The sequence below is a fragment of the Kutzneria sp. NPDC052558 genome (assembly GCF_044547355.1).
GTDB lineage: Bacteria > Actinomycetota > Actinomycetes > Mycobacteriales > Pseudonocardiaceae > Kutzneria.
The window spans coordinates 42,157-99,827 of record NZ_JBIUAG010000026.1 but is presented as its reverse complement, the minus strand read 5'-3'; the positions used below and the strand labels follow the sequence as shown (position 1 = coordinate 99,827).

Genomic DNA, 57,671 nt, shown 5'->3' with positions numbered 1-57,671 from the left:
GTCAGCGCGGCCGAGCTGGCCGTGCTGCTGGGGATTTCCGTTGCGACCGCTGAAGATCTGCTGGAGACACTGGCCGACGCCTACCTGGTGGAAGAGGTGCTTGACCTGTCTCCGGGGGCCAGCACCCGGTTCCGGGTGACCGGGCATGTGCGCGAGCTCACGGACGGACACGAGCTGCCGGCAGCGGTTCTTCAGAGCGGTTTCAGCACGTCACCACTGCCGTCTGCGAGTTTGGTCCTTGACAGTGAGGACGCTGTCGTCGACCACGGCCCCGCCGGCCGCACCCTCACCGGGTAGCCCCTCTTCTCGCCGGCGGGCCCTTCGGGAGGGTGTTGTGGACAACTCTGCACGGCCCGCTAGGCGCGTCGTCGTCACGGGAATCGGCGTCGTGGCCCCGGGCGGGACGGGCCGCGCCGCGTTCTGGGACCTGATCTCCAACGGCCGCACCGCGACCCGCCGGATCACGTTCTTCGACCCGTCGCCGTTCCGCTCGCAGGTCGCCGCCGAGTGCGACTTCGACCCGGTCGCGCGGGGCCTGACCCCCAGGCAGGCCCGGCGCATGGACCGCGCGGCGCAGTTCGCCGTGGTGGCGGTCCGGGAGGCGGTCGCCGACAGCGGCCTGGCCGTCGACCCGGCCCGCACCGGCGTGGCCATCGGCAGCGCGGTCGGCTGCACCACCGGGCTGGAGCAGGAGTACTCGGTGGTCAGCGACAGCGGCCGCAAGTGGCACGTGGACAACGACTACGCGGTGCCGCAGCTGTTCGACTACTACGTGCCCAGCTCCATCTCCTCGGAGGTGGCCTGGGACGTCGGCGCGGAGGGCCCGGTGGCGTTGATCTCCACCGGCTGCACGTCCGGCCTCGACGCCGTCGGCCACGCCCGCGACGTGATCGCCGAGGGCGGCGCCGACGTGGTGATCGCCGGGGCCACCGACGCGCCGATCTCGCCGATCACCTTGGCCTGCTTCGACGCCATCAAGGCCACCACCAACCGCAACGACGAGCCGCACACCGCGTCCCGGCCGTTCGACCGCAGCCGCAACGGTTTTGTGCTGGCCGAGGCGGCCGCGGTGTTCGTGCTGGAGGAGCGCGAGCACGCCCGCCGCCGGGGCGCGCGGATCTACGCCGAGATCTCCGGCTTCGCCACCCGCTGCAACGCGTTCCACATGACCGGGCTGCGGCCCGACGGCCGGGAGATGGCCGAGGCGATCCGGGTCGCGCTGGCCCAGGGGCGGATCGAGCCGACCGAGGTCGACTACGTCAACGCGCACGGCTCGGGCACCAAGCAGAACGACCGGCACGAGACCGCCGCGGTCAAGATCAGCCTCGGCGAGCACGCCTACCGCACGCCGATGAGCTCCATCAAGTCCATGATCGGCCATTCGCTTGGCGCGATCGGCTCGGTCGAGATCGCCGCCTGCCTGCTGGCCATGGAGCACGACGTGCTGCCGCCCACGGCCAACCTGCACGAGCCCGACCCCGAGTGCGACCTGGACTACATCCCCTTGGTGGCACGGGAGAAGCGGGCCGACGTGGTGCTCACCGTCGGCAGCGGGTTCGGCGGCTTCCAGAGCGCGATGGTCCTGGATCGGAGGTCGGCGTGAACGCCCCGCACATCACCGGCATCGGCCTGCTCGCCCCCACCGGCATGGGCGTCGAGCAGTACTGGTCGGCCACCCTGGCCGGCGCCTGCGGCATCGGCAAGGTGACCCGGTTCGACACCGCGGGCTATCCGGCCGTGCTGGCCGGCGAGGTCGACGGCTTCGAGGCCCGTGAGCACCTGTCCAGCCGGATGCTGCCGCAGACCGACCACATGACGCGGATGGCCCTGGTGGCCTCGGACTGGGCGCTGGCCGACGCCGGCGTCAAGCCCGACCAGCTGCCCGACTTCGCCGCCGGCGTGGTGACGGCCAGCTCGGCCGGCGGCTTCGAGTTCGGCCACCGCGAGCTGGAAGCGTTGTGGAGCAAGGGAAGCGACCACGTCAGCGCCTACCAGTCGTTCGCATGGTTCTACGCCGTCAACACCGGCCAGATCTCCATCCGGCAGGGGCTGCGCGGGCCCGGCGGCGTGGTCGTCAGCGAGCAGGCCGGCGGCCTCGACGTGCTGGCCATGGCCCGCCGCCGGCTGCGCGACGGCGCCGAGCTGATGCTGGCCGGCGGTGTCGACAGTGGACTGTGCCCGTGGGGCTGGGTCGCGCAGATCGCCAGCGACCGGCTCAGCTACCGCGACGATCCGGCGCGGGCGTACCTGCCGTTCGACAGCGACGCCAACGGCTTCGTGCCGGGCGAGGGCGGCGCGATCCTGGTGGTGGAGAACGAGTTGCGGCCCGACGCGCGCAGCTACGGCGCCATCGCCGGGCACGCGTCGACCTTCGACCCGCCGCCCGGCTCCGGCCGCCCCGGCACGCTGCGCCGGGCCATCGAGAACGCCCTGGCCGACGCCGGCATCGAGGCCGGCGAGGTCGACGTGGTGTTCGCCGACGCCGCCGGCGTGCCCGAGCTGGACCGGGCCGAGGCGGCCGCGATCACCGAGGTCTTCGGGCGCGTGCCCGTCACCGCGCCCAAGGCCGGCATCGGCCGCCTGTACTCCGGCGGCGCCTCGCTCGACGTGGTCGCGGCGCTGCTGGCCATCCGGGACGGCGTCGTCCCGCCCACCCCGAACGTCGCCCGCCTCGCGCCCGGCATCGACCTCGACCTGGTCGTGGACCGGCCGCGCAGCAAGAAGATCCGCACCGCACTGGTCGTCGCACGGGGCTACGGGGGCTACAACTCCGCCGTCGTGCTGCGGGCCAGCTGATCACGAGGAGACCCGACATGTCCGAGATGACCCTTGCCGAGCTGGTCGCGATCATCCGCGAGTGCGCGGGCGACTCCGACGTCGCCGACCTCGACGGCGACGTCCTGGACGTCACCTTCGAGGACCTCGGCTACGACTCCCTGGCCATGCTGGAGGCGGCCGGCCAGACCCAGCGCCGCTACGCCGTGACCCTGGTCGACGACGCCGTGGTCGAGGCCAGGACCCCGCGCGAGTTCCTGTCCCTGGTCAACGGCGAGCTCACCCGAGTGGCCTGACCCACACAAGCGGCGGGCCCCCCCCCCCACCCGGGGGGGGGGGCCCCCCAGTTTCACCCACCCCCCCAAAACCCCCCCCCCCCCGGGCCCCAGGGGGCCCCGGGGGGGGGTTTTGGGCCCGCGGCGGGGGCGGGGCCCCGCCCCCGGGGCGCCCCCCCCCCCGCGGCCCCGCCCCCCCCCCCGGGGGGCCCCCCCCCCCCCCGGGGCCCCCCCCCCCCCCCCGGGGGGGGGGGGCCCCGCCACTTGTCACCCTCCGCCCACTAACCCCAGCGCCCCTGTGCCACATGTGGCACAGGGGCGCGATTATGGCGCACATGTGGCGCCGGGGAAGGATACGAGGTGGCTGTGGGTGGCGGTTGGCCGGTCAGAGGTCGTCGCGGGTGACCTTGCGGTACTTGACCTGCCAGCCGTCCTCGTGGCGGACCAGGGTGTCCTCGCACAGCGTGCTGAACACGATCTTGGGCTCGCCGCCCTTCTTGGTGCCGACGATCAGGGCGTAGCTGCGGACGAACAGGGTGCCGTCCTCGCCGCGGTCGATGGTCAGCATGCCCAGCCAGTGCCGGCGGGTCTCCTGCGACTCGGCCAGGCGGCCGTGCGCCTGCTTGACCGCGGCGCTGATCACCGCGCGGCCGATCGAGGGCTCGGGGTGGGCGTTGGCCTCGAACACGCCGTCCTCGGTGAAGGTCTCGGCCCACTCGTCGGCCAGCCCGGCGTCCAGCTGCTGCATCTGGCGCGCGTAGAAGTGCTGGATCTCCTGGTAGAGCTCGGTGGAGACGGTGCTCATCGTGCTGTGGTCCTTTCCTCAGCTGCCGTCGTGGGTGACGTAACGCTCGCGTACCTGCCAGCCGGATCCCCGCCGCACCAACACGTCCCGGCCGCGGGTGCTGCGGAACAGGCCCGGCGTCCCGCCCTTGGCGGTCTCGACGACCAACGCGTAGAACGTGGTCTCCAGCCGGTCCTCGTCGATCGGCTCCACGGTCAGCATGTCGAGCCAGTGCCGGTGCACCAGCCCCTGCTCGTGGGCGTCGGCGACGATCCGGTGCGCGACCTTGGTGATCACCTCCCGGCCCCGCGCGGGGGCCGGGTTGGCGTTGTTGGCGATCACGGCGTCGTCGGCGAAGGTCTCCACCCAGTCCTCGACCCGTCCGGAGTCGATGAGCTGCATCTGCCGGGAGTAGAACCGGCGCACCTGCTCATAGATGGTTGGCATCACGCCGACCAGGGTCGACAGCCGCTCTCCAGGAGTTCTGAAAACGCCCTGAGGCCGCGCTATGACTCGGAGTTCAGCGGAACAACATCCGCGACCGCCAGGGTGGAGCCGACACCGGGGAACGGAGGCGGTCGTGGAGGTAGTCGAGGCCGACGTGTGCGTCGTCGGCGGCGGGCCCGCCGGCCTGACGCTCGCGCTGCTGTTGGCCAGGTCCGGCCGGCGGGTGGTGGTGGCCGAGCGCATGCGCTCGTTCGACCGCGAGTACCGCGGCGAGATCCTCCAGCCCAGCGCGCTGGCCACGCTGGACAGCCTGGGCGTGCTGGCCGAGATCGAGGGCTACCCGCTGCGCAGCTTCCAGCTGGCCGAACGGGACCGCGTGCTGCTGGACATCGACTACTCGGTGCTGCCCGGCCCGCACAACCACCTGCTCAGCGTGCCGCAGCGGCACGTGCTGGAGGCCCTGCACGCGGCCTGCCTGCGGGAGCCGGGTTTCCGCCAGCTCGACGGGTGTTCGGCCAACGGGCTGCTGGAGTCGGACGGCCGGGTGACCGGAATCCGTTGCGGCACGGGGGACAACGCGCGCGAGGTGCGGGCGGAGTGGACCGTGGCCGCCGACGGGCGGCACTCCAAGACCCGGCAGCTGGCCGGCATCGGGTACGAGCGGGTCGACTCGTTCCAGCACGACATCGCCTGGTTCAAGCTGCACCTGCCCGGGCGGCGCACCGGCACCGTGCGGATCCACCGTCAGGACGGGCAGATCGCGCTGATCCACGACTCCTACCCGGACCGGATCCAGATCGGCTGGCTCGTCCCGCACGGCCGCTTCCGCGAGCTGGCCGCGGCCGGCATCGAGTCGGTGAAGTCCCAGCTGCGCCACGCCTTGCCGCAGTACGCCGGCGATATCGCCGAGCAGGTCACGAGTCTGGCCGACCTGACCCTGCTGGACGTGTTCTCCGGCCGGGCCACCGCCTGGCGGCGTGACGGCTTGGTGCTGATCGGCGACGCCGCGCACACCCACAGTCCCATCGGCGCGCAAGGCATCAACCTCGCGCTGGCCGACGCCGTCGAACTGCACCCGGCGCTGCTCGACGGCGACCTGGGGCGGTTCGAGCGCCGCCGGCGCGAGGCCGTCGAGTCGGTGTTCTCGTTGCAGGGCCGGCAGAGCAAGGGAATGCTGTCGCACGGCCGTGTGATCGACACGCTGCGCCCCCTGGTGGCCAAGGTGCTGCCGAAGACCCCCGTCTACCAGAAGGTGCTGCGCACCATCGCCTTCGGCGCGCAGCCTCCACACGTGCGCACCGACCTGTTCCAATTGGAGGGAAGAGATGTCCGTGGCTGACAAGCGGGTCGCCGTGGTGACCGGCGCCACCAGCGGGATCGGCCTGGCCGTGACCCGCGCCATCGCCGCCGGCGGGGACCGGGTGTTCTTCTGCGCCCGCGACGCCGAACGGGTCGCCGAGACCGTCAAGCAGTTGCAGGACGAGGGCCTCGACGTCGACGGGACCAGCTGCGACGTGCGGGAACCGGAGCAGGTCAACGGTTTTGTGCAGGCCGCGGTGGACCGCTTCGGCCCGATCGACATCCTGGTCAACAACGCCGGCCGGGGCGGCGGCGGCGCGACCGCGCAGATCCCCGACGACCTCTGGTACGACGTGATCGCCACCAACCTGCACAGCGTCTTCCTGGTCACCAAGGCGGTGCTGACCACCGGCGGCCTCCAGGACAAGCAGCGCGGGCGGATCATCAACATCGCCTCCACCGGCGGCAAGCAGGGCGTGGTGCTGGGCGCGCCGTACTCGGCGGCCAAGCACGGCGTCGTCGGCTTCACCAAGGCGCTGGGGCTGGAGCTGGCCAAGACCGGTGTCACGGTCAACGCCGTCTGCCCCGGCTACGTGGAAACCCCGATGGCCCAAGGGGTTCGCGAGCGCTACGCCAAGTTCTGGGAGACCAGCGAGGAGGCGGTGCTGGAGAAGTTCAACGCCAAGATCCCGCTCGGCCGCTACTCCACCCCCGAGGAGGTCGCCGGCCTGGTCGGCTACCTGCTCACCGACACGGCCTCGTCCATCACCGCGCAGGCGCTCAACGTCTGCGGCGGCCTGGGCAACTACTGAGGAGACGCTCGTGACCACCCATCACGCGGAGCACCGGATCACCGTCGACGCGCCGATCGAGCGGGTCTACGCGCTGCTCGCCGACGTCACCCGCTGGCCGCAGCTGTTCGGGCCGACCGTGCACGCCGAGCACGTCGAACGTACGGACACCAACGAGCGCATTCGCCTGTGGGCCACCGCGAACGACGAGGTCAAGACCTGGACCTCGCGTCGCGAGCTGGACGCGGCCAAGCACCGGATCACCTTCCGCCAGGAGGTCTCCCAGGCGCCGGTGGCGGCGATGGGCGGCGCGTGGGTGCTGTCGGCCACCGACGACGGCGGCACGCTTGTCGTGCTGGAGCACGACTTCTCGGCCGTCGGCGACACCCCGGACAACGTCGACTGGGTGACCAAGGCCGTGGACCGCAACAGCACCCACGAGCTGGCCAACCTCAAGGCGATCGCCGAGAACCTGGCCGCCACCGAGGAGCTGTCGATCACCTTCCACGACGTGGTCGACATCGCCGGCGACCGGGCCGACGTGTTCGCCTTCCTCAACGAGTCCGACAAGTGGCCGGACCGGCTGCCGCACGTGTCCCGGCTGGAGCTGGTCGAGGAGACGCCCGGGCTCCAGGTGATGGAGATGGACACCAAGACCGCCGACGGCTCGACCCACACCACCAAGTCGGTCCGGGTCTGCGTGCCCGACTCGACCATCGTCTACAAGCAGCTCAAGGTGCCGGCGCTGATGACAGTCCACACCGGACGGTGGACGCTGGCCGAGCACGACGGCGGGGTGCGGGCCACCTCCACCCACACCGTCGTGATCAAGCCCGACGCCGTCGTCTCGATCCTGGGCGAGGGCAAGACCGTGGAGGACGCCAAGGCGTTCGTGCGCAAGGCATTGGGCACCAACAGCACGACAACCCTGCGTCACGCCAAGGAGTACGCGGAGGCGCTGCGTGCTGGTCGATGAGCTGGTGCGCAAGGCCGCCGAGGCCTTCCCCGACCGCGTAGCCATTCGCGCCGAGCGGACGGTGACCTTCGCCGAACTGGACGCGGAGGTCACCCGCTTCGCCGCCTCGCTGGCCGACCACAGCGGCGAGGTCATCGCCCTGACTTCGGTGCTCACCGTGGATTTCGCCGTCGCCTACTACGGCGTGATCCGCAGCGGCAACATCGCCCTGCCGATCAACCCGTTGCTGCGGGACGACGGCGTGCAGCACATCCTCGACACCGCAAAGGCTGCGCGGTTCTTCCGCTTCGACGAGCCGCTGCCGTCCTCGGATGGGCCGCTGCACGCCGAGCCGGGCGAGGTGGCCTGCCTCCAGTTCACCAGCGGCACCACCGGTGCGGCCAAGGGCGTGCGGCTGACCCACCACAACCTGGTCACCAACGCCGAGCAGATCGCCAGGGCCCACGAGCTGGGGCCGGACTCGGTGACGGTGAACCACCTGCCCACCTACCACCTGATGCACCTCAACTCGGCGATGTTCGCCGGCGCCACCCAGATCCTGTGCGCCGACCCGGATCTGGCCGCGCCGATCGAGTTGGCCAACGAGCACCGGGCCACGCACTACTACAGCCTGCCGGTGAAGCTGGGCCGGCTGGCCGCCGACCCGCGGCTGCCGGACCTGAAGCTGGAGACCGTGCGGGTGATCGCCTCCGGCGGCTCCGCGCTGCCGCCCCGATCCGCCACCGTGCTCGGCGAGCACTTCGGCATCCCGGTGATCCAGGGCTACGGCTTGGCCGAGACCTCGCCGCTGACCCACAGCGACGGGCCGAGCGCGCCGAAGATCGGCTCGGTCGGGCCGCCGGTGGTCGGCACCGAGTGTCGGATCGTGCACCTCGACACCCGTGAAGTGCTTGCGGCGGGGGAGAAGGGTGAGGTCCAGCTGCGCGGCCCGCAGCTGATGAAGGGCTACCTGGACGCCGATCTGGACGAGGTCACCGAGGATGGCTGGCTGTCCACCGGCGACGTCGGCCACATCGACGAGGACGGCTACCTGTTCCTGGTCGACCGCATCAAGGACGTGTTCAAGCACGACAACTGGCTGGTCTCGCCGACCGAGATCGAGCGGGTGCTGGAGACCCATCCGGCGGTGGCCGAGTGCGTGGTCGTGGACTATCCGGACGAGCTGTCCGGTGCGGTGGCCAACGCCTTCGTGGTGCCCAAGCCCGGCTGGGTCGGCGGGCCGGCCGAGTTCATCGAGCACGTCAACGCGCTCGTGCCGTACTTCAAGCAGCTGGAGCACGTCGCCATCGTGCCCGGCATTCCCCGCTCCGCCAACGGAAAGATATCCCGACGCGACCTCAGGGCGAGGTTGCTGCAGAGGAGGACGGCCGACGTGGTCACGTTCATCAGCAAGTTCACCGTCAAGGGCGACACCGACGAGTTCGAGAAGTTCTTCACCGAGCACGCCCAGTTCATGCAGAAGCAGCCGGGCTTCGTCGGGTTCCAGATGGTCCGCTCGCTGCGCACGCCCAACGTGTACCTCAACATCGGCCAGTGGACCGACGCCGAGGCGCACCGCAACGTCGTGCAGAACCCCGAGTTCCTGGCCCACGCCAAGGTGATGCGCGATCTGGTCGACGTGGAGGCCGACCTCTACACGCCGGTCGCTGGCGCATGAAGCGCGTTGCCGTCGTCACTGGTGGCACCAAGGGCATCGGTCTGGCCGTCGTGCGCAAGCTGGCGGCCACCGACTGCCAGGTGATCGTCAACTATGCCCACGACGACGAGGCCGCCGCCCGCGTGCAGTCCGAACTGGACTGTGAGCTCATCAAGGCCGATGTCTTCGCTCCCGACGGCGCTCGTTCCCTGCTGTCGCAGGCGTTCGAGCTCACCGGTCGGCTGGATGTGTTCGTGCACAACGCGGCCAGGTGGAGCCAGTCGCCCGCGGACGACGTCTCGGCCTCGCTGACGCCGCTGCTGGCGGCCCTCGACGTGCTGCCGTCGCTGATGCCCGACGGCGGCCGGGTCGTCGCCGTGTCCAGCAACGGGGCCAACCGGGTCGTGCCCGGCTACCTGTCGCTCGGCGTCGCCAAGGCGGCCTTGGAGAGCCTAGTCCGCTACGCCGCGGTTCAGTTGGCGGGCAAGGGAATCGCCGTCAACGCCGTGTCCACCGGCAAGGTCGACAAGGGGCCGGACACGGTGAACCCCGAGCCGATGCGGATCCTCGCCGCCCGCACGCCCGCCGGGCGGCTGACCGTGCCCGGCGATGTGGCCGACGCCGTGTGGCTGCTGTGCGCGGAGGAGGCCGCCTGGATCCACGGGCAGGTGCTCACCGCCGACGGCGGGCTCGGCCTGCTCGCATGACCGTTTTGTCTCAGGGAGGACAAGTGCAGCTCATCGATCTGTCGTCGCCGGTCGACGCGTCGTTCTGGGAGCCGGAGCCGCTGTCGATCACCACCATGTCGGCGGCGGACGGCGCCCGGCACCTCGCGTCGGAGATGCGTGAGCACTTCGGCATGGACTTCGACCCGGCCGTGCTGCCGGGCGCGGAGTTCCTCACCAACGACACGCTGTCGCTGACCACGCACACCGGCACCCACGTCGACGCCCCCGCGCACTACGGCTCCATCACCACCTACGGCGAGGCGCCCAAGACCGTCGAGCAGCTGCCGGTCGACTGGTTCTACCGGCCGGCCGTCGTGCTGGACCTGACCGACGCCCCGGTCGGCGCGGTCGGGGCCGACGTGCTGCGGGCCAAGCTGGACGAGGTCGGCTACACCCTGTCGCCGCTGGACATCGTGCTGCTCAACACGGGGGCCGCCCGGCTGGTGGGGACGTCGAAGTACTTCACCGAGTTCGTCGGCTTGGACCGCTCCGGCGTGGATCTGCTGCTCGACCAGGGCGTTCGGGTCATCGGCACGGACGCGTTCAGCCTCGACGCGCCGTTCACCCACATCATCGAGCAGTACCAGAAGACCGGCGATCCGGGCGTGCTGTGGCCGGCCCACTTCGCCGGCCGGGACCGCGAGTTCTGCCAGATCGAGCGGCTGGCCAACCTGGACGCGCTGCCCCGGGCCCATGGCTTCACGCTGTCCTGCTTCCCGGTGAAGATCGTCGGCGCCGGGGCCGGCTGGGCCCGGGCCGTGGCCGTGCTCGACTGAGCCCATGCCGAAGTGTCGGCATCGTCCTTCCCGGGAATTTCACCCGGTTGATGCCGACTTGGCGGGGTTTTCGGGGCTGACCGGTGTCTCATTCGGCCCAGTTGTTGTCGCGCACGCCGGTCACCTCCTCTGCTGGTCGAGCCGGGTTGTACGGGCTGTGACGGATCGGGGGCTCACTTCCAGTTGTTGTCCCGCCAGTTGTTGTCCGACATCGCCGCGCACCTCCTCTCTCTGACCGGGCGATCACGCCGTCGACCTGCCGATTCAGCGCCAGTTGTTGTCCCGCCAGTTGTTGTCGCGCACCGTGATTCACCTCCTCGGAGGGCCTAACGAGTTCGGCCGAGTGGGCGGTTTTCCGCCCTCGGCTTCATCTTCTCGTGTGGATCCGGCTACCCGGGGTGCCAGTTTGGTTACGGTAGAGGCGGGCCGTACCCCGGCGGCCCCGGTGGTTTCAGCAGGTGAGGCGTGGTGCGAACCCTGATCGCGGCGCCCTGGCGGTGGGCGCGGTCCTGGTCCCTGTGGCAGGCGCCCCGGCACGTCGTCGCCTATGTGCTGGTGGTCGAGGCGATCGCCGTCGCCGCTTCCGCCGGCACCTCCGGCCTGATGCCCGTCCGCAGCACCGACCTCGTCTACGCCGGCATGCTCTGTGCCGGGGCGTGGCTGCACATCGAGGGCGTACGCCCCACCGAGCGGCAACGCGAGCGTGGCGCCGGCTCCGGGCCGTATCTCGACACCAAGGCCGTCTGGTCGGTGGCCGCCGCCCTGATCCTGCCACCGCTGTTGGCCTCCGGCATCGTGATCTTCACGTACACCATCGCGTGGCTGCGCATCTGGCCCCGACGGCAACGTCCGCTGGACCTGTTCCGGTGGGTCTTCTCGGCCGCCACCATCCTGCTCGGCACCCAGGCCGCCATCGCCGTGCTGGCCCTCGGGCTGCCCACCTATCCGGGCTTGCCCCGTCCGACGTGGGCCGGCTTCGCCGATCTCGCCGTCGTCGCCGCCGCTTTCGGCCTTCGCTGGCTGCTCAACTACGGCCTGGTCGTCGCCGCCATCCTCGTCTCTTCGCCGTCAACCCGCCTGGCCAAGGTCCTGGAGAACTTCCACGAGCAGTCCCAGGAGATCGGCGCCTACGCCTTCGGTCTCCTGGCCGCCGCCTTGGCCGTCACCAATCCGCCCCTGCTGCTCGCTGTTGTCGTCGGCGTCGTGGCCGTGCACCGGGGCCTTCTCCTGCACCAGTTCCGCACTGCGTCACGCACCGATTCGAAGACCGGCTTCCACACCTTGGAGTGGTGGTTCCAGGCTGCCCGCCAGGCCATGGACCGCTCCCATGTCCATGGCTCCGCCCTCGCTGTGCTGATCGCCGACTTGGACCATTTCAAGCAGGTCAACGACACCTATGGCCATGTCAGCGGCGATCGTGCCTTGGAGGCCGTCGCCCGTGCCTTGCGCGCCGAGCTCCGTGACTATGACATCGTCGGCCGCTGGGGCGGCGAGGAGTTTGTGGTGCTTCTGCTCGATGTCGACGAACGCCAGACTCGAGCCATCGCCGAACGCATCCGTGAGCGGGTGCATTCGCTCACCGTCGCCATCGAGCCCACCGACGACACCAAGCCCCAGTCCATCACTGATCTGACGATTTCCATCGGCGCCACCCTCATTCCCTCGGACAGCCCCGATTCCCTGGACGAGGCCATCCGCGCCGCCGACGCCGCCCTCTACGCCGTCAAGGAGGCCGGCCGCAACCGCGTCAAGCTCACTTCGCTGTAGCGCCTTCCCACTTCGCGATGACTTCCCGGGCCGCGTCCTCCACCGCCTTTTCGTGTGTGGACACGAGAAAGTCCCTGATCCTCGCCAGGTCGCTCCGCCCGTGGTACACGTCCACCCACCGCCGCAGCCCTTCCCGCCACCAGTCGTTCGGCTCCCGCTCCGTCACCCGTGCTTTCAACACGTCCTGCGGCGCCGTCAGCTCGCACACGACCACTTTCCCTCCCGGCAGCGCCTCCCGCAGCAGCACCAGCTCCTCCTCGTCCGCGATCACGCTCGGCAGCACCAGCCTCAGCCCCGGCACCGCCGCATAGCGCGGCCACAGCACCTTGAGGTTCTCCCGGGCGAACGACCTTCCCGGGCTGGGATGCACCAGCGAGATTTCGTCCAGGTCGATCACCCCGTGCGCCACGTCCGCTTCCCGCAGCATCTCCGACACCGCCCTCGCCACCGTCGTCTTGCCCGCCCCCGGCGACCCGTGCAGCACCAGCACGTCGATGTTGTCCACACCCCCAACCTATGGCCGCCATCAACCCATTTCCGCCACCCGATGGGCAGGGACGCACCGCTCCGTGGCGGCTATCCTCGACCGGCTCCATCCCTGAACTCCGGCAGCCCCTCGTTGATCTTCACCTCCCACCCGCTATGATGAATCAGCCGATGACAGGCGCTGCACAGCAACACCAGATTGTCCAGGCTGGTCGGCCCCCCGTCAGCCCATTCCACCACGTGATGCGCGTGGCATTGCCGGGGTTTCCTTCCACATCCCGGAAACGCGCACCCCTTGTCTCGGATGATCAGTGCTCTGCGTATCGCGTTGGGGATTGTCCGGCTGGCCCGTCCGATGTCGAGGACTTCGGACTTGGCCCCCAGCACCACCCGCAGGATCGTGCTGTCGCACGCGATCCTGCGCACTGAGGCGGCGTTGAGCGGCCCCATGCCCTCCACATTGGCGGTGCCGCGCTGCTCCTGGAAGTCCTTGAAGGACATCGTCAGGTTCAGGTGCGGCTTCTCGCCACCCTCGTCGGGTAGTTGGTCGCTGCCCAGGGCGATGTCGATGATCTCGGCGAGGGCGTCGCCTTGGCGCTGAGGGGTGGTGCGGGTGTCGTTGGCCGAGGTGGGCTTGGACTTCGACGCGATGGCCGCTTCCAGCATCGCCCCGGTCTCCAGGTCCAGGTGGCCCCGGATGTCGAAGGACCCGTCGGGTCGGCGGGTGATGTAGAGCTCCCGCGTGGGCCTAGCCAACTCTGGGTCGTCGGGGGCTGTGCCGTCCTGGTCAAGCAGCAGCAGGATCCGCTTGGCGATGTCGCTGAAGTCCACGGTGTCGAACTGCGGCGCGTTTTCCACCAACGCCGCCTCGACATCGTCGCGATCCGCCTCCGGCGCCGCGCTCAGGGTCGTGTCGATGATGGTCAGGTGCTGCTTGCTCAGCACCGCCCCCGTCGCCACGTCCCGAACCGCCTCGCGCCCGAACAGCTCCGCGAACCGCACCAGGTCCCGGGCCTCGCCCCGGGTGATCTTCCACGCCACCGTCAGCGACGCGACCAGCGCCTTGCGGTCGTCCTTGGTCCGGCTGGTGCGGTTCCACTGCTCTCGCACCACCGCGATCTCGCGCAGGTAGTCGCTCTTGCGTCGCTGCTCGATCAGCACACCGATCTCGCCCAGCGCCCCGTCACCCAGCCGCCACCATTCGGCGTCGACCGGCATATCCAGGTTCACTGACATACCCTCATCTTAGCACAATATTGGGATGGATTTCTGTTGCCAGGAAACGGTTATCTCTTCGTTCCCCGCCTGAAGAAAACTTCAGGAAAGCGCTTTCCAGCACCACCCTCGCGCCCACCCTGCCAAACGGCAAGCAAACCACGAAAGCCAGACCCCTCCCACGTCCCAAGCCCTCTGTAAACCGCACCACCCACCCACCTCACACCGCGCTACAAACCCCATCCACCCGCCTGACTCGCGACAACCTGCCTGACGGCCCCTATCCACCCACCCACCTCACGCCGCGCCACGGCCCCCATCCACCCGCCTGACTCGCGACAACCCGCCTGACGGCCCCTATCCACCCACCCACCTCACGCCGCGCCACGGCCCCCCTCCCCCCACCCAACTAGCGAAGACCAACCCCAGAACGAGACACACCACCGCCAGCGAGGTGAGTCACCAGGTGAGTCCGAAGCCGAGTGGGAACAGCGGCGTCTTGCCGTCGCCGTCGTTGATCGGCTCCTGTGCGGCGCTCTGGGGCCAGCTCATGGGCAGTTTGCCGGTGGGGGAGGCGTTGCCGAACAGGATGTCGGCGACGCCTTGTCCTTCGGTGCCGGGCAGCCAGGCGGCGATGAGCGCCCGCCAGTCGGGGAGTTGGGCGCTGATGTCGAGCGGCCGCCCGGACATCAGCACGACGACGACCGGCGCGCCGGAGGCGCGAAGTCGGCTCAGGGTGGCCAGATCCTCCTGATCCAGGCCCATGCTGCCGGGGCGGTCGCCGGCGCCTTCGGCGTAGGGGGTTTCGCCGATGACGGCGATGGCGGCGGTGTAGCTGGAGTTGACGCCGTTGCCGTTGCGGTCGTATGTGACGGAGCCGCCGCTCACGGTGTTGCGGATGCCTTGCAGCACAGTGGTTCCGGGGGTGGTGTTGCCGCTGCTGCCCTGCCAGCTGATGGTCCAGCCGCCACTCTGCAGGCCGATGTCGTCGGCGGACTTGCCGGCGACGAACACCTTGGCGTTCTTGGCCAACGGCAGGATGCCGCCCGAGTTCTTCAGCAGCACCTGGGATTCGCGCACGGCCTGGCGGGCCAGCGCCCGGTGCGCGGCGGAGCCGACGGTGGGGGTGAAGGTGCGGTCGGCCAGGGGATGCTCGAACAGGCCGAGCTGGAACTTCTTGGTCAGGATGCGGCGGTTGGCGTCGTCGATCCGGGCCCGCGAGATGTGCCCGTTGTTGACCTCGGTGCGCAGCATGCTGATGAACAGCTTGTAGTTGGTGGGGACCATCACCATGTCGATGCCGGCGTTGATGCTGGCGTCGATGTCGGCGGCGGAGAAGCCGCTCTGGCCGTCGATCTGGTCGATGCCGGCCCAGTCGGACACGACGAAGCCGCTGAAGCCCAGCTCGGTTTTGAGGATGTCGGTGATGAGGTGCCGGTTGCCGTGGTCCTTGACGCCGTTCCAGCTGTTGTAGGAGATCATGACCGCGCCGACGCCGCGGTCGACGGCGGCCTTGAACGGCGGCAGGTGGATGGCCCGCAGGTCGGCCTCGGACAGCTGGGTGTTGCCGGCGTTGACGCCGCCGGTGGTGCCGCCGTCGCCGATGTAGTGCTTGGCGGTGGCCAGAACCGAGGCCGGCGCCCCGCCCAGCGTCGCGCCCTGCAAGCCGGTGATGATGGTGCTCATCGCGGTGGGAATGGCCGGTGTCTCGCCGAACGACTCGTAGGTGCGGCCCCAGCGGTCGTTGCGCGCGACGCATAGGCAGGGCGCGAAGTCCCAGTTCGCCCCGGTGCCGGCCATCTCCTCGGCGGTGGCCCGGCCGATCTGTGACGCCAGGGCGGGATCGCGGGTCGCGCCGAGGCCGATGTCGTGCGGGAAGATCGTCGCGCCGACCACGTTGTTGTGGCCGTGCACGGCGTCCACGCCGTAGATCATGGGGATGGCCAGCGGGGTGGACAGGGCGGTGCGCTGGAAGCTGTCGTACATGGTGGCCCAGGACTGGGCGTTGTTGGGGCTGGGCGCGGAGCCGCCGCCGGACAGCACCGAGCCGATCCGGAAGGTGGCCAGGTCGCTCTGGGGGTTGAGCGCGGCCCGCTCGGCTTGCGTCATCTGGCCGAGTTTCTCGTCCAGGGTCATTCGGGCCATCAGGTCGGTCACCCGGTCGGCGATCGGCAGATTCGGGTTCTGGTAGGGAAAGCCGGCGCGTGGGGACACGGCGGTGGCCGGCGCGGTCGCCGAGGCGATGGCGAGCAGGGCGGCGCCGACGACGAGCAGTGGTCGCGGCAGCCGGGTGTGGGTCATGGGAAACCTCCTGGGCTGAACGTGCGCGAACAACCAGATGAGAGGCGGCGTGCGCTGGAAGCGCTCCCATACGTTGCGCACTGTACGTCCGATTCGACGGCGTGACCAGAAGGCGCCGCCCGTCATCGTTGTCGGCCCGGCGAACGGCCTATTCTGCACTCTTAGTTTAAGGCGTGTATTGACGCATCCTCATGTCGCTCATAGCATCGGACCCTGTCGGCGCCGCCACTGACACCGTCCTCTCCCACCGACGCTGGAGGACCCAGTGGCCCGTGTTCGCACCGCCGCCCTCGCCGCGGCCGCCCTGACCCTGTCCGCGTTCGCCGCGGTCGCCGGCTCGGCCTCGGCCGCCCCGTCGGCGACCCCGGACTTCGGCCCCAACGTGACGGTCTTCGACCCGTCCATGTCGGCGTCGAGCATCCAGAGCAAGCTGAGCTCGGTGTTCAACGCCCAGCAGTCGGCCCAGTTCGGCTCGGCCCGGACCGCGCTGCTGTTCAAGCCGGGCACCTATAACGTCGACGCCAACGTCGGCTTCTACGAGCAGGTCGCCGGCCTCGGGTTGACGCCGGGGCAGGTCACGATCAACGGCCAGGTGCACGTCGAGGCCGACTGGCAGGGCGGCAACGCCACCCTCAACTTCTGGCGTGACGCCGAGGGTCTGACCATCAACCCACCGGGCGGCACCGACACCTGGGCGGTCTCGCAGGCCGACCCGCTGCGTCGGGTGCAGGTCAACGGGAACCTGAAGCTGGACGACGGCGGCTGGTCCTCCGGCGGCTTCCTGGCCGACTCCCGGGTCACCGGCCAGGTGCAGTCCGGCAGCCAGCAGCAATGGCTGTCGCGCAACGACCAGATCGGTTCCTGGACCGGGAGGAACTGGAACATGGTGTTCTCGGGCGTGCAGGGCGCGCCCGCGTCGAACTCGTTCCCGAACCCGCCCTACACCGCCCTGGCCCAGACCCCGGTGATCGCCGAGAAGCCCTACCTGTACGTCGACGGCGCCGGCAACTACAACGTGTTCGTGCCGGCGCTGCGCACCAACAGCTCGGGCACCTCATGGGCCAACGGCAACCCGGCCGGCACCTCGCTGCCGATCAGCCAGTTCTACATCGTCAAGCCCGGTGACACCGCCGCGACGATCAACGCGCAGCTGGCCGCCGGCAAGAATCTCCTTGTCACGCCGGGCATCTACCACCTCAACCAGACCCTCAACGTGACCCGCGCCGACACCGTGGTGCTGGGCCTGGGCATCGCGACCTTCGTGCCGGACAACGGAATCACCGCCGTCTCGGTCGGCGACGTGAACGGCGTGAAGATCGCCGGCCTGCTGATCGACGCCGGCACCACCAACTCGCCGGTGCTCATGCAGGTCGGCCCGAACGGCTCGTCGGCCAGCCACGCGGCGGACCCGACCGTGTTGTCGGACGTGCACTTCCGCATCGGCGGCGCGGGCGTCGGCAAGGCCACCCAGTCGCTGGTCGTCAACAGCAACAACGTGATCACCGACGACACCTGGATCTGGCGGGCCGACCACGGCAGCGGCGTCGGCTGGAACACCAACACCGCGGCCAACGGCCTGGTCGTGAACGGCAACAACGTCACCGCGTACGGCCTGTTCGCCGAGCACTACCAGCAGTACCAGGTGATCTGGAACGGCCAGGGCGGCAAGACCGTGTTCTACCAGAGCGAGATGCCCTACGACCCGCCGAACCAGGGCGCCTACATGAACGGCTCGACCAAGGGCTGGGCCTCCTACAAGATCGGCGCCAACGTCACCAGCCACGAGGCGTGGGGCCTGGGGATCTACTGCCTGTTCCTCAACGACGCCAGCATCTCCAACGCCCACGCCATCGAGACGCCCAGCAACGCCACCGTGAAGTTCCACGACATGGTCACGGTGATGCTCGGCAGCAACGCCGGCACGATCACCCACATCGTGAACAACACCGGCGCGGCCGCCGGGCCGGGACACACCGTGCAGGACCTGGTCAGTTTCCCGTAGCGGCGCGGGTGACGGCCGGGTGACGCCGGCCGGTCAGAGTGCCCCCGACCGCACAAGGGGGCTCGGGCATGAACCAGACACCGGGATTCGACGGCATCCGCCGGCAGACGGCCGACGCGGATGACGACCGGACACCGCGATCGACGGCTCCACGCCCGGACCGGCCGGCCACCCAGTTGGCCCAGGAGATCACCCGTGTCCTGCCGGACCAGCGCGGCATTCAGCCCGCGCTGGTCGACCACCAGGACGACCGGCCGTTCGGGCCGCCGGTCCGCGTTCCCTACGCCGGCCGGGGCGTCGTGCAGACTCCGCTCGGCGCGCTACGCGCCGGCCCTGACCCGGACAGCGCCCTGCTGACCTACATCCCGCAGGGCGCGCGGGTCGCGGTGACCGCGAAGATCGGCGACTTCTACGAGGTCAACGCCGGTGGCCTGAAAGGGTATGTGCACAGCTACAGCCTGGCCGTGGCGACGACCGCCTCCGGCGAGGACCCGATGGACCAGGTCACCGTGGACAAGTCCAACTGGCTGGAGGTGGTCCCGGACGCGACCGGCGCGGGCATGCCCATCCGTGCCGGGGCCAGGAGCGCGCAGGGACGGTTCCTCCAGTTCGGCGCCGCCCCGGGCCAACTGCCCACGGCGACCTACGGGCGTTCCGTCACCGCGGCCCCGCTGGCGTCCGGAGTGACGGCCTCGGACGTCGACTCGGTCGTGGCGTCGATCGAGACCGCGCGGGCCGGCATCCGGCGACGCTACCTGGCTCCCCGTCGGACCTCGGCCTATCTGGGCTACGAGGGATCGCAGAACGCCAACACCAGCCTGCGAAACTCCCCGAACGAGGGCTCGGTGACCGCCTTCCGGGCACAGGACCCGAACTACCAGGAGACCGTGGACGCGACGACCTCCTTTGTGGACTGGGTGAACAACGCCACGACCAAACCGTCCCAATGCGACAGTGCCACCGACATGCGGTGGCTGGTGTTCCGGCGGATGATGAAGTGGGAGGGCACGCCGCAGGCGATCAACGCCTACGACCGGACCAACGTGACCTATGGCGCGGGCTTCGCCGGTTCGGCCGGCGGCACCAGCAGCGGGCAGTTCGAGGAGCTGCTGGGCGAGGTCGTCAACCGCTCGCCCGAGGCCTCGCTGGCGCTGGCCGCCGCCGGCATCACGGTCGTCGGCCGCGAGCTGGTCGTCGTCGATCCGGCCAAGAAGTGGAAGCTGCACGGCATGGACGCCGAGCTGTACCTGCGCGCCAACCGTGAACTCCTTTCCCTGCTGACGAATGTCGCCGAAGGCGTCTACGTGCGCGGCTCGACACCGACCGCCCCGAACCTCGACGCCCGGCAGGGTGTTTTGGACGCGAACTTCGCCGTGTTCCTCAACCACACCGCCAACGGGATCCCCACCGCCGAGCTCGGGACCGACGTCGACCTGGCCGCGCTCAAGGTGCACTGCGTGCACTCGGGCAGCTTCACCTGGGCCGGTGTCCGCCGTTTCACCACGATCAGGGAACTGGTCCAGCACATCTACAACTCGGTCTCCGAGAGCTGGGCGAACGTGATCGTGGTCGAGCCCGAGTGGCGGCGGATGGCGCACTGACCCGCTGGAGGCCGACGCACCGGCAGGTGTTCGCCCTGCGCACGCTCGCCCGGCCGGGCCGCCGTGAACGCACCGAAACGCCGGTGGCGCTGTGAGCACTCGATTCCGGTGAGATCGCGGGCCAAGATGGGGGCATGACGGAGATCGAAGTCCGCCCCGCGCGGTCCGCCGAGTACGAGACCGTCGCCGAGCTGCGGTGGCTCTGGGTGGCGGAGAAGCACGGCGTGCCCGAGGATGGGCGCGAGGCGTTCGTGCGGGAGTTCCCGGTGTGGGCGCGGCAGAACGCGGCGACGCACCGGTGCCTGGTCGTGGCGCGGGGAGATCAGGTGCTGGGCATGGGGTTTCTCGCGATCGTGCCGCGGGTGCCGTCGCCGCGGTCGTTTACCCGGGCCAGCGGTGACGTGCAGTGCGTGTACGTGGTGCCGGAGGCCCGTGACCGCGGCCTCGGCGGGCAGCTGATCGACGGGCTGCTGGCCCTGGCCGAGGAGCTCGGGCTGGAGCGGGTGACCGTGCACTCGTCGAAGCGGGCGGTGACGGCGTACGAGCGGCGGGGATTCGCGGTGTCGCCGGTCATGTTGCAGGCCGAGGTGGCGCGATGAGCCACGACGTCGTGATCATCGGGGCCGGGTTCAGCGGCCTGTATGCGCTGCACCGGCTGAGCGGCCTCGGCCTCGACGTGACGTGCCTGGAAGCGGGTGACGGCGTAGGCGGAACCTGGTACTGGAACCGGTATCCGGGCGCGCGGGTGGACATCGAGAGCGTGCAGTACTCCTACTCGTTCGACGAGGACCTGCAACAGGAATGGAGCTGGCCGGAGCACTTCTCGGCCCAGCCGGACCTGGAGGCGTACGCCAACCACGTGGCCGACCGGTTCGGGCTGCGGGAGAAGATCCGGTTCGCCACGCGGGTCACGGGGCTGAGGTTCGACGAGCAGACCTGCCGCTGGCACATCGCCACCGAGCAAGGGAAATCCCTCACGGCCAAGTACGTCGTCGCCGCGACCGGCAGCCTCGACTCCCGGAACGTCCCGCCGTTCCCGGGGCTTGAGACGTTCCGCGGGCAGTGGCATCACACGGCGCGGTGGCCTCGGGAGGGAGTGGACCTCGCGGGCAAGCGGGTGGGCCTGATCGGAACCGGTTCCACCGGCATCCAGATTGCCACCACGATCGCCGAGACGGTAGAGCATCTCCATGTCTTCCAACGAACTCCGGCCTTCTCGGTGCCGGCCGACAACCGTCCGCTCGACCGCGAGTACGAGCGGGAGTGGAAGGACAACTATGCCGAGCGCCGGGCCGAGATGCGGGCCAACCGCGCGGCGCTCTACCCGACGATGCCGCGGCACGGCTCCATCTTCGACCACGAACCCCAGCGGCAGCAGGAGATCCTGGAGCAGGCGTGGTCGGCCCGCAGCGGGTTGATGTTCCTCCAGACGTTCGACGACATCATGACCCACCCGGGGGCCAACGAGATCGTCGCGGAGTTCATCCGGGGCAAGATCAGACAGGCGGTGCGTGACCCCGAGGTGGCCGAGCTGCTCAGCCCGCGCACGTATCCGGTGGGGGCCAAGCGGATCTGCATGGACACCGGCTACTACGAGATCTTCAACCGGCAGAACGTGACCCTGGTCGACGTGCGATCCGACCCGATCGCCGAGATCACCCCGGCCGGCCTGCGGACCACCGCCGCCGAGTACGAGCTGGACGTGCTCATCCTGGCCACCGGCTTCGACGGCGTGACCGGCTCGTTCACCAGCCTCAACATCACCGGCGTTGACGGGATCGACCTCCGCGCGAAGTGGGCCGACGGCCCGACCGCGTACCTGGGGATCATGGTGGCGGGGTTCCCGAACCTGTTCCTCGTGCACGGTCCGGGCAGCCCCGGCGTGCTGGCGCAGATGATCGCCGGCGCCGAGTGGCAGGTCGACTGGATCACGCGGTTCGTCGAGCAGTTGGAGGACAAGGGGCACAAGCGGGTCGAGACCACCGCGGCGTGGGAGGCGCGCTGGAAGAAGGAGATCGACGCGGCCGCCGCGCACACCCTGCACCGCCGGGCCGATTCCTGGTACCTGGGCGCGAACATCCCGGGCAAGGCCCGGTCGTTCATGATCTACCTCGCCGGGTTCGACCGTTATGTCCAGCGGTGCGAGGAACAGGCCGACGCCGGCTACCAGGGCTTCGAGGTCGAGTGACGGGCAGGTGACGCCGGGCGGGCAGGGTTGGGGTCACGTCGTCCCTGGAGCGAGGTGACCGGTGCCAACTCTGTACGCCTACGGCGCGGACTACACGGGCGGGGAGTTCACGCCCGCCGAACTGGACGCCTACCACGCCGCCGGCGGCTACGACATCCGCGTCCTGCTCCGCCGTGTCGGCTATCCTGGCGATCCCCGCTGCGTCAGCCACTATCCGGGCGCGTACCGGAGCCTGACCGATTCGGGCCGCTTGGTGTTGCTGGTGCACGGAATCGACGCCAACGACCCGGCCGGCGGCCGCGACGCCGGCGTCCAGCACGCGACCGCGGCGCTCGACGACGCCCGGCGGCTCGGCTACCCCGAGGAGCTGCCGATCTTCATGGCCGCCGGGGACTGGTTGGCCCGTCAGGGCATCAGCGTGCCCACGGCCATGGCGTACCTGGAAGGCGCCGCCGCCGTGCTCGGCATCGAACGCACCGGCGCGCACGGCTTCGCCGACGTCGTGCACGCCGCCCAGGACCAGGCGGTGGCGACCTGGTTCTGGCTCCGTGGCGCGGAAAGCGGCGTCCGCGAGGGCATCCAGCTCTACCGGGCCGGCGACCTCTCGCCCGTTCGCCCGACCACCTTCGACATCGACCTCGACCAGGTGTACTTCGACCCGCACGGCATCGCAGGAGGGGGTTTCCTGATGGCCCTGGAGCAGTGGAAGCAGGACCGGATCTTCGAGCGCATCCTGAGCATGAGCCAGCAGGTGGACGGCCAGACCTTCGACGGCGACCAGTTCACCCGCGAACAGCGGGACCGTCAGCTCGTGCAGTCCAAACTGGACACTCTCACCCAGCAGATGCAAGCCAGGCTGGACACCTTGGCCCAGCAGGGTCAGTCCACGCTGGACACGCTGGCCCAGCAGATGCAAGCCCGGCTCGACGCCCTCTCCCAGCAGAACGCGTCGACACTGGACGCGCTTGCGCAGCAGATCCAGGCCTTGGCCGCCAAACTGGACGCCCTGCAACCGGCCCCGCCCGCTCAGTCGCCGGCCAAAAGCTGACCGGTGGCGCGGGTGGACAGCGTGGCGATGCTCTCCACCCGCTGGCGCATCCGCGGCGAGGGCTCGGCCCCGAGGGCGCTGCGGTAGGCCAGATAGGCGGCCAGGGCCTCGAGGTGATTGCCTTCCTCGATGTGCACCCGAACGAGCAGCAGATGCGGTGTCTCGCGCAGCGGCGCGGCGCGCATGGCGGCGAGGGCGAACTCCAGGGCCTCGCCGTAACGGCCGTCCAGCAACCGTTGCTCGGCCAGGCGCTCCAGGTTTTCCAGGAACAGCCGGCGCAACCGGTCCCGCTCGGACAGCACCCAGTCCTCGTACCAGCCGGGCAGCAACTCGCGGTCCCGATCGGTGACGGCCAGGTCGACCTCGACAGTCGGGTCGAGGGCCAGCACCTCGTCCTCGCAGGTGATCAGCGGTAGCCCGAGCTGGTTGAGCCGCCACAACGTGGTGCGCAGCCGGGCCATCGCCCTGTCGGCGCAGGCGTCCGGCCACAGCTCGGCGGCGATCTTGTCGCGGGTGGTCGGCCCGCACAGCGCCAGGTAGGCCAGCAGCCGCTGCTGGGCCCGGCCGACGTCCAACTCCCGGCCGTGGTGGGACAACCGGAAACCGTCGAGCAGTCGCAGCATGGCCATCTCAGATGTTTCCGGCGAGCATGGCGCGGATCTGGGTGGACGGGACGAGCCCGCACTCGCGGCGCAGGGTCAGCTCGAAGTCCCGGAACTGGAGGATCGCGTGGGCCAGGTCGCCGCGGGCCAGGTGCACCGCGATCACCGCCCGGTGAGCGCTCTCCCGCAGCGGCGACAGCCCGACGGCCAGCATCGCCGCGGCCATCGCCTCGTCATGGCGGGCGGCGACGATCAGGTTGTGCGCCAACGACTCCAGCGCGTGCAGTCGAAGCTGGTGCAGGCGTTCCCGTTCGATGCGGACCCAGTCCTCGTCCCACCCCGGCAGCAGCTCGCCGCTGGGCAGGGCGTGGCCGTCACCGACCGGGGGAGTGGCGCCGGCCAGCAGTTCCAGCGCCCGCGACCGCAATGCGGCGACGTCGACCTCGATGTCGGACGGGAGGTCGAGCACGTCGTTCCGACACGTCAGGGCGGTGTCCTGGCTCAGCCGCCAGACCGTGGTCCGCAGGCTGCCGTCGGCCCGCTCCTGCCTGACCTCCGGCCACAGCGTGCCGGCCACGACCGCGCGGGAGGTGGGGCCGTGCACCGCGAGATAGGCCAGCAGCCGCTGCCCGGGCCGGGCGACCCGCACCTCGCGGTGGCCGCTCCGGAGCCCGAAGCAGCCGAGCAACGCGAGACTGTCCACCGCCCCAGTATGTACTCCATCTGCCCGCGTCCGCCGCCGTTTTCCCGCAACCACCCCCGCCCTTTCGGGCGAGTCGCGCTCAGCCACATACCGAATGCACGCCTCGTGCATATGCCTCAGAATGACATCCGGTCTGTCCGTGAGCGCGACTCGCGGGGTCAGGAGTCGGTTTCCTCGGCTTCGTCTTCTTCGCAGCCGTGGTGGGAGACCAGGCGGTCGTAGACGGCCAGCACCTCCTTGACGGTGTTGGCGCGCAGGTAGTCGCACCGCGCCTTGCGGGCGTCCGCGTGGCACTGCCGAACGGCCTTCTCGCCCAGCAGGATGGCGATGGCCGCGACCCCTTTGCTCCACACGGTCAGCGCGCGGCACAGGCAGTCCACGAAGTCGTTGGTCTGCTTGAAACCCCGCCACACCACGTGAATGTGCTGCGCGGCGACCCGGGCCCGCGCGTACAGCTCCTTCAGGTCCGTCTTGGCCGGGTCGCCGGACAGGTCGGCCTGGATGCCCGACAGCTCGGTCTTGATGTCGGCCACCCGGGCCACCAGCGCCGCCGGCTCCTTGACCAGCTCGGTGAAGCACGCCTTGGCCGCGTCGACCCGCCGCTGGTAGTCGGCGATCCGCTCGGCCAGGGCCTTGTCGTCCAGCTTGTCCGTGCTGGTGTCGAACTCGCCGTTGTCGTGCACGCAGCAGCCCTGGTCGCAGCCGCATTCGCGCAGCTGCTCCTCGACGATGTGGTACGCCTCGTCCAGCCGGTGCACCACGTGCTCCTGCTTGATCAGGCAGCGCACCCGCTCCACCAGCAGCTTGGCCTGGTGGCGCAGTTCCTGCACCTCCAGGGCGACCGAGTGCCGGGCGGCGCGGTAGTCGACCCTGGTGGTGTCGTACTGGGTGCGAGCGGCCCGCAGGGCCGGCAGGTTGTCGTCGTTGTACTTGGCCTGGGCGTCCACACCCTGGGCCTTGCACTGCAGGCAGTCGACGATCTCCGGGTCGCAGTCGGTGCACTCGCTCTGCTCGGTGCTCATGGGGCTCCCTTCCATTGAACGCGCGGAACCCAGGTTCGGCGGCCGGTGTCACCGGACCGTCGCGGGCGGCGCGACGGTGCGGTGACGCGGCGTCCCGACGATCTGGTGCCATGGCAGGACATCGGGCGCTGGCCGCGACGGGGCGCAGCATCGTCGATCTGCTCAACCGTCGGTTCGAGCAGCAGCTGCCGACCGGCCCGCGGCCGACCGCGGTGCTGGCCGGCACCTACGACTTCGACCAGGTCAACTCCAGCCCGACCTCGGTGATCAGGTATCCGGCGGTCTCGGTGTACTGCTACCGGGTGTCGGTGGATCCGACGATGCGGGCGGCCTGGTCCGGGGTGGCCGCGCGTGACGGCATTCCGCGCATCCCGCTGCGGATGCATCTGCTGGTCGCGGCCTGGGACACGCACGTGGAGAGCGAGCTGGAGTGGCTGGGGCTGGCGGTGAAGGTGCTGGAACGCGACAGCATCCTGTCCGGCCCGCTGCTGCATCCCAGCGGCGAGTGGGGTCCCGGCGACACGGTCGAGGTGGTCACCGACGAGCTGCCGGTGGACTCGATGAGCGAGGCCTTCGAGGCGCTGACCACGCAGTACCGGCTGTCGCTGCCGTATCTGGCCCGGGTGGTGCGGATCGACGGGAACCCGGAGCGGACCGCGGATCCGGTGGCCACCGTGGAGGTGAACTCGTGACCGGGCCGATCGCCGTCCGCCACCGGCTGGCGCTGGGCGTCGAAGCGCTGGACGCCACCACACGCACGTTGGCCGGCTCGGGCCTCACGGCCGTACGGGAGACGCCGCGTGGCCAGGTGGCGCTGGACTCCGACGACAACGGCCGGTTCAAGCTTCGGCACGGTCCCGGCGTCGGCACGAACGTGGTGCTACGCCTGGACGACCCCAACCGCCGCTTCGTGCCCCGACGATTCTCCATTCCACTGTGGACGCTGGCCGAGGTGTTGCCGGTCGACCAGGACCCGCCCACCGGCCCGTACATCCCGGTCGCCTCGCGGTTGCTGCGCCCCTGGCTGCTGCCCGGATCCGCCTACCGCGCGACCCGGGGCTCCACCGCGTTGCGGGGGCGAGTCGTCCGTGACGGCGGCCGGCCGGCGCGCTGGGCCCGGCTGAACGCCTTGGGGGCCAAGGGAGAACTTCTCGGCTGGACCCACTGCGACGACCGCGGCGAGTTCTTCCTGCTGATCGGCAGCGCCGGCGCGCTGCCGCCGCCCGCGCCCGACACCCTGGACGTCGACCTCGTGGTCACGGCCCCGGCGACGGCGACCACGCCCGACCCGGCCGACCGCCTCACCGACCTCGTGGTCGAGGCGGCGCCGCGGTCGCCGGCGCCGCCGTCACCGTCCGATTTGGACAATGATCTGGTGCGGGGCCTGGCGATTCCGCCCGGCTACCGCGCCTCGACCGCGCCCCGCCCGCATCTGACCGTTCCCGTCGGCGAGGTGCTCGCCGTCGCCCGTGACGTGGTCTTCACGTCCTGACCAGTGACCGAGGAGGTCAACACGCATGCCTGAGTATCTGACTCCTGGTGTCTACATCGAGGAGACGAGCTTCCGGTCGCGGTCGATCGAAGGCGTCCCCACCTCGACGTTCGGCATGGCCGGCGTGACCAGGTACGGCCCGGTGCCCTACGTGCTCACGCTGCCCGACAACAGCGAGCTCGCGATGGTGCCCAAGCCCTACCTGGTCACCAACTTCACCGAGTTCGAGCGGGCCTTCGGCGGCCTCGGCGACGCCGGCTCGGGCAACGGCTCCGGCGAGAACACCCGCAACTACCTGGCCTACGCGGCGCGGGCGTTCTTCGCCAACGGCGGCCAGCGGCTGTACGTGGCCCGGGTGTTCGAGTTCAGCGGCCCGCAGGGCGCGCCGGCGCTGGCCGACTTCGCCTCGCTGCCGGTCGGCGGGGGCGCGCCGATCGCGGTCTGGCGGGCCCGCTGGCCCGGGCTCGCCGGCAGCGAGCTTCAGGTCCGGGTGGAATGGCAGCGCAGCAAGAACATCCTGGTCGGCGACACGCTCAACGGGGTGGCCCCGGGCGCGGCGGTGGAGGTGCTGCCCGGCGGCTCCAAGCCGGCCGACGGGCAGCTGCCGGTCGAGACCACCATCCGGATCGTGGCCAAGAGCAACGGCAAGTGGGGCTACGCCGGACCCAACGGCTTCGATCCGGTCACCGTGGGCACGGCCGTGTTCCACCTGACCCTCAACGTGACCGTCAAGAACGACGACGGCCGGGTCGACGCCTACAACGGCCTCGAGGTCGGCGACAACCACCCGCGGGCGATCACCAAGGTCCTGCACCCGGTGCACCCGACCGATGACCTGGCCCAGCTCTGGCTGGACACCGCGGTCAATCCGGCCCCGACGCCGGCCAAGCTGTTCCTCGGCCTGATCGGCGCCGCGTCGCCGGCCCCGTGGCAGTTCCTGGCCGGCGGCACCGACGGCGCGGTCACCGCCGAGCTGATCAACGGCAACGCCGCCGACCCGGACAGCGCCACCGCCGTGGCCACCGGCATCTTCGCCCTCGACGAGGTCGACGACATCGCGATCGTGGCCACCCCGGACAGCGTCCGGCTGGACCCGGCCTCGCAGCAGACCGCCGTGCAGAACCTGATCACCCACTGCGAGCAGCAGAAGTACCGGATCGCGGTGATCGACCCGCCGGCCGACAGCTCGATCTCGGGCGTGCGGGACTTCCGGGCCCAGTTCGACAGCTCCTACGCGGCGCTGTACTACCCGTGGCTGAAGATGGTCGACCCGACCGCCTCGCCCGATCCCAGCGCTCCCACGCCGATCATCACCCTGCCGCCCTCGGGCTCGGTGGCCGGCATCTACGCCCGCAGCGACGTCGAGCGCGGCGTGTTCAAGGCCCCGGCCAACGAGGTGATCAGCGGCATCAGCGGGTTCGCGGCCAACGTCACCTTCGAACGGCAGGGCGTGCTCAACCCGGAGGGCGTCAACGCGCTGCGTTTCTTCGAGGGCCGCAGCAACCGGGTCTGGGGCGCGCGCACCATGAGCTCGGACCCGGAGTGGAAGTACGTCAACGTGCGCCGGCTGTTCGCGTACCTGGAGCACTCCATCGACAAGGCCACCCAGTGGGCGGTGTTCGAGCCCAACAACGAGAGCCTGTGGGCCAACATCCGGCAGTCCATCGAGGACTTCCTGCTGGTGACCTGGAAGTCCGGGGCGCTGATGGGCACCAAGCCGGAGGAGGCGTACTTCGTGCGCTGCGACCGCACCACCATGACCCAGAACGACCTGGACAACGGCCGGCTGATCTGCCTGATCGGGGTGGCGCCGACCTACCCGGCCGAGTTCGTGATCTTCCGCATCGGCCAGTTCACCGCCGACGCGCAGAACAGCTGAGCAGGAGGACGACATGGCACTGTCGAGGGAGAACCCCTACGGCGCGTTCAACTTCACCGTCGCGCTGGGCACCACCGCCGACACCAGCAGCGTGGTGGCCGGCTTCTCCGACGTCAGCGGGCTGGGCAACGAGGTGAAGTTCTCCGAGTACCGCAACGGCAACGAGAAGGTCAACCACGTGCGCAAGATCGCCAACGTGAACGTCACCGACGACGTGACGCTCAAGCGCGGGGTGGTCGGCGACCTGTCCCTGTTCACCTGGCTGACCTCGACCCGGACCGGCGTCTTCGACCCGCGGACGGTGATCATCTCGCTGCTGGACGAGAAGCGCGACACGGTGTGCAAGTGGACGCTGACCAACGCCCAGCCCAAGAAGTGGGTGGGCCCGACGATGGCGGCCAAGGGCGGCGGCGAGGTGGCCATGGAGGAACTGCACCTGGTCGCCGAGCAGATCGACTTCACCTCCACGGTGCAATGACCGCCGGGCTCCGGCTCGGCGCGCCGGGGATCTACCAGTCCCCGCACCGCGTCGAGCCCGCCTTCACGGCGACCCGGCTTGACGTCACCGGCTTCGTTGGGGTCGCCCCGCGCGGCCCGGTGAACGAGACCGTCGCGGTGTTCAGCTGGTCGGACTACCAGCAGCGGTTCGGCGCTTTCCAGGGCCGGGGCCGGCTTCCCTATGCCGTGCAGGCGTTTTTCGCGCAGGGCGGGGCCAAGGCGCAGATCGTGCGCGTGGCCCCGGCGGCCGACGACCCGGATGCCACGTCACGGTTGTTGCTCAGCAACGGAATCACGGTGTCGGCCCGGGACGAGGGCTCCTGGGGCGACCTGCTGTCCGTGACGATCGAGTTCACCGCGTCCCAGCACATCGCGACGGAGCCGGCGCCGACCGGCCTGCGGCTGCTCGGCGGGGCCTCGGTCGTGCCGGGTTCGTTGCTGCTGACCGATTCCGGCGAGTTCCGCTGGGTGATCTCGGTCGTGGTCAACGGCGGCGTCACCACTGCCGTGACCGACAAGCCGGTGCGGGCCACGGGCGTGTCCGTGATCACCGCCGATGTCTCGGTGGTGGACGGGGATCCGACCTTCGTCCGCCAGGAAAGTTTCGCCGGGCTGGGACTTCGGCCCGAGCATCCGCAGTTCCTGTTGCAGCGGCTGGAGTCCGACTCCCTGCTGGTGCGGCCGACCGGCGCCTGGAAGATGCCGTTGCCGCTGCCGGACCTGGGACTGTCGACGGTCACCTCCTCGTTGGCGCACAAGGGGAAGGACCGTTGGTCGGAGATCGACCGCAACAGCTTCTTCAGCGGCGGCGCGGCCGACGACCCGCTCAACGAGGAGCCGCACCGCGGCATCGACGTCGCCGGCCGGAACCTGGAGATCGGGCTGCTCGTCGTCCCCGACCTGTACTGGAGCTGGGACGCGGGGGCACAGGTCACCGACCCGCCGGACCAGCCGCCGGCCTGTGGCTGTTTCCGGCCGTGCGCACCGGATCCGGCCCCGATCACCTACACCACGCCGCCGCAGCCGGACCGGCTGCTCGACGGGCGCGATCCCGGTGAGCTGGCGGAAATCCTGGTGCGGCAGAAGCGCGTCGTCGAGGTGGCGGCGCTGCGGCAGCGGTTCGTGGCGCTGCTGGACGTCCCTTTCGGGTTGCCGGTGGGGGAGGTGATCCGATGGCGGTCGAACTTCGACACCAGCTACGCCGCCGCTTACTTCCCGTGGCTGGCGGCCGTCGGGCCTGACACGCTGGCCGTCCAGGTGCCGCCTTCCGCTTACGCCGCCGGCATCATCGCCGCCCGGGAGATCAAGCACGGGCTGCCGTGGGGGCCGGCCAACGAGCTGGCCGTCGGGGCGGTGCAGGCCAGCGACCACGTGAGCGACGCCGAGCACGACCGGCTGCATCTGGCCGGTGTCAACGTGTACCGGGCCGAACGGGACGGGTTCCGGCTCACCGCGGCCCGGACCGTGTCCAGCGATCCCGACTACCGGCAGCTCAGCGTGCGCCGGCTGATGACCATGATCGCCATCACGCTGGCCCGGCAGGCCCAGTTCCTGGTGTTCGAGCCGAACACCCCGCAGCTGCGGGACCTGCTCGGGCAGATGATCACCCACCTGCTGCGCGGGCTGAAGGCCCAGGGGGCGTTCTCCGGCGACACCGAGCAGCAGTGCTTCTTCGTGCTGACCGGGGACAGCGTCAATCCGCCGCAGAACCAGCAGCTGGGCCGGTTGGTGGCGGAGGTGGGCGTGGCCCCCTCGACGCCGCTGGAGTACCTGGTGCTGCGCATCACCCAGGACGGCGACGGCGCCGTGCGAGTGGAGGCCGACAATGGATGATCTGCACAACCTGTTGCCGGCGTTCAACTTCTCGGTCTCGCTGTACAAGACCGGCGGCAGCGACAGGAACCTGATCGGCAACGGCGGCTTCGCCGAGTGCAGCGGGCTGGAGCTGTCGGCCGACATCCGCGAGCACAACGAGGGCGGCAACAACAACGCCGTGCGCCGGATGCTCGGCCGGGTCAAGTTGCAGCCGCTGGTGCTCAAGCGGGGCATGCTGGTCAACCAGACCCAGGCCGACGGCACGCTGTGGACCTGGATGACCACCATGCTCGACGGTCAGCTGCCGTTCGACCGCTACGACGGGCACATCGACGTGTTCGACCGGATCGGCGCCACCTCCTTCGCGCGCTGGTCGTTCGTGCGGGGACTGCCGAGCAAGCTGTCCGGCCCAACGCTCAACGCCAAGACCGGCGACATCGCCATCGAGGAGCTCCAGATCGTGCACGAGGGCCTGCGATTGGAGGTGAAGTGATGGCCGGCGACGGCATCCAGCGGGCGACCTTGCAAGCGCTGGAGTACCCGGCGACCGGCGGCAAGCCCAAGCCGACCGGCGACCTGATCACGGTCCAGTTCAACCCGACGTCGCTGCGCATCGAGCGCAACAACAACGTCAACAGCAACGGCAAGGGCACCAAGACCGCCGTCCGCACCGTGTCCTCGGTCGAGTACGCCACGCTCACCCTCGACCTGCTCTTCGACACGGCCGAGCAGGGCACCGACGTGCGGATCAAGACCAAGGACGTGCGCCAGTTCATCCAGCCGCCCACCGGCGCGCCGGGCAAGGCCCCGCCCAACGTGCGGTTCGAGTGGGGAAACCTTCAGTTCGACGGGATTCTCCAGCACATCACCGAGGAGCTGGACTACTTCTCGGCCGCCGGGGTGGCGCTGCACGCCAAGCTCAGCCTGACCTTCGGCGAGGCCCTGCCGGCCGAGCTGGAGGGGCCGGCGAGCCGGGACGTCGGCGCCGCTTCGGCGGCCGGCGGGGCCACCATCGGGGCGCTGGGCACCAGCGGCACCCTGAACCCGATCCGGGTCGTGGTCGCCCAGGCCGGCGAGAGCGTGCAGCAGATGCTGAGCCGGCTCAACCTGGATCCGGCCGGGTGGCGGTCGGCCATGAACGGCTTGCAGAGCCCGATCGCGCTGGCCGCCGGAACCCAGGTGCAGTTGGGGGCCGAGGTCTCGGCCGGGGCGGGCATCGGGGTCTCGGCCGGTTTCGCCTCGGGCGTCCAGGTCGGGGTGACAGCCGAGCTGTCCGCTGCGTTGGCCGGCGTGCAGACGGATCCGACCGCCGCCGGGTTCGTGCTGGCCGCCGGCGGCGGGGTGGCGCAGTCGCAGCAGACCGTGCTGGCCGAACAGACGAGCTCGGCCGCTTCGGCGGCCCGGTCCTCGTTCGCGGTGCCGGCCGCCCCCGCCGAGGCGACCGTCGACGCCCGGGCGCTGACGTACGGATCGTCGATTCCGTTGCGGGCCAGGGCCGATGCCGACACCACGGCCCAGATGCAGGCCGGTGGCCAGCTCGGCGTGACCGCCCGTGCCCAGACCGACGAGGTGCCGGTCGCGACCGGCCCCGGCGTGCCGCCCTGGCAGCAGCTCCCGCCGTCCAACCCGGTCGCCGACAGCGCGCAACGCACCCGTGACGCCCGTCCCACGACCATGAGGTGGAGACCGGGAGGTGAGTGCCGATGAGCGTGCATGTCGCCGAGCTGCACAGCGATGTCGTTCCCGCCGGCGGGCCGTCGTCCACGGCGAGCAGTGACGGGCCGCGGCAGGTGTGGGGGGCCGAGTTGGAGTCGTGGCAGGGCCTGCTGTGCGACGCGAAGCGGCTGGCCGGCCGCACGGCGTCGGAGGGCTACGATGACTGATCCCGCGATCGCGTTCGACGGTCCGGTGTTCACTGTGGACGGTGCGGTGGCCGGCGAGCTGGCCCGGGACTGCATCCGCCTGGAGGTCGAGGAAGGCTTGGAGGGCCTGCGCACGCTGCACGCCCACTTCCTCGCCGCAGGGCCGGGCGCGACCGGCCCCGAGGAGCGGATGCTCTACCTGGACGGGAAAACCCTCGACTTCGGCAAGACCGTGGCGGTCACCGTCGGGCCGGGCACCGACCAGCGCTACGCCTTCGAGGGCGTGATCTCGGCGATCGAGGCCGTCTACGCCGACACCGAGCCGCCGGTGGTCGTGGTGCATGCCGAGGACGCGCTGATGAAGCTGCGGATGACCCGGCGCTCGCGGACGTACCAGAACGTCAGCGACGCCGACCTGGCCGAGCGGATCGCCGCCGAGCACGGCCTGCACACCGACATCGCCGTCGACGGGCCGACGTATGACGTTGTGCAGCAGGCGAACCAGAGCGACCTGGCCTTCCTGCGCGAGCGGGCCCGCCTGGTGCGGGCCGAGATCTGGTGCACCGGGCAGACCCTGCACATGCAGTCCCGCCCGCACCGGCAGGCCCCCACGCTGAAACTGACGCAGGGCAAGGAAGTGTTGGCCATCCGGCTGTGCGCCGACCTCGCCCACCAGCGTGGCTCGGTGATCGTCACCGGGTACGACGCCGACGCCAAGGACGTGATCGACGAACGCGTCGGCCCCGAGGCCGTCGAAGCCGAGACCACCGGCGGCCTCACCGGCGCGCGGCTGGTGTCGAAGGTGCTGGGCGACTCCGTGACGCTGCGGGTGCGCGAGGCGGCGCTGACCTCGGCCGAGGCCGGCGCGTGGGCGAAAGCCGAGATGCTGCAACGAGGTCGGCGTTTCGTGACCGTGCAGGGCATGACCCGCGGCACCCCGGACATGATCGTCGGCAGCAGGCTCACGCTCAGCCTGGTCGGCCGGCCGTTCGAGGGCGGCGGCTACTACGTGACGCGCGTCAAGCACGTTTTCGAGAACGTGCACGGGCTTCGCACCCACTTCGAGGCCGAGCGCGCGACGCTGAACGGGGTGGCCTGATGCTGCCCACCCCGGCCGACGGCTCCGCGCCCGGCTACTTCGGCGTGTACCCGGCGATCGTCACCGACATCGAGGACCCGAAGCATCTCGGCCGGGTCGAGGTCCGCTTTCCCTGGCTGGGTAAGGACGGTGACCAGGCCGTGCGGTCGTGGGCCACGCTGTGCTCGCCCTACGCCGACGACGACCAGGGCCTGCAGATCATGCCCGAGGTCGGCAGCCAGGTCGTGGTGGCCTTCGAGGCCGGCAACCTGCGGCGGCCGTACGTGCTGGGCGCGGCGTGGAACGGCCGGGAGTCGCTGCCGCGCACGCCCGAGTCGGCCAACGACATCCGGGTGCTGCGCTCCCGGAGCCACAGCGAGCTGGAGTTCGACGACACCGCCGGGGCCGCGAAGGTCAGCATCACCATGGCCGCCGGGCACAAGGTGGTGCTGGACAACGGAACCCAGCAGATCACCATCGAGCACGCCAACGGCAGCAGCATCGTGTTCACCGCCGCCGGCAGCATCGAGATCACCGCGCCGGTGTCGGTCAGCGTGACCACGCCGATGGTGGAGGTGCACGCCCCGCTGGCCGTGTTCGACGGCATCGTCGAGTGCCAGACGCTGGTGGCCAACACCCTGGTCAGCTCGCCCGCGTACACGCCGGGCGCCGGAAACATCTGGTGAGGCAGGCAATGGATCACGACTTCGCGCTGCGGTCGCCCTGGTACTACCGGGAGCGGCACCACCTGCCGCTGAGCGACTGCCGCGCGATGCGGCCGGTGATCCAGAAGTACGACCGGCACGACTTCGTCAAGCAGCTGCTGGCCGACCCCAGCGCGTACCTGAAGTGGGACGACGAGGACAAGTGGGCCTATCCCGCCCCGCTCGGCCTGCCCGGCGCTGGAAAGCCGACGCGGCACCGGATGCTGCGCACCGAGCTGCGCAAGCTGTACCAGCCCAGCCACGACCGGTTCTACGCCGTGGGCATCGAGGTCTTCTGCGAGGAGGCCGGTCTGCCGCGGGCCGGGTCGCACCGGGACATCGAGGTCGGCATGGTGCTGCGCCGCATCGTCACCAGCGTCGCCGGCGACCGCCGGCCCATCCGTCGGCTCGCCCGTGACCTCATGCTCACGATGGCCGCCGACCAGGCCCCCGGCGAGGTTGTCGGCGAGGCCCCGATGGACGTCCGCACCCTGTGGTGGGCCGACGAAGCGCAGCGCCGGCAGTTCGAGGAGGACCACGCCGAGGACCTGTCCCAGGTCCAGACGACGTGCGTCGAGCAGGCGTGGGTCAAGGGCCAGTGGGTGAACGTCGGCCGAGAGGAGCATCCCGCCGACGAGGCCACCATCTCCATGTGGCGACTGCCCCCGTCCGGGAGCCGCTGCGAGGCCGGGCAGACCCGGTCCCTGTGGTACGGCACGCTGCCGACCGCCTCGCCCGAGCACGGCCTCGACGGCATGCCCAAGCTCGACGAGCAGTCCACGTACCGGATCGTCTGCTTCGTGCGGCAGGACCGGGGCTCCTGCCCGCCGCGGACGTGGTGGAGCCGGCCGACCGTGCCCTTCCGGTTCGCCTCGTTCTACGATCCTCAGGGCACCAAGAACCACACCGTGTCCATCACCATGCCCGACATCCGCGCCCTGCAAGCCCAGGCCGGCTCCGGCATCCAGCCCAGCGGCATGCGGATCACCTCGCCCGTCGGGTCCTATATGGACTTTCCATCCGACCTGTCCAAGCTCAAGCCCGGCGCCGGCAGCCTGGCCAACAAGGCGCCCGTGGTCTGCACCTTCGCCATCGAGCTGTTCATGATCGTCGCGATGTTCCTGTTCACCCTGTTCCTGCCCATCGTCGTCTTCGTCTTCCAGCTCTGGTGGATGCTCGCCCTGCGCTTCTGCGCCCCGCTGCCCAGCGGCTCCTTCGAGGCCCTGCGCACCTACTTCGCCGACTCCTCACACGACCTCAACACCCTGGTCACCCCATTGCCGACCACCACCCCCGAGGAGCAGGCCAAGGAAGCCGCCCGCGTCGCCGCCTCCGCCGCCCTCGACGTCGTCATGGGCATCGGCCCCGACAGCGCCCACCAACTGCTTCAGGCCCCCACCATGCAGGCCGACCCCCGCGCCGTCGCCGACCTCGTCACCTTTGCCGACCCCGCCCCCAAAACTCCGCCCGCGCCCCCGGTCCAGCGCCCGTTTGTCGTGGACCCCTTGTGCCCCAAGGTGACCGAACCGCCGCAGTGACACGGTACCCGCCGACATGATCGGGCAGCCTGTCTACCAGGCTGCCCGATCCTTCGTTAGGGGTTTCCCTTGTTGCCTTGATAGCCGACGATCTCGAAGTACAGTCCCAGCGGGGTCTTGCTCAACGGCACGGTCTCTGGATTTCCGGCCGAATCGGTGTAGGTGACCAGCTGGCTGAGTATCTTGTTGGCGTCGAGATTGTGCTGCCGGTCCAGTGGCCACAGGTTTTCGTACTCGTCCAGGCCGCCCCATTGCAGGTCACGGACATGGTCGGCCTCGTCGTTGCCCCAGTCGAAGCCGTGCGCCTTGAGTAGTTTGCGGAACTGATCCTGTTTGACGCCGCCGCGCATGCTCGGAATTCGCTGCCACACGTTGCCGATCTTGGGGTAGAACCGGCCGTCCGGGTCGACGCCGATCGGGATCGCGAACCGCCGGTACTTGTTGAAGGCGGTGTTGCGCACGTCGTCGAGCCCTTTGGGCGGCACGGCAAGCCACTCGGGCCCGATGAAGTGGTACAGCTCGCCGCTCAACGTGATGGGCTGGGTGTACAGACCCGGGTGCTTGTGCCAGATCATCGGGATGGGATCGCCGCGGCGACGGCCGGTCGGGGGTCGGCCGGTGGGGGACCCCGGGCCGCCGGGGCCGTTGGCCTGGGTCAGCTCGGACGGTCCCGGCGCCGCCTTCAGCAGGGCGCTGATGGTGTCGACGAGGTTGAACGCGCTTTCGACGAGACTGAGGTCGACGGTCTTCGCGCCGGCGCTGTCGTAGTCCACGTGCAGGTCCGACCCGAACGTCCAGTTCCGGTCGAAGGCCTTGAGCAGCCAGTGCTTCTCCCACGTCGCCCCGAGCAGGCTTCCCTTGAAGAACGCGTCGAGGTCGAAGTGGAGCACCACGGTCAGGGCGTGCGCCTCTGTGTTCCGGAAGTGGTATTTCCCGTCGGCCCCGTAAATCGAGATCTGGTCCACGAAGCGGATCTCCGCGTCGACCGCGGAACCGGCCGTCAGGCCGGCTCCGATCTTGACTATGTCGAACAACTTGGCGACGCCTGCTTTCGCCCACAGTTCCGCGCCCAGGTGCACTGTGCCGCCGACCCGGCCGGCGACGTCGATGGTGGCGAGGGCGCGAAAACGGGGATACATGCGGGCCGCTTCGTCCAGCGTTCGAGCTCTGGGAAGCGACAGCCCCAACGGGTCGACCAGTGGAAGCCACGGATGCCACGCCCGGTCGCGTTCCCGGGCCTGCTCGGCCTCGGGCACCGACATCCCGACCCGGATGTCGCGCAGCTTCCCGTCGTAGGACGCGTTGATGCCGGCATCCAGGCCGGCCGACCCGCCGATCTGAGCCAGAATCCCCAGTTCGGGCACGAGCAGCGTGGTGAAGAGGTCACCGCCGATCGACTTGGACACCACCGGCTTGGTGAATGTCTTGGTCGGCAGGAAGTTCCAGTCCGGCAGAGCCAGGACCACGTCGCCGATCGGCCCCTGTTCGAGCACCGGACCGTCGTAGGCGGCCGTGGGTCTCGGACCAGTTCCGCCGGTCACCGTCGCATCCCGTGGCTGGATGCCGGCAGACGGTCCCGTATCCAGTGGCCGAACGCCGCCAGGCAGCCCGGCATCCTTCGGCTGTCCGGTGTCGTCGGCCGCACCCCCGTCCTGATCGTCCGGTCCGGCTCGGTGAACCATCACGTCGGCGACCTGGGCCATCGGTGACGCCGAACCGCCGGCCGCCGTCTGGCCGGCGACCGCGCGCGCCTCCACCTCGGCCGGGTCGTCCGGCCGGCTGACGGCGAGATCATGGCGGGGTTGTGCCGACCGCTGCTGCACCACATGCGTCAGCTCGTGGGCCAGAAGCCGCTTGCCGGTCGGTGTGCCGGGCGCGTAGCTGTCGGCGTTGAAAGCGATGTGCCGCCCGACCGTGTACGCCCGTGCGCCCAGCGCCTTGGCCGACGCCGCGGCGGCCGCGTCGGTGTGCACGCGAACGTCGCCGAAGTCCTGGCCGAAGCGGGCGGCCATGGTCGAACGGGTGTCGGTGTCGAGGGGCTGGCCGGGTGATTGCAGTACCTCGTGGACACGATTTCTGTGTGATGTCATACCGTCACGCCTTACGTAGGTCCCCCCGCTTGACGATTTCGTCGAGCAATACCTTGTAGTCACTGGTTATCCGCCGTACCGCGGCGGCGAGCAGGGTCGGTGAGGACGGGTCGGTGTTGTCGTCGACCGCCTTCTTGATCTGGGTCACGCCGGCGGCCTTGGGTCGCGGGACGTAGTCCCAGACCCGGGCGAAGTTGCCGGGAAGGTCGATCGGCCCGATCGCGTTGTGGGCATCGAGCACATTTAGCTGGGACTGGGCGACCGCTTCCCTGATGATGTCCCGATTGACCGGGTCGAGCGTCTTGTCGCCGGTCAGGTTCCACGTCCTGCCCTTCTTGTTGGACACGGGGATCCCGCCGGACGTGGCGTTGAGCGTCGCGTGCGCCGCGTCGGCGGCGAGGTTGAGCACGACCGAGGGCATCTTCGCCCAGATGGCCTTCAGAAGTTCCTCGAACCGGGACGCGCTGTTGATGTTGGGGTGGAACACGCCCTTGTACTTGTCCTTGGTTTCATACTGGGAGAACAGGTCCTTCACCGGTCCCTTGAAGGACTGCTCGGCCACGTTGTGGAGCAACGCGGCGAGGTCGTTCGGCCGGGCCCGCAGCGCCTTGTCGAACCGGTCCATGACGTCCGGCTTGTTGATCAGGTGGCCGGCCGAGAACGCGTCGGTGAGGAAGTGGTCGGCGAACGCGTTGATGACCAGTGCCTTGTTCTTGTCGCCCTTCTGGGCCGCGAACAGGGCCTCGCCGTGGAATCTCTCCCAGTACGCCTTGTGGTCGCGCTTGCCGGTGCCGGACGGCGTGACCAGCGCGGGGTCGGACGGTGCGAAGTGCTCCTCGTTGTCCCGCGCCAACTCCGAGTACATGCCTCCGGTCGCGGTGTTCCACTGCTCGTTGGAGACCTTGACTCCCGGGTCCGCACGGTCGTCCTTGATCAGCTTCGTGAGCTCCTTGACCTCGGTGTCCGGTGCGGCGAACAGCGCGGTGGAATCCCTGAACATGTCACCCATCGCGATGCCTTCGCCGTAGCTGACGTCGACGCCGTTCACGGTCATCGTGAGTTCCTTCAGGGTCAACGCGTCCTTGACCGCGTCGTTGACCTGCGGCGGAATCGTGAGGACCTCGCCCCTGAGGAAGCCCGAGACCTTGCGGCGGCGGCCGTGCGAGGTCACGTGGAAGGTCTTGAGCTTGTTGGCGTTGGCGGTCCGGAGGTCGGCCTCGCTCATCTTGTACTTGGCGGCGATGCTGGTGGGCGTTTCGCCCTTGGCGACGGTGTGCTTCTGCTCCCGCTTGGCCACCAGGGCGGCCAGGGCATCGTGGGTCTCGCCGAACTGGACGTGTTCACCGGACTCGTAGCGGTGCAGGACGCGGTGGGACGAGGTGTGGGTGATCGACCTGTCCAGACCGCCGGCGACCCGGTGGGCCTCGCGCTCGGCGGCGCGGTGGCCCGTGCCGATCGGGCCGGAGTCGGTCGTGCCGCGTTGCTGGACGACGTGGGTGAGCTCGTGGGCGAGCAGGTTGCGGCCGGACGGTGTCGACGGCTGGTACTGGCCGGCGCCGAAGACGATGCTGCGGCCCACGGTGTAGGCCGGGGCCGACACGGCGGCGGCGGAGGCCGAGGCCAGGGGACCGGTGTGGATCCGGACCCCGCCGAGGTCCTGCCCGAGCTGGGCCTGCATCTGGTCCCTGGTGTCGCCGTCGAGCGCCTTGCCCGGCGAGTTCAGGGCCTGGTCGACCACGGGTGGGACGGCGGCGGCCCGGCCGCCCTCGGCTCGTCGGCTCATGGGGCCAGGGTCGGCGGCCATCGTCACCACAACGTCGGCGCGACGGCGGGGTGACGGCGGGTGTCGAGGATGGCTGGCATGACGGTGGATGCGTGGTTGGGGCAGGGGCTGCCGTTCCCGGTGCGGCCGGACCGGAACAGCGGGGCGATCGGGACGGTGGACGGGATCGGGCTGGTGCGGCAGTCGATCGGCACGATCCTGGACACGGAGCCGGGGGAGCGGGTGATGGCGCCGGAGTTCGGGTGCGGGCTGCGGCGGTACCTGATGGCGCCGAACACGCCGGCGACGAGGTCGGCGATGGCGCAGGACATCACGGGCGCGCTGGGGCGGTGGGAGCCGCGGATCTCGGTGACGAACGTTGCGGTGACGCCGGGCGAGGAGGCTGAGCTGGTGTGGATCGAGATCGCCTACACGCTGCTGGCCGACCTGCGGCCGGACAATCTCGTCTACCCGTTCTACCTGCGGTAACAGCCGGGCGGAGGTCACAATGGCGTTGAACGGTCCCATTCTGGACGACCGCTCGTACCAGCAGCTGCGCGACGAGCTGGTCAAGCGGATCCCGGTCTACGCCCCGGAGTGGACCAACCACAACGAGAGCGACCCGGGCATCGCGCTGCTGGAGCTGTTCGCGTACCTGGGGGAAGCGCTGCTGTTCCGCTTCAACCAGATCCCGGACACGACCAGGATCGAGTTCCTGCGCATGCTGGGCGTGCAGCCCCGCACGGCCCAGTCGGCGACGGTGCTGTTGGCCGCGGACACGGATGTGGCGGCGGGCGTGCAGGTGGTGAAGGCCACGGAGGCGAAGGCCGGCGCGCTGTCGTTCGAGACGCAGGACGAGGTGTACGCCTGGCCGCTGGACTCGGTGGCGGTGGGCAAGGTGGGCCAGCCCCAGCAGGCGATGACGGCGGCGGAGCGGGAGCGCCGGGCGGATGCGTTGGCGCGGGCCAGGATCCCGTTCGCGGAGGCCCCGGACGCGACGTTCTACGAGACGGTCGCGGTGCCGGCGGACCCGCTGGCCCCGGACGCGGTCGCGCTGGAAGTGAGCTCCACAGTGGACAGGTCGCTGTGGATTGCCCTGCTGGGCCGCAAAACCACGGACCTTCAGCAGCTGGCCGGCCACACCCTGTTCGTGGGCGTGGCCTTCGACCAGGCGATCACGTCGTTCAGCCTGCCCACCGCCAGTCCCACGGAATTCCAGTCGGCGCAGCTGACCACGGCCCCGCCGCCGATGATCTGGCAGCTGTGGAATCCGCCCACGCCCCAAGGGAAATCCTCGTTCACCAACCTGCGCGTGCTGGGCGACACCACGGCCGGCCTGGTCGAGGACGGCGTGGTCAAGCTGGAGCTGCCCAAGCCGCTGCCGGTGATCGCTCCCGGCGGCCAGGGCAACGGCGACGCCGACAACCCGCCGCCGCTCAACGACGACAAGCAGGCGGCGCTGGTGGTGGCCTGGCTGCGGGTCAGCCGCCCGGCGACGGCGGCCGACGGCATCGGCCGGGTGCGCTGGGTCGGCCTGAACGCGGTCTCGGCCGTGCAGGCCAAGACGGCGACGCCGGAGCTGATCGGCGCCGGCACCGGCGATCCCGGCCAGCAGTACCGTCTCACCCAGCGCCCGGTGCTGGCCGACACGGTCCGGCTCCAGGTCGAGGAGGCCGACGGCTGGCACGACTGGACCGAGGTCGCGGACTTCATCGCCAGCACCCCGGACGACCGACCGTTCACAGTGGACCTGACGGCCGGCGTGATCACCTTCAACGGGCCGCGGCTTCCCCAGCAGGGGCAACGCATCCGGGTGCTGGGCTACCGCTACGGCGGCGGTGCGGCCGGCAACGTCCCGGCGAAGTCGATCACCCAGGTGGGCGGGGTCAAGGCGAGCAACCCGCTGCCGGCGGTCGGCGGCGCGGACGCGGCCAGCCTGACCGAGGCGATGGACAGCGTGCCGGGTCAGGTGCACCGCCGGGACCGTGCCGTGGTGGCCGAGGATTTCCGTGAGCTGGCCCGGGAAGTCGCCGGCGTGGCCCGGGCCGAGGCGCTGCCGCTGCTGCACCCGGACACCCCGGAGGTGCCGGCGGCGGGCGTGGTCAGCGTGGTGGTGTTCCCGAACGAGGACCTGCGCGCCCCGGACGCCCCGCTGCCGGACAAGGGCCTGCTCAGCCGGGTCGCGGCCTATCTCGACGCCCGCCGCCTGCTCACCACCGAGCTCTACGTGATCCCGCCGACCTACGTCCCGATCGCGATCTCCGTCGGCGTGCACGTCCACGACGGGTTCCAGGTGGACGCGGTCCGCCGCTGGGCCGAGCTGATCGTGCGCCAGTTCCTCGCCCCCGTCCCGCCCTACGGCCCCGACGGCAACGGCTGGCCGCTGGGCCGCACGGTCCGCGCGGCCGAACTCCAGGCGGTGGCGGTGCAGGTCGACGGCGTGGACTACCTGGAGGACCTCATTCTGGCCACGCCGAACGGCAAGGGCGGCTTCGACAACAAGACCACGGTGACGCTGCGGCCGTGGGAAGTCCCGCGGATCATCGACATCACGGTGGTCGAGGGCAAGCCCCTCGACCCGGGCCAGGCGTACACGCCACCGCCGCCGGCCTCGGCGGTCGTGCCGGTCCCGCCCGAGGTGTGCTGATGGACGGCGACCGCGGGTACAGCCAGGTGGTGCAGCCCGAGCAGTGGCTGCGCTGCCAGTTCGACAACACCGTCCTGGTCCCGAACGAGGGCGTCACTCTACAGTGGACGGACGCGACGCCGAAGCCGTCCGGGCCGCGGACCTACGCGCCGGCCGGCCTGGCCTTCGACCGCTGGTGCCGGGCCTACCGGTCGCGGCCGGATCAGGGCCTGGTGCAGGTGATTCCCAACGGGTACAACACATCGCCCACGCCGGCCCACGGCATCCTGCGCCGGCCGTTGGGCGTGGCCATCGACAACGCCCAACGGCTCTACATCGCCGAGTCCGGCGCGAGCACCGTGCACGTGGTCGACCTGGTGGCCCGGCGCTTGCTGCGCAAGGTCCCGGTGCCGTGCCGCGAACCCGTGGACATCGCGGCGAAGTGCTGCGGCGTCTACGTGCTGCTGCACAACCCGAACGGCCTTGTGGTGATCGAAGGCCGTCGCGGGCCGAAGCCCGGGCCCGAGCTGGTGGCGCCGGAGTGCACCACAGGCCTGGTGCCGCAGCGGATTGCCATGTCGCCACAGGGGCTGTTGGTGTTGTGGCGACACCCGTGGACCTCGCGCTCGGTGATATCCACTGTGGACGGAAAGATCCGGCTCGACTTGCCGGACATCAGCGACCTGGACGTCACCGGCGACGGCACGATCGTCGTCGCCCGGGGGAGCGGACAGTCTCTCCGCCGCTTCGCGCCGGTCGGCCAGGACTTGCTGGAGCTGGAACCGTTGGGAGCGCCGGATTACGACGGCGGCGCCATCTCCATCGCGCCCACCGGACGGATCGCCTTCACGACGGCCGAGGGCATCGGCTGGACGACCGGCTCCGCCGCCGTGCGCGACACCGACGGCACGCTGATCACCTACCGGCTGGACAGCGGCGTCTACCGCAACCGGTGGGGCCGCCTGTTCCTCGACGGCTGCATCCCGACCGATGCCAGTCTCGGCGTGCAGTTCCTGACCAGCGACGACGACAACGCGCCCGACCCGGAGCAGCTCTGGTCGGCCAAGCCGATGCCGCTGTTCCGGCGGCCGACCGGCCGCGAGACGCCGTGGGCGCAGATCGCCGCCGACGACACCTTCGAGACGTACGAGGCCCCGGTGTCCGCACCGCCCGGCCGGTACCTGTGGATCGGGTTGACCTTCAACGGAACCCACCGCGTGAGCCCCACGATCCGGGCCATGCGGGTGGAGCGGCCGGGGCACCAGCTGCTCACCCAGCTCCCGCGGATGTTCTCCCGTGACGAGGGCGACGCCGACTTCCTCCAGCGTTTCCTCGGCCCGGCCGAGGGTTTGCTGCACGAGATGGACATGCGGGCGGCCCAGCGGGCGATCCTGCTGGACCCGACCTCGACCCCGCAGGAGGCCTTGTCCTGGCTGGCCGGGTTCGCCGGCCTGGTGCTGGACCGCCGCTGGCCCGAGACGGCCCGCCGGCAGCTGATCGCCGAGGCGTATCCGCTGTTCAGCCGGCGCGGCACCACGGCGGCGCTGACCCGGATCTTGACGATATACCTGGGATACGAGCCGGCGATCGTGGAGCGCTGGCAGCTGCGCGGCCCCGGTGGGGCGGTGCTGGGCGACCGCCCGGGCAGCCAGCCCGCGCCGGCGGTCGGCGGTGCTCCGCCGGCGCTGGGCGAGTTCACCCTCGGCGTCGGCGGCGCGAAGCCGACCGAGGACACGTTCACGCAGACCGCGCACCAGTTCACCGTGCTCATCCCGAACACGCTGACGTCCGAGCAACTCGCTGTGGTCAAAGGCATTCTCGACGACCACCGGCCCGCGCACACCAGCTACGAGCTGTGCGAACTCGGCAACGGCATGCGCATCGGGCGGCAGGCGCTGGTCCGGCTCACCACGTTCGTCGGCCCCGGCGCGCAGTTCACGCCCGCGGTCGTCGGCTACACCCTGGTCGGCGGCGACGGCGTGGTCGGTGTGCCGGCGATCGGCTCGACCGTGGGCGACACCGCCGTGATGGGCAAGGTGAGGGTGGGATGACCACGTTGACCATCGACCGCCTGTCCAGCACCACCCATGGCGGCGACGATTCCATCGCCCGCCGCACCGAGCGGCTGCTGGCCGAGGTCGCCGAGCACTGGTTGGACGCCGCGATCGAGGATGCCGGCCTGCCGCCAGGACTGTGGTGCGTGGAGCGGCTGAACGTGGTGGTGACACTGGACTTCAGCCGTCCCGACCGCGAGCTGGCCGACACCTGGGCCGCGGCCGTGGTTGAGGTGCTGCGGTCGGCGCTGAACGGCGATGCCGTGACCAGCGCCGACACCGCGAATGCCTTGGTACGACGGGTTCACGTCAAGCAGCGGGCGGCCGAAGCCGGTTCACCGATTACGGTGGTGCACTTCGGGAGCGAGCTGCGGGCCCTGGCCGACCTGATCGCCGGCATCGGTCTCGGCCGGCTGGGCCACGCCTGGGCGTGGCGGCAGGCGGGCCTGCTGAGCTCGGGCGATCCCGAGCCGTCGCACTCGCCGGCCGAGGCGATCATCGCCGCCGCCCGCCGTTTCCCGCAGCACCTGGTCACGGGATTGTCGCGTGCCATCAGGGAAGTCGGGCTGGCCCCGCTGACTCGGGCCCTCGGCACCCGGGGCTGGGTCGCGTTGGCGACTTTGGTCTGGGAACAGATCGGCGGCTTCACCCCGTCGATCTTTGACGGCTCTGCTGATCGTCCCAATGGCAACCGCACACTCGCGACGATGCTGCACCGGCAGTCGACCTTCGCCGCGCAGCTCACCAACAGTCGGCTGCGGCCGAACCGGGAAACCTTGGTGGCGCTGGCGGTTCTCAGCGTCGCCGAACAGGATCCCGGCGCGCTGGCCCGGGCCGACGGGCCACGGCTGGTCGAGCAGGTCGCCGGGTTGCTGGGCAGCGAGGCGGCCTCAGACAAGCCGCTGCCGCTCGACCAGCCCACCAAGGTCTGGTCGACGTCCTGGGCCGGCCTGCCGTTTTTCCTCGCTGCGGCTGAGGAAGCCGGCATCCCGGAGCTGCTGCTGGCCGATCCGGCCCTGGCCGACCGTCCGCTGCGGTGGATCATGCACGCCCTGGCTCAGCGGCTGGTGCCGCTGGCCGAGGACGACCCGGCGGCGCTGGTGCTGGCCGGCTTGCACCCTTCGGAGCCCTTGCCGACCGAGAAGGCCGCGCCGCCATCACCGTCCGAACTGGACAGTCTGCGCGAGTACGCCGCCCACTGGACCACCGTCGCCATGCTGCGGCTCGACCGCGAGGACGAGCAGCTGGCGGCCCTGGAGTTGGCGCAGCGGCAGGGAGTCATCGAGGGCGAGCCCGGTCTGCTGGAGGTGGTGCTGCGGCTGGACGAGGTCAACATCGACGTGCGCCGCGCCGGCCTGGACATCGACCCCGGCTGGCTGCCGTGGCTCGGGGCGATCGTGAGGTACCGCTATGAGTGAGCCGATCAGTCGGGACTTGTCGGCGCGCGCGGCCACGCTGGCGGTCCGGGTCGCGGAGGTGCTCGAAGCCCAATGCAGCACCGGGTCGGGGGCGGCCGAGGCCGTGGACTTCCTCCGGACCTGGGCCAAGGAGGTGGCCGCGCCGACCCTGCCCGGCCATCCGTTCGACCTGATGGCGCAACGGTTTCGGCTCACCGAGGACGAGCGGGGCCTGCTGCTGCTGGCCGGTTTGCCGGAGGAGCACGAGGGCCTCGCCGGCACGTTCCGCGCGTTGCACCCACGCGGCGAGGCACGACCGACCCTCGGGCTGGCCTCGCTGGTGGTGGAGGGAATTGCCGGCGACCGGGCCACGATGCGACGACTGGTCCACGAAGGCGCCCTGCTGCGCAACGGACTGGTCCACCTGACCGGCGAGGATACGCTGTTCGAACGATCGCTGGTGATCGCGCCGAGCCTGTGGGACTCCCTGCACGGCCACGACGCCTGGCCGGCGGGCATGGACCGACTGCCGATCGGCGAGTCGCCGGCCGGCCTGGACGTCTGGCGTGCGCAACCCGAGGTCCGGCTTGTCGTCAACGCCTTGCGGTCCAACGAAACCCGCACGCTGCTGATCACCGCCGACAGCGAGATCGTGGCGCTGGGCCGATGCGCGGCCCTGGCGGCCGAGTCCGGCGTCGCCATGACCGCCGGGCGGGTGTCGGCCGACGACACCGCCAGCATCGCCCTGCTCACGGCGCATGCCGCGGTCCGGGACGCGGTCCCGGTCCTCGTGCTCGACGCGGCGGGAGAAGGAAAGCCGATTCCCGAGCTGAAGCTGACCTCGCCGGGTCCGGTGATCGTGGTCTCCGGTCCGGGGTCGTTCCTCGCCGGCGTCGGACGGCCGCTGCTGGCCCTGCCGATCGGCCGCTCGCGGCACGAGGAACACCGTGCGGCATGGCGGCATGCCTTGCCGGACATGGCCGATCAGGCCGCCGCACTGGCCGCCCGGCACCCGCTGGACCCGGCGCTCACCGCGCAGACGGCGATCGACGTGCGCAGCCGGCAGCGGCTCGGCGGGCGATCGCTGGGCGTGCGGGACATCTCGGCGGCGATCAGGACCCGCGCCGGGGTGGCCCTGCCGCCGGGCGTCGAGCTCACGACACCGGACGTGGGCTGGGATCGGTTGGTGCTGCCGGCAGAACCGGCCGACCAGTTGCGGGCGGCCGTCAATCGCCTCGTGCACGAGCCGACGGTGCTCGACGACTGGGGATTTCGCCGGCATGCCAGGGCATCCCGGGGCGCGCGGCTGCTGTTCGCCGGCCCGCCCGGCACCGGCAAGACGCTGTCGGCCGAGGTCGTGGCGGCCGCGGCGGGCACCGACCTGATCACCGTGGACGTCTCGCGGGTGGTGTCGAAGTGGATCGGGGAGACCGAGAAGAACCTGTCGGCGGTGTTCGACGTGGCCGAGCGGACGCAGGCCGTGCTGCTGTTCGACGAGGCCGACGCGCTGTTCGCGACCAGGACCGACGTCGGCGACGCGCACGACCGCTACGCCAACCTGGAGACCGCCTACCTGCTGCAACGGCTGGACCGCTTCGACGGGCTGGTGGCGCTGGCCACCAACCTGCGGCACAACATCGACCCGGCGTTCCTGCGCCGGATGGACTTCGTGGTGGAGTTCCCGCAGCCCGACGAGGCGTGCCGGCGCCGGCTGTGGGCGCTGCACCTGCCGGCCGAGGTGACCGGCGAGGACGTGGACACCGACGTGCTGGCGCGGCTGTACCCGGTGCCCGGCGGCTGGATCCGCAACGCCGCGATCGCCGCCGCGTTCAGCGCGGCCGCGGCCTCCGACTCCGTGCGACAACACCACATCGTCGCGGCGATGCGCCTGGAGCACGCCAAGGCCGGGCGGCCCTTTCCCGGCGAACCCATGAAGGAGATGAGATGACGACCTGTGACGACACCGCGGCGCCGTGCCAGTCGTGCTCCGAGTCCGACCTGCCGGTGAACCCGTTCAGTGCGCTGCGGGTTGCCTTCGGCATGCTGCTCGGGGAGGACGACTTCCGCACCATGATGGGCAATCCCCGCGGCAAGCAGATGCTGCACTCGGCCTGGCTGCACGGCAGCGGCGTGGCCTGGGGCTACCAGGTGGCGCTCGGCGGCGAGTACCAGCTCAGCGTGTCGCCGGGCCTGGCCGTGGACGGCCACGGGCGGGAGCTGTTCGCCGAGACCAGCCTGTGCCTGAACCTGATGGACTGGGTGACCGCGCAGAAACCGGCCGGCGACACCATCACCGCGACCTTGGTGGCCGACTTCTCCTGCGTGCCAACGTCTCTGGTGCCGACGCTGGCCGATCCCTGCGACGTCACGCGCAAGCACGACGACTACTCGCGCGTGCTGGAGACCGTGCGGCTGAGCCTGAAGGCCGACGACGGGTCGCCACCATCGTCGACCCCGGCCGACTACCGGCGGCTGCGGGTGCTGTTCGGGCTGCTCGCGCCGGGCACTGACCAGGCCAGCCAGGACGCGCTGGCCTCGATCGAGGCGGTCATGTCGGCCCCGGACGGCAACCGGGCGCAGGTGCTGCTGGCCGAGTTCCGCAAGCTGGCCGCCCTCGACGCGGTCGAGCTCAAGCCGGCGGTCGAGGCCGGTGTCGACGGGCTGTCGCTGTTCCCGACCACCGACGAGAAGTCCGGCGTGGTGCTGGCGCGACTGGTGATCAAGCAGCACGAGGTGTCCGGCGCGATCCAGATCGACAAGGTCGACATCGACTCCTCGGCGCGCACCACGCTGCTGCCGACTTCGGTGATCCAGGAGCTCACGGCCGGCACGGCCCCGAGCCTGTTCGGGTCGGCCGGCACTCCCGACCACGGCGGCCCAAGGGTGTTGCCAGACAGTCTCAATTGGACGGACGACCGGACGCTGGAGTTCGAGGTGACGGCCCCGGTCAACGCCCGTTCGCTGCGGCGGGCGGTGCGCATCACCTCGCTGTCGGCCGACCGCGGCTGGGCCGACGACGACGTGGACACCATCGAGGTTCGCGACGGCACCACGGTCGTGGTGCGGCTGGCCGACCAGCTGGCCAACGACACCGGCCGGCTGATCGTGCGGGGCACCGGCCCCGAGCCGGCGTTCGGTGTGGATCCCGCGGTGCCCCTGGCCGGTGTGGCCGGCGGACCGCCCGCGGGCAAGGACGACGGCCGCGACGCCGTGATCATGTTCCCGAGGAGGCCCAGGCCATGACGAACCCGTTTGTCGACCTGTCGGGCGGCGTCACGCGCCTCAACGCCCAGGACGGCCTTTTCCTGCGGGCCCAGCACCTCAACGAGATGGAGGACTACGCCAAGGCGCTGGCCACCCTGGTCGGGCGGGGCGGCGGCCCCGGCGTGGTCCACGGCTACGACCTGTCGCTGGACCAGGCGAAACTCCAGATCACGCCGGGGCTGGCGGTCGACCACGTCGGCATGCCGCTGGTGTCGGACCAGGTCGGCAGCCTGGACCTCACTCACCTGCCGGCCGCGGGCAACACCTACTGGCGCGTCGATCTGGTCCCCGGCCCGCCGGTGGCCAGCGCCGACGAGAACGTCTACGGCACGGTGTGCGACGACGCCTGCAACGGCGGCACCATCCAGTCCAACCTCACCGAGGGCGCTCGGGTGCAGCTGGTGCCGGTCACGCTCCCGGGCCTGGACGCCCAGGTGGCCAAGGATCAGCGCAATTGGTTGGCGTCCAAGTACTTCGAGTCCGAGCGCACGGGCGGGCAGTGGCTGCGGACCGACGACGGCCTCAACAACCACCCGTGGCACGCCGGCGCCCCGCAGCCGTCCGAGCTGAACTCGGTGCCGCTGGGCGTGTTGTGGCGTGGCACCAACGGTGTGCAGGTGGACCAGTGGATCGCCCGGCGGGAGCTGGTGGAGAGCCCGGCCGGGCGGCTGTGGGGCAACCGGCTGGGCATGCGGCCGGAATCGGTTTTCCTGGCCCAGATCAGCCAGTTCCAGGCCCAGCTGGCCGATGTGCTCGGCGATCCCGTGGCGGCGTCGTCGATCGCGCAGGTCGTGCAGTGGCTGGACGCGGCCCGCACCGGCGTCACCCAGCACGACGAGACCAAGCCGGTGCAGCTGCTGAGCTCGGCGATCAGCGCGCTGAGCGGGACGGCCCCGGCCGACGCCGCCCCGGTGACGTTGCCGGACCGGGGGATCAGCGAGCTGCCGCCGGCCGGCTACCTGCCGGTGATCGGCACGGATTCCGGGGTGGAGCAGGATGTCCAGGCTCTGTTCGGCCAGCTCGGACAGTACGCCGACCTCAACTTCGTCTACTGTCCCACCGACTTCGTGGCCGAGCACGTGCGGCGGGCTCAGCACCGGGACCGGATTCCCTTGCAGGAAGGGAATCCGGCGTCGATCGACGTGTACGTGCCGGAGGACTACCGCGAACTGGGCTGGGTCGCTTTCGTGCGGGGCAATCACCGCAGCGATGTGGCGTTCCGTACCGCCACCTTCGGCGCCGCCGCCTCGACCAGCGGCGATGCGGTTCCGGTGTACAGCACGACAGCGGGGGCCGGGGTGACTCCGGAGCAGGCCGCGACCGGCGTGGTCGGCAGTCTGGTGCAGCCGATCAGCACCGCGCATTTCCCGGCCGGCTCGTGGACGTCGCCGGAAACCGGTGTGTACCAAGCCGTTCAGCAGGTGATCGTGGACGCCAAGGGCGACCCGAACCGGGAGATCACCGTGGTGGGCGTGGCCAGCAGCACCGACCGGCTGCCGCTGGCCGCGGTGCGGGCGACGCTGCTGGGCACCTCGTTCATGCCGAACCCGCAGATGCCGGAGATCCAGGCGGTGCTGGGGCCGAGCGAGGCGATCGTCGTGGTCGCCTCCACGCCTGCCCCATCGGGTACCGCGTGATGACAGGACTGTGACGAGGTCTTCCTAGACTCTCCCCCGTAGGTCGTAAAACGGGGGAGATCTCGGGGGAGATCCTGATGACCACGTTCAGTCCATTGCTCACCGCCGCCCATCCGGCGGTGCACCTGTTCCGCGGCCCGTACGTCACGGTCGGCGGGCATCGCAGCGAAGTCCCGGAGGGCAGCAAACGACTACTCATGTATGTGGCGTTGCACCGGCAGCGAATGGCCCGCAAACATGTGGCCGGCGCGCTCTGGCCCGACACCGACGAGGGCCGGGCCGCCGGCAACCTGCGGTCCACGCTCTGGCGGCTGCGGGGCGCGGGCATCGACCTGATCGAAGCCGACAAGTGGACGCTTTCGCTGCGCGAGGACGTGCTCGTCGACGTCGAACTGGTCGGTGACTGGGCGGCCCGGCTGATCGCGCGCAGCGCCGGGGCCGAGGACCTCAAGCTGTCGCCGTGGTGGCCGGACGCGCTGGACCTGCTGCCCGGCTGGTACGACGACTGGGCCCTGTCGGCGCGGGAGCGGCTCCGGCAGCGGACTCTGCACGCGTTGGAGGAGCTCAGCCGCCGGTTGACCGCGGTCGGCCGGTGCGCCGAGGCCGTGGAGGCGGCGATGACCGCCGTGATCGCCGAGCCGCTGCGGGAGAGCGCGCAGCGGGCGTTGATCGAGGCGCACCTGGCCGAGGGCAACGTGGTGGAGGCCCGGCGGGGGTACGAGGTGTACCGGGAGCTGCTGAACCGGGAGCTGGGGGTGGCGCCCGGACCGGAGCTGTTCAGCCGGGTCCACGCGGCCTGACCTTGGGGGCAGCCCGCCCTGCCCCCAAGACGTGATCCGAGTCCGCCGCCGGCGCCGTGAGATCGGCTATGGTCGGTGGCGGAGGGGAGACCATGCGAACGCTGTGTTTGGCCTGCGCCATGATGCTGAGTGCGACGGTGCTGGGGACGGCGGTGCTGCCGGCGCACGCCGACACCGCGCCGACGACCGTGGCCGGCCTGATCGCGCACTACGCCGATCTGAGCCATCAGGCCGAGAAGGTCAACGAGCAGTTGCTCAAGGCCCAGGAGCAGGCGCAGTCCCTCCGGCAGCAGGCCGACAAGGCCAACACGGCCTTCCAGACGGCCGACGCCAAGTGGAAGCAGGCCGTGCAGCAGGCCGACGAGCTGGTGGCAGACCGGAAGAAGCGGGCGGCGCTGCTGCGGTCGCTGGTGCCGGCCAACAGCGTGGCGGCGGTGCTGAACAGCGCCAGCGCCGAGGACTTCACCTCGGCGTCCATCGCCGCCGGCCTCGCCCACGACGCCGATGACGCGGTCGCGGCGGCGACTGCCCAGACCCTCGCCCAGACCTCGCAGGCACGGGAGGCGGCGGAGAAGGAGCAGGCCGCCGCGGCCAAGGCGGCCACGGCCGCGACCGACCTCGAGAACCAGGTCGGTGCGCAGCGGGCCGACATGGACAAGCGGGTCGCCCAGGTCCGGGCCGCGCTGGACGCGCTGCCGCCGGACGAGGTCTCCCTGCTCCAGGCCGGTGTGACCGCGCCGAACGTGATGACCCCGCCGGGCGCGGTGGGCGTTGCTCTGCGGTTCGCCATCGCCCAGCTGGGCAAACCGTACGAATGGGGCGGCGTCGGGCCGCGGGCGTACGACTGCTCGGGGCTGGTGCAGGCGGCCTACCGGGCCGCCGGGCTGGGACTGCCGCGCGTCGCCGCCGACCAGGCCCAGGTCGGCCAGCAGGTCTCGCGGGCCGATGTGCGGGCCGGCGACCTCGTCTACTACTACCAGCCGGTCCAGCACGTGGCCCTGGCCCTGGACCACAACCAGGCCATTCAGGCCGCGACCTTCGGCGAGCCGATCAAGGTCACCCCGATCGACGCGATCGGGCCGATCACGGTGATCCGACGGGTCGTCACGAACTGAGCGATTCCTCGATCAGGTCGAGGTCGCGGACGCAGAAGCCGTGGTGCTCGAAGGTCTCGTTCAGCACCGTGCCGAGGCATCGTCGCACCGAGCGGCCCCGCGCGTACGGCGGCCAGACATCTTCGTCGGGCATCGGCGCTCGCGCGGCGAGCTGTTCAGCGGTGACCTCGTCGAGCCAGGCCTCCAACTCGGCGGCCTGTGCCTCACGTACACGCACGATCTCGTCCAGGGTCGGATCGAGCGAGAGATCAAGCCCGTGCGCCTCACGGTAGGGCTCGACGGTCGGCCCGATGCCCATCGGCGTGAACAGCTCGGTCGAGCCCAGGCAGCAGCGGCGGAACCACGAGTCGTGCACGAAGACCAGATGACGCATCGTCTGCGCCGCCGACCACTCGTCGTTCACGCTGCGGCGCTCGATGCCGGGCGTGCGGCGGATGCGGTCGATCGTGTCGGCCCAGCCGGCATGCAGCCGCCGCGCCGCCTCGCGCAGATCAGCCGGTTCCTCCGAGCGGATCAGCCTCCGCACCGGATGACGCCGGTCCAGCTCCGCCTCGACGTACCCGCTGACCTCGACACCGTTCACCACGAGGTTGGTGACCAGCCCGTCGATCACGGCATCCGGCATGACCACGCCGATCAGCCGCGCCCCGGTCAGATCGCACTCGCGGAACTCCGCACCGTGCAGGTCCTCGTCGACGTACCGTGTCATGCCCGCATGCTAGGCCCGAGCACCGACAATCCGAGCCGACGTCAGGCCTCGACCCGAGACCGGGTGAGCACACCGTCCAAATGCCCGACCAGCGGGTCCACCGACGCCGCGATCGCGGCGATGTGCCCGTCGGGCCGCACCAGCACCAGCCGCGGGCCGTCCACCTGATACGCCCGGTAGGCGGCCTGCTCGCCGGCCGGGATCAGGTGAGTCGTCACCCCGGCGCTGTACCGACCCGCCAACCGGGCGGCGATGTCCTCGACATCCGAGACGTTGAACGCGAGCAGGTGGTAGCCGGGCCCGTGAGTCAGGTCGAGGACGCTGCGGGCGTCGTCGGCGGTGGGGGTGATCGGGGCGTAGGGCGCGCGGTCGCCCGGCCGCAACCCGCCGCCACGACCGTCCGCGTAACTGATCCACAGCTGCGAGAAGGCGTGGAAGAACAGGCGTCGCACCACGGCCAGCCGACTGGCCAGACCGATCAGCCGGCCGCCGACGTTGGCCCGCATCCACACGGCCACCGGATTGGCGGTCGTCTCCAGCTTGAAGCCGAAGTCGGTGCGCTTGAGCACCGTCTCGGCGATCGGCCGCCGCTCGGACTCGTAGGTCTCCAGCAGCCGCTCGGGCGCCTCGCCATTGACCACCTGGGCGAGCTTCCACGCCAGGTTGACGGCGTCGCCCACGCCCAGGTTGAGGCCCTGCCCGCCGGCCGGATTGTGGATGTGGGCGGCGTCCCCGGCCAGGAACACCCGCCCGACCCGGAAGCGCGAGGCCAGCCGGCTGTGGAAGCGGAACATCGAGGCCCACACGACCTCGCGGACCTGGGCGTCGACGCTGAAGTACTCGTCGAACCAGCGCTGAAGGTCGGCGGGATCGAGCGGGGCGTACGACTCGTGCGACGGCCCGCCGCGCTGCTCGGGGGCCCGGTGCAACGAGGGCGGCACCACGCCGAACAGCCGGCAGCGGCCGCTGGCCAGCGGCAGGATGCCGACGAAGCCGCCGCGAGTGAGGGTGAGGCGCATGCCGCGCACGCCCAGTTCGACGTCGAGGGTGACGTCGGCCAGCAACCCGGCCTGCTCGTAGGTCCGGCCGGCGAACTCCTGCCCGAGCAGCCGGCGCACGGTGCTGCTCGCGCCGTCGGCGCCGACGACCCACCGCGCGGTGATCACGCCGGAACCGAGTTCCACCCGCACGCCGCTGCCGCCATCGACCAGATCGGTCACCGTTTCGTTCCACTCGACGGCGACTTCGTGCTCCGCCAACGCTTCGACCAGCAATCGTTCGGTCTCGAACTGTTCAAGGGCCAGCGCGTAAGGGAAGCGCGTTCGGTTGGCGACGCCCGCACCGGCCAACGGCATGGCGCCGATATGCCGGCGGCCTTCGTGCAGCGCGACATCGGTGATGGGCAGGCCCCGGGCCACGGCCGCCGCGCCGACGCCGAGCCGGTCGAAGTGCTCCAGCGTCCGCGCGTGCACGATGGCCGCCCGCGCCTGCTCGACCGGGCCGGCCTCGCGGTCGACGACCCGGACGCGAACCCCGTGCTGGGCCAGCACAAGCGCGGCGCACAGGCCGGTCGGCCCCGCCCCCACCACGAGGACGTCGCAGTCGTGTTCGTCGCGCATCGCCGTATCCCCATTCACGTCGTCCGGGCGTGTGTGAGGGAGTATCGCGAGCGGTCGGCGCGCGGCACATCGCCCGGCGCGTCCGGTGATCGCCCGATCACCCCACGCGAGTGCGCAGGTTCTTCGGCCCCGCCCTTTTGGGCCCGTGCGGACGGCGTCGATGGTGTGATCCGACACCGCACGTCCGCCCACGAAGCCGGGGACCTTGATGAGCGCTACCCAACCGCATCCCGACGACACGCTCGGCATCGAGGCCTTCGAGGTCCGCCCGGGCCTGAGCTTCTTCGCACCCAGCGAGCACGAACTGAAGTGGCAGTACGAGGAGATCTTCGCCGGCGGCGGCTACGAGGAGATCACCCTGCCGGAGCAGGCCTTCGTGATCGACGCCGGGGCGAACATCGGCCTGTTCTCCTATCTGGTCAAGCAGTTGCGGCCCGACGCGCGGATCCACGCGTTCGAGCCGATGCCCGACACGCTGCGGGCGCTGCGGGCCAATATCGCCTACCACCGCCTCGACGGCGTCGAGATCGAGGCGTGCGCCCTCGGCGCGACCCGTGAGGAAGGCGCGCGATTCACGTACTATCCCAGCCTGCCGGCGAATTCGACCCGCTACCCCGATGAGAAGGACCTGCAGAAGCGGGCGCTCGCCGAGGTGCTGCCGCCCGAGGAGATCGAGCTCCAGTACACCGGCCGCCCGGTGGACGTGCGGGTGGAACGCCTGTCGTCGCACCTGAAGCCCGACCGCGTCATCGACCTGCTCAAGGTGGACGTCGAGGGCGCGGAACTGGAGGTGCTGCACGGCATCGACCCCGGCCATTGGGCGCTGGTGCGGCAGGTCGTGCTGGAGGTGCAGGACCTGGACGACCGCCTGGCGCAGGTGTGCGACCTGGTGGGGCGGCACGGGTTGGCGCCGCAGGTCCGACCGTCCCCGATGATCCCGGAATCCGTGCGCACCTTCATGGTGCACGCCGCCCGATAGGGAGTGGGGTAATGGAGACTTTTCCGTTCTATCCGATGGAACGCGCCGCCACCTGCCCGTTCGACCCGCCGCCGGGCCTGCGCGGGACGGGGCCGATCAGCCGGGTCCGGATCTGGGACGGCAGCACGCCGTGGGTGGTGACCGGCTACGAGGCGCATCGTCGCGTGCTGACCGACGACAGGTTCAGCTCCGACGCGCGCAAGGCCGGCTATCCGGCCGAGTCCGCCGCGGTCGCCGAGCGGATCCACGAATTCCGATCGCTGATCATGATGGACGATCCGGAGCACGGCATGCAGCGCCGCATGCTGAGCAAGAGCTTCACCTTCAAGGCGGTCGAAGCCCTGCGCCCCATGGTGCGCCGGATCGTGGACGAGCTGATCGACGACCTGCTGGCCGGGTCGAACCCGACCGACCTGGTGGCGGCGTTCGCGCTGCCGCTGCCGTCCCGGGTGATCTGCGAGCTGCTCGGCGTTCCCTACGACGGCCACGCGTTTTTCCAGGACTGCAGCCAGAAACTGTTCTCCCAGTCGTGCACCGTCGAGGAGACGCTCGAAGCGCACGTGGCCCTGCGGGAGTACCTGCTCAAGCTGGTCGACGCCAAGGACGACGAGCCGGGCGACGACCTGATCTCCATGCTGGTGATCGAACAGCTGCGGGACGGCGCCCTGACCCGCACCGAGGTGGCCGAGCTGGGCCTGCTGATGCTGGTCGCCGGGCACGAGTCGACCGCGAACATGATCGCCCTGGGCACGCTGGCGCTGCTGGCGCATCCCGACCAGCTGGCTCACCTGCGGGAGACCGAGGACCCCAGGCTGATCGCCGGCGCGGTCGAGGAACTGTTGCGCTACCTCGCCGTCGTGCACGTCGGGCGGCGTCGCGTCGCCCTGGAGGACGTCGAGGTAGCGGGGCAGCTGGTGAAGGCCGGTGAGGGGCTCATTCTCGCCGACGGGGCCAGCAACCGGGACGAGTCGGTGTTCCCGAATCCCGATGTGCTGGACCTGACGCGCAAACCCCGCAACCACCTGACTTTCGGCCACGGCTCACACCAGTGCCTCGGACAGTTGTTGGCGCGCATGGAGTTGCAGGTCGTCTACGGCACGCTCTACCGCCGGATCCCCACGCTGACGCTGGCGGTCCCGATCGAGGAAGTGCGGTTCAAGCACGACATGGTGGTGTACGGCGTGCACGCGCTTCCGGTTTCCTGGTAAGAGAGTCTGGTCCGAGCCGGCATGCCGGCTCGGACCCCGACACAACACAGGCGGGCGGGGGGGTGTGGCGATGAAACGCCGGCCGGCCCCCCGGGGGGGGGGATAAGCCCAAAAGCCCCCCCG

At 70.4% G+C, this 57,671-nt stretch carries 50 protein-coding genes (1 of these 50 running past the window's edge); 38 read left to right on the top strand and 12 right to left on the bottom strand.

Annotation, left to right across the window (positions count from 1 at the left end):
• The 4 genes in view from ACIG5F_RS35980 to ACIG5F_RS35965 are tightly spaced (at most 37 nt apart) and all read left to right on the top strand, a layout consistent with a single transcriptional unit that may run on beyond the window.
• On the top strand, positions 1-297 hold the final stretch of the coding sequence (locus ACIG5F_RS35980; RefSeq protein ID WP_396524448.1) for a BTAD domain-containing putative transcriptional regulator. The gene continues 1,662 nt to the left of window position 1, outside the view; 297 of the gene's 1,959 nt are visible here — the last part of the coding sequence; the start codon falls outside the window, past its left edge; it ends in the stop codon at positions 295-297.
• A gap of 37 nt (positions 298-334) precedes the next feature.
• Entirely contained in the window at positions 335-1,603 is a 1,269-nt protein-coding gene (locus ACIG5F_RS35975) for a beta-ketoacyl-[acyl-carrier-protein] synthase family protein (protein WP_396524447.1), read from the top strand.
• On the top strand, positions 1,600-2,796 hold the full coding sequence (locus tag ACIG5F_RS35970) for a ketosynthase chain-length factor (RefSeq protein ID WP_396524446.1): 1,197 nt from the start codon (positions 1,600-1,602) through the stop codon (positions 2,794-2,796). The genes ACIG5F_RS35975 and ACIG5F_RS35970 overlap by 4 nt, the downstream gene beginning before the upstream one ends.
• 17 nt (positions 2,797-2,813) lie before the next feature.
• A complete protein-coding gene (locus ACIG5F_RS35965; protein ID WP_396524445.1) occupies positions 2,814-3,071 on the top strand; it encodes an acyl carrier protein in 258 nt (85 codons plus the stop codon).
• Positions 3,072-3,435: 364 nt separating this feature from the next.
• Here ACIG5F_RS35965 and ACIG5F_RS35960 read toward each other — a convergent pair whose 3' ends face one another.
• Positions 3,436-3,855, bottom strand: coding sequence for a nuclear transport factor 2 family protein (locus tag ACIG5F_RS35960; RefSeq protein WP_396524444.1), 420 nt, complete (start codon positions 3,853-3,855; stop codon positions 3,436-3,438).
• Positions 3,856-3,873: 18 nt separating this feature from the next.
• The gene (locus ACIG5F_RS35955) at positions 3,874-4,281 is read right to left on the bottom strand and encodes a nuclear transport factor 2 family protein (RefSeq protein ID WP_396524443.1); all 408 of its coding nucleotides are present in this window, start codon (positions 4,279-4,281) and stop codon (positions 3,874-3,876) included.
• A gap of 133 nt (positions 4,282-4,414) precedes the next feature.
• Here ACIG5F_RS35955 and ACIG5F_RS35950 point away from each other — a divergent pair, with 133 nt between their 5' ends.
• The 7 genes from ACIG5F_RS35950 (at position 4,415) to ACIG5F_RS35920 (ending at position 12,254) form a co-directional block, all read left to right on the top strand.
• Positions 4,415-5,620, top strand: coding sequence for an FAD-dependent monooxygenase (locus tag ACIG5F_RS35950; RefSeq protein WP_396524441.1), 1,206 nt, complete (start codon positions 4,415-4,417; stop codon positions 5,618-5,620).
• Positions 5,613-6,392 (top strand): SDR family NAD(P)-dependent oxidoreductase, encoded by a 780-nt coding sequence (locus ACIG5F_RS35945; protein ID WP_396524440.1) that lies wholly within the window; start codon positions 5,613-5,615, stop codon positions 6,390-6,392. The genes ACIG5F_RS35950 and ACIG5F_RS35945 overlap by 8 nt, the downstream gene beginning before the upstream one ends.
• A 10-nt stretch (positions 6,393-6,402) precedes the next feature.
• Positions 6,403-7,347, top strand: a complete 945-nt coding sequence (locus ACIG5F_RS35940; protein ID WP_396524439.1) for an aromatase/cyclase — start codon at positions 6,403-6,405, stop codon at positions 7,345-7,347.
• Positions 7,334-9,004: an AMP-binding protein gene (locus ACIG5F_RS35935; RefSeq protein ID WP_396524438.1), complete on the top strand. Its 1,671-nt coding sequence runs from the start codon at positions 7,334-7,336 to the stop codon at positions 9,002-9,004. Before ACIG5F_RS35940 ends, ACIG5F_RS35935 begins: the two co-directional genes overlap by 14 nt.
• Positions 9,001-9,690 (top strand): SDR family oxidoreductase, encoded by a 690-nt coding sequence (locus ACIG5F_RS35930; protein ID WP_396524437.1) that lies wholly within the window; start codon positions 9,001-9,003, stop codon positions 9,688-9,690. The genes ACIG5F_RS35935 and ACIG5F_RS35930 overlap by 4 nt, the downstream gene beginning before the upstream one ends.
• Before the next feature lie 23 nt (positions 9,691-9,713).
• Positions 9,714-10,487, top strand: a complete 774-nt coding sequence (locus tag ACIG5F_RS35925) for a cyclase family protein (protein WP_396524435.1) — start codon at positions 9,714-9,716, stop codon at positions 10,485-10,487.
• Between the two features lie 468 nt (positions 10,488-10,955).
• Complete coding sequence (locus tag ACIG5F_RS35920) at positions 10,956-12,254, top strand: diguanylate cyclase (protein WP_396524434.1); 1,299 nt, start codon at positions 10,956-10,958, stop codon at positions 12,252-12,254.
• On the opposite strand, the gene ACIG5F_RS35915 is transcribed toward ACIG5F_RS35920, so the two are convergent.
• The 3 genes from ACIG5F_RS35915 to ACIG5F_RS35905 form a co-directional block, all read right to left on the bottom strand.
• Entirely contained in the window at positions 12,241-12,759 is a 519-nt protein-coding gene (locus ACIG5F_RS35915) for a zeta toxin family protein (protein WP_396524433.1), read from the bottom strand. The genes ACIG5F_RS35920 and ACIG5F_RS35915 overlap by 14 nt on opposite strands.
• 71 nt (positions 12,760-12,830) lie before the next feature.
• Entirely contained in the window at positions 12,831-13,976 is a 1,146-nt protein-coding gene (locus ACIG5F_RS35910) for a DUF222 domain-containing protein (RefSeq protein WP_396524432.1), read from the bottom strand.
• A 438-nt stretch (positions 13,977-14,414) separates the two neighbouring features.
• On the bottom strand, positions 14,415-16,256 hold the full coding sequence (locus ACIG5F_RS35905) for a glycoside hydrolase family 3 protein (protein WP_396524431.1): 1,842 nt from the start codon (positions 16,254-16,256) through the stop codon (positions 14,415-14,417).
• 265 nt (positions 16,257-16,521) lie between these two features.
• Here ACIG5F_RS35905 and ACIG5F_RS35900 point away from each other — a divergent pair, with 265 nt between their 5' ends.
• The 5 genes from ACIG5F_RS35900 (at position 16,522) to ACIG5F_RS35880 (ending at position 23,095) form a co-directional block, all read left to right on the top strand.
• The gene (locus ACIG5F_RS35900) at positions 16,522-18,258 is read left to right on the top strand and encodes a coagulation factor 5/8 type domain-containing protein (protein WP_396524430.1); all 1,737 of its coding nucleotides are present in this window, start codon (positions 16,522-16,524) and stop codon (positions 18,256-18,258) included.
• A gap of 68 nt (positions 18,259-18,326) precedes the next feature.
• On the top strand, positions 18,327-19,859 hold the full coding sequence (locus tag ACIG5F_RS35895) for an SH3 domain-containing protein (protein ID WP_396524428.1): 1,533 nt from the start codon (positions 18,327-18,329) through the stop codon (positions 19,857-19,859).
• 134 nt (positions 19,860-19,993) lie between these two features.
• Positions 19,994-20,458 (top strand): GNAT family N-acetyltransferase, encoded by a 465-nt coding sequence (locus tag ACIG5F_RS35890; RefSeq protein ID WP_396524427.1) that lies wholly within the window; start codon positions 19,994-19,996, stop codon positions 20,456-20,458.
• The gene (locus ACIG5F_RS35885) at positions 20,455-22,047 is read left to right on the top strand and encodes a flavin-containing monooxygenase (protein WP_396524426.1); all 1,593 of its coding nucleotides are present in this window, start codon (positions 20,455-20,457) and stop codon (positions 22,045-22,047) included. Before ACIG5F_RS35890 ends, ACIG5F_RS35885 begins: the two co-directional genes overlap by 4 nt.
• A gap of 61 nt (positions 22,048-22,108) precedes the next feature.
• A complete protein-coding gene (locus ACIG5F_RS35880) occupies positions 22,109-23,095 on the top strand; it encodes a glycoside hydrolase domain-containing protein (protein ID WP_396524424.1) in 987 nt (328 codons plus the stop codon).
• On the opposite strand, the gene ACIG5F_RS35875 is transcribed toward ACIG5F_RS35880, so the two are convergent.
• The 3 genes from ACIG5F_RS35875 to ACIG5F_RS35865 all read right to left on the bottom strand — a co-directional run bounded on the left by ACIG5F_RS35875 (position 23,074) and on the right by ACIG5F_RS35865 (position 25,422).
• Positions 23,074-23,724, bottom strand: coding sequence for a BTAD domain-containing putative transcriptional regulator (locus tag ACIG5F_RS35875; RefSeq protein ID WP_396524422.1), 651 nt, complete (start codon positions 23,722-23,724; stop codon positions 23,074-23,076). The two genes, ACIG5F_RS35880 and ACIG5F_RS35875, sit on opposite strands and share 22 nt — an antisense overlap.
• Before the next feature lies 1 nt (position 23,725).
• Positions 23,726-24,400 (bottom strand): BTAD domain-containing putative transcriptional regulator, encoded by a 675-nt coding sequence (locus ACIG5F_RS35870; protein ID WP_396524421.1) that lies wholly within the window; start codon positions 24,398-24,400, stop codon positions 23,726-23,728.
• A gap of 158 nt (positions 24,401-24,558) precedes the next feature.
• Positions 24,559-25,422 carry a hypothetical protein gene (locus tag ACIG5F_RS35865; RefSeq protein ID WP_396524420.1) on the bottom strand — a complete coding sequence of 288 codons (864 nt, stop codon included), beginning with the start codon at positions 25,420-25,422 and terminating at the stop codon, positions 24,559-24,561.
• A gap of 110 nt (positions 25,423-25,532) precedes the next feature.
• On the opposite strand from ACIG5F_RS35865, the gene ACIG5F_RS35860 reads away from it, so the two are divergent.
• Genes ACIG5F_RS35860 through ACIG5F_RS35810 form a run of 11 tightly spaced genes read left to right on the top strand, consistent with a single transcriptional unit; the run spans position 25,533 to position 36,288 of the window.
• The gene (locus ACIG5F_RS35860; protein WP_396524419.1) at positions 25,533-26,114 is read left to right on the top strand and encodes a DUF4255 domain-containing protein; all 582 of its coding nucleotides are present in this window, start codon (positions 25,533-25,535) and stop codon (positions 26,112-26,114) included.
• Complete coding sequence (locus ACIG5F_RS35855) at positions 26,111-26,914, top strand: hypothetical protein (protein ID WP_396524418.1); 804 nt, start codon at positions 26,111-26,113, stop codon at positions 26,912-26,914. The genes ACIG5F_RS35860 and ACIG5F_RS35855 overlap by 4 nt, the downstream gene beginning before the upstream one ends.
• Positions 26,915-26,939: 25 nt before the next feature.
• On the top strand, positions 26,940-28,793 hold the full coding sequence (locus ACIG5F_RS35850; RefSeq protein WP_396524417.1) for a phage tail sheath family protein: 1,854 nt from the start codon (positions 26,940-26,942) through the stop codon (positions 28,791-28,793).
• Positions 28,794-28,806: 13 nt separating this feature from the next.
• Positions 28,807-29,271, top strand: coding sequence for a phage tail protein (locus ACIG5F_RS35845; protein WP_396524416.1), 465 nt, complete (start codon positions 28,807-28,809; stop codon positions 29,269-29,271).
• Positions 29,268-31,124 (top strand): phage tail sheath family protein, encoded by a 1,857-nt coding sequence (locus ACIG5F_RS35840; RefSeq protein WP_396524415.1) that lies wholly within the window; start codon positions 29,268-29,270, stop codon positions 31,122-31,124. The genes ACIG5F_RS35845 and ACIG5F_RS35840 overlap by 4 nt, the downstream gene beginning before the upstream one ends.
• Entirely contained in the window at positions 31,117-31,599 is a 483-nt protein-coding gene (locus tag ACIG5F_RS35835) for a phage tail protein (protein ID WP_396524414.1), read from the top strand. Before ACIG5F_RS35840 ends, ACIG5F_RS35835 begins: the two co-directional genes overlap by 8 nt.
• Entirely contained in the window at positions 31,599-32,813 is a 1,215-nt protein-coding gene (locus tag ACIG5F_RS35830; RefSeq protein ID WP_396524413.1) for a hypothetical protein, read from the top strand. The genes ACIG5F_RS35835 and ACIG5F_RS35830 overlap by 1 nt, the downstream gene beginning before the upstream one ends.
• A complete protein-coding gene (locus ACIG5F_RS35825; RefSeq protein ID WP_396524412.1) occupies positions 32,810-32,989 on the top strand; it encodes a hypothetical protein in 180 nt (59 codons plus the stop codon). The genes ACIG5F_RS35830 and ACIG5F_RS35825 overlap by 4 nt, the downstream gene beginning before the upstream one ends.
• A complete protein-coding gene (locus ACIG5F_RS35820; RefSeq protein WP_396524411.1) occupies positions 32,982-34,067 on the top strand; it encodes a phage late control D family protein in 1,086 nt (361 codons plus the stop codon). Before ACIG5F_RS35825 ends, ACIG5F_RS35820 begins: the two co-directional genes overlap by 8 nt.
• Positions 34,067-34,732 carry a phage baseplate assembly protein V gene (locus ACIG5F_RS35815; RefSeq protein ID WP_396524410.1) on the top strand — a complete coding sequence of 222 codons (666 nt, stop codon included), beginning with the start codon at positions 34,067-34,069 and terminating at the stop codon, positions 34,730-34,732. Before ACIG5F_RS35820 ends, ACIG5F_RS35815 begins: the two co-directional genes overlap by 1 nt.
• An 8-nt stretch (positions 34,733-34,740) precedes the next feature.
• Positions 34,741-36,288, top strand: a complete 1,548-nt coding sequence (locus tag ACIG5F_RS35810; protein ID WP_396524409.1) for a hypothetical protein — start codon at positions 34,741-34,743, stop codon at positions 36,286-36,288.
• A 56-nt stretch (positions 36,289-36,344) separates the two neighbouring features.
• Here the strand turns inward: ACIG5F_RS35810 and ACIG5F_RS35805 are convergent, their stop codons facing one another.
• Positions 36,345-38,378 carry a DUF4157 domain-containing protein gene (locus ACIG5F_RS35805; RefSeq protein ID WP_396524407.1) on the bottom strand — a complete coding sequence of 678 codons (2,034 nt, stop codon included), beginning with the start codon at positions 38,376-38,378 and terminating at the stop codon, positions 36,345-36,347.
• Between the two features lie 4 nt (positions 38,379-38,382).
• A complete protein-coding gene (locus ACIG5F_RS35800) occupies positions 38,383-40,161 on the bottom strand; it encodes a DUF4157 domain-containing protein (RefSeq protein ID WP_396524406.1) in 1,779 nt (592 codons plus the stop codon).
• A 78-nt stretch (positions 40,162-40,239) separates the two neighbouring features.
• On the opposite strand from ACIG5F_RS35800, the gene ACIG5F_RS35795 reads away from it, so the two are divergent.
• The 9 genes from ACIG5F_RS35795 to ACIG5F_RS35755 all read left to right on the top strand — a co-directional run bounded on the left by ACIG5F_RS35795 (position 40,240) and on the right by ACIG5F_RS35755 (position 53,033).
• Positions 40,240-40,629: a GPW/gp25 family protein gene (locus ACIG5F_RS35795; protein WP_396524405.1), complete on the top strand. Its 390-nt coding sequence runs from the start codon at positions 40,240-40,242 to the stop codon at positions 40,627-40,629.
• 19 nt (positions 40,630-40,648) lie between these two features.
• Positions 40,649-42,787 (top strand): putative baseplate assembly protein, encoded by a 2,139-nt coding sequence (locus ACIG5F_RS35790; protein ID WP_396524404.1) that lies wholly within the window; start codon positions 40,649-40,651, stop codon positions 42,785-42,787.
• On the top strand, positions 42,787-44,817 hold the full coding sequence (locus ACIG5F_RS35785; RefSeq protein ID WP_396524403.1) for a phage tail protein: 2,031 nt from the start codon (positions 42,787-42,789) through the stop codon (positions 44,815-44,817). Before ACIG5F_RS35790 ends, ACIG5F_RS35785 begins: the two co-directional genes overlap by 1 nt.
• Positions 44,814-46,238, top strand: a complete 1,425-nt coding sequence (locus ACIG5F_RS35780) for a hypothetical protein (protein WP_396524402.1) — start codon at positions 44,814-44,816, stop codon at positions 46,236-46,238. The genes ACIG5F_RS35785 and ACIG5F_RS35780 overlap by 4 nt, the downstream gene beginning before the upstream one ends.
• A complete protein-coding gene (locus tag ACIG5F_RS35775) occupies positions 46,231-48,165 on the top strand; it encodes an ATP-binding protein (RefSeq protein ID WP_396524401.1) in 1,935 nt (644 codons plus the stop codon). Before ACIG5F_RS35780 ends, ACIG5F_RS35775 begins: the two co-directional genes overlap by 8 nt.
• Positions 48,162-49,460: a hypothetical protein gene (locus tag ACIG5F_RS35770; protein WP_396524400.1), complete on the top strand. Its 1,299-nt coding sequence runs from the start codon at positions 48,162-48,164 to the stop codon at positions 49,458-49,460. The genes ACIG5F_RS35775 and ACIG5F_RS35770 overlap by 4 nt, the downstream gene beginning before the upstream one ends.
• Positions 49,457-51,118 carry a hypothetical protein gene (locus tag ACIG5F_RS35765; protein ID WP_396524399.1) on the top strand — a complete coding sequence of 554 codons (1,662 nt, stop codon included), beginning with the start codon at positions 49,457-49,459 and terminating at the stop codon, positions 51,116-51,118. Before ACIG5F_RS35770 ends, ACIG5F_RS35765 begins: the two co-directional genes overlap by 4 nt.
• Before the next feature lie 77 nt (positions 51,119-51,195).
• Positions 51,196-51,918, top strand: coding sequence for a BTAD domain-containing putative transcriptional regulator (locus ACIG5F_RS35760; protein ID WP_396524398.1), 723 nt, complete (start codon positions 51,196-51,198; stop codon positions 51,916-51,918).
• A gap of 92 nt (positions 51,919-52,010) precedes the next feature.
• A complete protein-coding gene (locus tag ACIG5F_RS35755) occupies positions 52,011-53,033 on the top strand; it encodes an NlpC/P60 family protein (RefSeq protein WP_396524397.1) in 1,023 nt (340 codons plus the stop codon).
• Here the strand turns inward: ACIG5F_RS35755 and ACIG5F_RS35750 are convergent.
• Both ACIG5F_RS35750 and ACIG5F_RS35745 read right to left on the bottom strand, forming a co-directional pair.
• Positions 53,023-53,742 (bottom strand): DinB family protein, encoded by a 720-nt coding sequence (locus ACIG5F_RS35750; protein WP_396524396.1) that lies wholly within the window; start codon positions 53,740-53,742, stop codon positions 53,023-53,025. The two genes, ACIG5F_RS35755 and ACIG5F_RS35750, sit on opposite strands and share 11 nt — an antisense overlap.
• A 41-nt stretch (positions 53,743-53,783) precedes the next feature.
• Entirely contained in the window at positions 53,784-55,361 is a 1,578-nt protein-coding gene (locus ACIG5F_RS35745) for an FAD-dependent monooxygenase (RefSeq protein ID WP_396524395.1), read from the bottom strand.
• A gap of 208 nt (positions 55,362-55,569) precedes the next feature.
• On the opposite strand from ACIG5F_RS35745, the gene ACIG5F_RS35740 reads away from it, so the two are divergent.
• Positions 55,570-56,340: an FkbM family methyltransferase gene (locus tag ACIG5F_RS35740; protein ID WP_396524394.1), complete on the top strand. Its 771-nt coding sequence runs from the start codon at positions 55,570-55,572 to the stop codon at positions 56,338-56,340.
• Between the two features lie 11 nt (positions 56,341-56,351).
• The gene (locus ACIG5F_RS35735) at positions 56,352-57,548 is read left to right on the top strand and encodes a cytochrome P450 (protein WP_396524393.1); all 1,197 of its coding nucleotides are present in this window, start codon (positions 56,352-56,354) and stop codon (positions 57,546-57,548) included.
• Positions 57,549-57,671: the final 123 nt, after the last annotated feature.

Coding starts and splice junctions, on each gene's coding strand:
- ACIG5F_RS35965 (WP_396524445.1), top strand. CDS start 2,814: ATGTCCGAGATGACCCTTGCCGAGCTGGTCGCGATCATCCGCGAGTGC.
- ACIG5F_RS35960 (WP_396524444.1), bottom strand. CDS start 3,855: ATGAGCACCGTCTCCACCGAGCTCTACCAGGAGATCCAGCACTTCTAC.
- ACIG5F_RS35955 (WP_396524443.1), bottom strand. CDS start 4,281: ATGCCAACCATCTATGAGCAGGTGCGCCGGTTCTACTCCCGGCAGATG.
- ACIG5F_RS35930 (WP_396524437.1), top strand. CDS start 9,001: ATGAAGCGCGTTGCCGTCGTCACTGGTGGCACCAAGGGCATCGGTCTG.
- ACIG5F_RS35910 (WP_396524432.1), bottom strand. CDS start 13,976: ATGTCAGTGAACCTGGATATGCCGGTCGACGCCGAATGGTGGCGGCTG.
- ACIG5F_RS35905 (WP_396524431.1), bottom strand. CDS start 16,256: ATGACCCACACCCGGCTGCCGCGACCACTGCTCGTCGTCGGCGCCGCC.
- ACIG5F_RS35895 (WP_396524428.1), top strand. CDS start 18,327: ATGAACCAGACACCGGGATTCGACGGCATCCGCCGGCAGACGGCCGAC.
- ACIG5F_RS35890 (WP_396524427.1), top strand. CDS start 19,994: ATGACGGAGATCGAAGTCCGCCCCGCGCGGTCCGCCGAGTACGAGACC.
- ACIG5F_RS35885 (WP_396524426.1), top strand. CDS start 20,455: ATGAGCCACGACGTCGTGATCATCGGGGCCGGGTTCAGCGGCCTGTAT.
- ACIG5F_RS35875 (WP_396524422.1), bottom strand. CDS start 23,724: ATGGCCATGCTGCGACTGCTCGACGGTTTCCGGTTGTCCCACCACGGC.
- ACIG5F_RS35865 (WP_396524420.1), bottom strand. CDS start 25,422: ATGAGCACCGAGCAGAGCGAGTGCACCGACTGCGACCCGGAGATCGTC.
- ACIG5F_RS35860 (WP_396524419.1), top strand. CDS start 25,533: ATGGCAGGACATCGGGCGCTGGCCGCGACGGGGCGCAGCATCGTCGAT.
- ACIG5F_RS35850 (WP_396524417.1), top strand. CDS start 26,940: ATGCCTGAGTATCTGACTCCTGGTGTCTACATCGAGGAGACGAGCTTC.
- ACIG5F_RS35845 (WP_396524416.1), top strand. CDS start 28,807: ATGGCACTGTCGAGGGAGAACCCCTACGGCGCGTTCAACTTCACCGTC.
- ACIG5F_RS35840 (WP_396524415.1), top strand. CDS start 29,268: ATGACCGCCGGGCTCCGGCTCGGCGCGCCGGGGATCTACCAGTCCCCG.
- ACIG5F_RS35835 (WP_396524414.1), top strand. CDS start 31,117: ATGGATGATCTGCACAACCTGTTGCCGGCGTTCAACTTCTCGGTCTCG.
- ACIG5F_RS35830 (WP_396524413.1), top strand. CDS start 31,599: ATGGCCGGCGACGGCATCCAGCGGGCGACCTTGCAAGCGCTGGAGTAC.
- ACIG5F_RS35825 (WP_396524412.1), top strand. CDS start 32,810: ATGAGCGTGCATGTCGCCGAGCTGCACAGCGATGTCGTTCCCGCCGGC.
- ACIG5F_RS35820 (WP_396524411.1), top strand. CDS start 32,982: ATGACTGATCCCGCGATCGCGTTCGACGGTCCGGTGTTCACTGTGGAC.
- ACIG5F_RS35815 (WP_396524410.1), top strand. CDS start 34,067: ATGCTGCCCACCCCGGCCGACGGCTCCGCGCCCGGCTACTTCGGCGTG.
- ACIG5F_RS35810 (WP_396524409.1), top strand. CDS start 34,741: ATGGATCACGACTTCGCGCTGCGGTCGCCCTGGTACTACCGGGAGCGG.
- ACIG5F_RS35805 (WP_396524407.1), bottom strand. CDS start 38,378: ATGACATCACACAGAAATCGTGTCCACGAGGTACTGCAATCACCCGGC.
- ACIG5F_RS35800 (WP_396524406.1), bottom strand. CDS start 40,161: ATGAGCCGACGAGCCGAGGGCGGCCGGGCCGCCGCCGTCCCACCCGTG.
- ACIG5F_RS35795 (WP_396524405.1), top strand. CDS start 40,240: ATGACGGTGGATGCGTGGTTGGGGCAGGGGCTGCCGTTCCCGGTGCGG.
- ACIG5F_RS35790 (WP_396524404.1), top strand. CDS start 40,649: ATGGCGTTGAACGGTCCCATTCTGGACGACCGCTCGTACCAGCAGCTG.
- ACIG5F_RS35785 (WP_396524403.1), top strand. CDS start 42,787: ATGGACGGCGACCGCGGGTACAGCCAGGTGGTGCAGCCCGAGCAGTGG.
- ACIG5F_RS35780 (WP_396524402.1), top strand. CDS start 44,814: ATGACCACGTTGACCATCGACCGCCTGTCCAGCACCACCCATGGCGGC.
- ACIG5F_RS35775 (WP_396524401.1), top strand. CDS start 46,231: ATGAGTGAGCCGATCAGTCGGGACTTGTCGGCGCGCGCGGCCACGCTG.
- ACIG5F_RS35770 (WP_396524400.1), top strand. CDS start 48,162: ATGACGACCTGTGACGACACCGCGGCGCCGTGCCAGTCGTGCTCCGAG.
- ACIG5F_RS35765 (WP_396524399.1), top strand. CDS start 49,457: ATGACGAACCCGTTTGTCGACCTGTCGGGCGGCGTCACGCGCCTCAAC.
- ACIG5F_RS35760 (WP_396524398.1), top strand. CDS start 51,196: ATGACCACGTTCAGTCCATTGCTCACCGCCGCCCATCCGGCGGTGCAC.
- ACIG5F_RS35755 (WP_396524397.1), top strand. CDS start 52,011: ATGCGAACGCTGTGTTTGGCCTGCGCCATGATGCTGAGTGCGACGGTG.
- ACIG5F_RS35750 (WP_396524396.1), bottom strand. CDS start 53,742: ATGACACGGTACGTCGACGAGGACCTGCACGGTGCGGAGTTCCGCGAG.
- ACIG5F_RS35745 (WP_396524395.1), bottom strand. CDS start 55,361: ATGCGCGACGAACACGACTGCGACGTCCTCGTGGTGGGGGCGGGGCCG.
- ACIG5F_RS35740 (WP_396524394.1), top strand. CDS start 55,570: ATGAGCGCTACCCAACCGCATCCCGACGACACGCTCGGCATCGAGGCC.
- ACIG5F_RS35735 (WP_396524393.1), top strand. CDS start 56,352: ATGGAGACTTTTCCGTTCTATCCGATGGAACGCGCCGCCACCTGCCCG.